The 57671-nt window shown below is 47.7% G+C and carries 49 protein-coding genes and 1 pseudogene (1 of these 50 running past the window's edge); 24 read left to right on the top strand and 26 right to left on the bottom strand.

The window, feature by feature from the left end; translation table 11 throughout:
• The 7 genes from gspJ to mscS form a co-directional block, all read left to right on the top strand.
• Positions 1-514, top strand: partial view of a type II secretion system minor pseudopilin GspJ gene (gene gspJ / locus BLT32_RS09185; protein WP_053953965.1) — the 3' portion only. 170 nt of this gene lie to the left of the window's left edge; only the last 514 of its 684 coding nucleotides appear in the window; its start codon lies beyond the left edge, outside the window; the stop codon is at positions 512-514.
• Positions 504-842 (top strand): type II secretion system protein GspK, encoded by a 339-nt coding sequence (locus BLT32_RS13115; RefSeq protein WP_268762565.1) that lies wholly within the window; start codon positions 504-506, stop codon positions 840-842. The genes gspJ and BLT32_RS13115 overlap by 11 nt, the downstream gene beginning before the upstream one ends.
• Positions 839-1483, top strand: coding sequence for a type II secretion system minor pseudopilin GspK (gene gspK / locus BLT32_RS09180; protein ID WP_268762566.1), 645 nt, complete (start codon positions 839-841; stop codon positions 1481-1483). Before BLT32_RS13115 ends, gspK begins: the two co-directional genes overlap by 4 nt.
• Positions 1484-1486: 3 nt before the next feature.
• Entirely contained in the window at positions 1487-2692 is a 1206-nt protein-coding gene (gspL, locus tag BLT32_RS09175; protein ID WP_053953966.1) for a type II secretion system protein GspL, read from the top strand.
• A 4-nt stretch (positions 2693-2696) separates the two neighbouring features.
• On the top strand, positions 2697-3215 hold the full coding sequence (gspM, locus tag BLT32_RS09170; RefSeq protein WP_053953967.1) for a type II secretion system protein M: 519 nt from the start codon (positions 2697-2699) through the stop codon (positions 3213-3215).
• Positions 3212-3958: a type II secretion system protein N gene (locus BLT32_RS09165; RefSeq protein WP_053953968.1), complete on the top strand. Its 747-nt coding sequence runs from the start codon at positions 3212-3214 to the stop codon at positions 3956-3958. Before gspM ends, BLT32_RS09165 begins: the two co-directional genes overlap by 4 nt.
• A gap of 76 nt (positions 3959-4034) precedes the next feature.
• Positions 4035-4856, top strand: coding sequence for a small-conductance mechanosensitive channel MscS (gene mscS / locus BLT32_RS09160; protein WP_053953969.1), 822 nt, complete (start codon positions 4035-4037; stop codon positions 4854-4856).
• A 62-nt stretch (positions 4857-4918) separates the two neighbouring features.
• Here mscS and BLT32_RS09155 read toward each other — a convergent pair whose 3' ends face one another.
• Both BLT32_RS09155 and BLT32_RS09150 read right to left on the bottom strand, forming a co-directional pair.
• The gene (locus BLT32_RS09155; RefSeq protein ID WP_053953970.1) at positions 4919-6190 is read right to left on the bottom strand and encodes an O-acetylhomoserine aminocarboxypropyltransferase/cysteine synthase family protein; all 1272 of its coding nucleotides are present in this window, start codon (positions 6188-6190) and stop codon (positions 4919-4921) included.
• The gene (locus tag BLT32_RS09150) at positions 6187-7101 is read right to left on the bottom strand and encodes an alpha/beta fold hydrolase (protein ID WP_053953971.1); all 915 of its coding nucleotides are present in this window, start codon (positions 7099-7101) and stop codon (positions 6187-6189) included. The genes BLT32_RS09155 and BLT32_RS09150 overlap by 4 nt, the downstream gene beginning before the upstream one ends.
• 146 nt (positions 7102-7247) lie before the next feature.
• Between BLT32_RS09150 and xseA the strand changes: the two genes are divergently transcribed.
• Together xseA and BLT32_RS09140 are read left to right on the top strand one after the other, a co-directional pair.
• Positions 7248-8558 (top strand): exodeoxyribonuclease VII large subunit, encoded by a 1311-nt coding sequence (gene xseA, locus BLT32_RS09145; RefSeq protein ID WP_053954011.1) that lies wholly within the window; start codon positions 7248-7250, stop codon positions 8556-8558.
• Between the two features lie 89 nt (positions 8559-8647).
• Positions 8648-9955, top strand: coding sequence for an alkaline phosphatase (locus BLT32_RS09140; RefSeq protein ID WP_053953972.1), 1308 nt, complete (start codon positions 8648-8650; stop codon positions 9953-9955).
• An 84-nt stretch (positions 9956-10039) separates the two neighbouring features.
• Here the strand turns inward: BLT32_RS09140 and BLT32_RS09135 are convergent, their stop codons facing one another.
• On the bottom strand, positions 10040-11212 hold the full coding sequence (locus tag BLT32_RS09135) for a DcaP family trimeric outer membrane transporter (RefSeq protein WP_053953973.1): 1173 nt from the start codon (positions 11210-11212) through the stop codon (positions 10040-10042).
• A 182-nt stretch (positions 11213-11394) separates the two neighbouring features.
• Here BLT32_RS09135 and acs point away from each other — a divergent pair, with 182 nt between their 5' ends.
• Genes acs through BLT32_RS09100 form a run of 7 tightly spaced genes read left to right on the top strand, consistent with a single transcriptional unit; the run spans position 11395 to position 20922 of the window.
• Complete coding sequence (acs, locus tag BLT32_RS09130) at positions 11395-13335, top strand: acetate--CoA ligase (protein WP_053953974.1); 1941 nt, start codon at positions 11395-11397, stop codon at positions 13333-13335.
• A 21-nt stretch (positions 13336-13356) separates the two neighbouring features.
• Positions 13357-13989 carry a response regulator transcription factor gene (locus BLT32_RS09125; protein ID WP_053953975.1) on the top strand — a complete coding sequence of 211 codons (633 nt, stop codon included), beginning with the start codon at positions 13357-13359 and terminating at the stop codon, positions 13987-13989.
• On the top strand, positions 13986-17441 hold the full coding sequence (locus tag BLT32_RS09120) for a PAS domain-containing hybrid sensor histidine kinase/response regulator (protein WP_053953976.1): 3456 nt from the start codon (positions 13986-13988) through the stop codon (positions 17439-17441). The genes BLT32_RS09125 and BLT32_RS09120 overlap by 4 nt, the downstream gene beginning before the upstream one ends.
• A 23-nt stretch (positions 17442-17464) precedes the next feature.
• Positions 17465-18454 (top strand): UDP-N-acetylmuramate dehydrogenase, encoded by a 990-nt coding sequence (gene murB, locus BLT32_RS09115; RefSeq protein WP_053953977.1) that lies wholly within the window; start codon positions 17465-17467, stop codon positions 18452-18454.
• Positions 18455-18482: 28 nt separating this feature from the next.
• The gene (birA, locus tag BLT32_RS09110) at positions 18483-19466 is read left to right on the top strand and encodes a bifunctional biotin--[acetyl-CoA-carboxylase] ligase/biotin operon repressor BirA (RefSeq protein WP_053953978.1); all 984 of its coding nucleotides are present in this window, start codon (positions 18483-18485) and stop codon (positions 19464-19466) included.
• A gap of 9 nt (positions 19467-19475) precedes the next feature.
• Positions 19476-20261 (top strand): type III pantothenate kinase, encoded by a 786-nt coding sequence (locus BLT32_RS09105; RefSeq protein ID WP_053953979.1) that lies wholly within the window; start codon positions 19476-19478, stop codon positions 20259-20261.
• Positions 20262-20289: 28 nt separating this feature from the next.
• The gene (locus BLT32_RS09100; RefSeq protein WP_053953980.1) at positions 20290-20922 is read left to right on the top strand and encodes a tetratricopeptide repeat protein; all 633 of its coding nucleotides are present in this window, start codon (positions 20290-20292) and stop codon (positions 20920-20922) included.
• A 26-nt stretch (positions 20923-20948) separates the two neighbouring features.
• Here the strand turns inward: BLT32_RS09100 and nspC are convergent, their stop codons facing one another.
• The 9 genes from nspC to BLT32_RS09055 all read right to left on the bottom strand — a co-directional run bounded on the left by nspC (position 20949) and on the right by BLT32_RS09055 (position 34070).
• Positions 20949-22082: a carboxynorspermidine decarboxylase gene (gene nspC, locus BLT32_RS09095; protein WP_053953981.1), complete on the bottom strand. Its 1134-nt coding sequence runs from the start codon at positions 22080-22082 to the stop codon at positions 20949-20951.
• An 11-nt stretch (positions 22083-22093) separates the two neighbouring features.
• Positions 22094-23293, bottom strand: coding sequence for a saccharopine dehydrogenase family protein (locus BLT32_RS09090; RefSeq protein ID WP_053953982.1), 1200 nt, complete (start codon positions 23291-23293; stop codon positions 22094-22096).
• An 84-nt stretch (positions 23294-23377) separates the two neighbouring features.
• The gene (locus BLT32_RS09085) at positions 23378-25546 is read right to left on the bottom strand and encodes a prolyl oligopeptidase family serine peptidase (RefSeq protein ID WP_053953983.1); all 2169 of its coding nucleotides are present in this window, start codon (positions 25544-25546) and stop codon (positions 23378-23380) included.
• Between the two features lie 63 nt (positions 25547-25609).
• Positions 25610-27439 (bottom strand): tRNA(Met) cytidine acetyltransferase TmcA domain-containing protein, encoded by a 1830-nt coding sequence (locus tag BLT32_RS09080; RefSeq protein WP_053953984.1) that lies wholly within the window; start codon positions 27437-27439, stop codon positions 25610-25612.
• Between the two features lie 19 nt (positions 27440-27458).
• On the bottom strand, positions 27459-28877 hold the full coding sequence (locus tag BLT32_RS09075) for a sodium-dependent transporter (protein WP_053953985.1): 1419 nt from the start codon (positions 28875-28877) through the stop codon (positions 27459-27461).
• Positions 28878-29173: 296 nt separating this feature from the next.
• Positions 29174-30259, bottom strand: coding sequence for a cell division protein ZapE (zapE, locus tag BLT32_RS09070; protein WP_053953986.1), 1086 nt, complete (start codon positions 30257-30259; stop codon positions 29174-29176).
• Between the two features lie 71 nt (positions 30260-30330).
• Positions 30331-31182 (bottom strand): thioredoxin, encoded by an 852-nt coding sequence (gene trxA, locus BLT32_RS09065; RefSeq protein ID WP_053953987.1) that lies wholly within the window; start codon positions 31180-31182, stop codon positions 30331-30333.
• Between the two features lie 75 nt (positions 31183-31257).
• A complete protein-coding gene (locus BLT32_RS09060) occupies positions 31258-32631 on the bottom strand; it encodes an aldehyde dehydrogenase family protein (protein ID WP_053953988.1) in 1374 nt (457 codons plus the stop codon).
• Complete coding sequence (locus BLT32_RS09055) at positions 32628-34070, bottom strand: NAD-dependent succinate-semialdehyde dehydrogenase (protein WP_053954012.1); 1443 nt, start codon at positions 34068-34070, stop codon at positions 32628-32630. Before BLT32_RS09055 ends, BLT32_RS09060 begins: the two co-directional genes overlap by 4 nt.
• Before the next feature lie 349 nt (positions 34071-34419).
• Between BLT32_RS09055 and BLT32_RS09045 the strand changes: the two genes are divergently transcribed.
• Positions 34420-36186, top strand: a complete 1767-nt coding sequence (locus BLT32_RS09045; RefSeq protein WP_053953990.1) for a DEAD/DEAH box helicase — start codon at positions 34420-34422, stop codon at positions 36184-36186.
• On the opposite strand, the gene BLT32_RS09040 is transcribed toward BLT32_RS09045, so the two are convergent.
• Both BLT32_RS09040 and BLT32_RS09035 read right to left on the bottom strand, forming a co-directional pair.
• Entirely contained in the window at positions 36183-36719 is a 537-nt protein-coding gene (locus tag BLT32_RS09040) for a lipocalin family protein (protein ID WP_053953991.1), read from the bottom strand. The genes BLT32_RS09045 and BLT32_RS09040 overlap by 4 nt on opposite strands.
• A 12-nt stretch (positions 36720-36731) precedes the next feature.
• Positions 36732-38288, bottom strand: a complete 1557-nt coding sequence (locus tag BLT32_RS09035) for a cryptochrome/photolyase family protein (protein ID WP_053953992.1) — start codon at positions 38286-38288, stop codon at positions 36732-36734.
• A 121-nt stretch (positions 38289-38409) separates the two neighbouring features.
• On the opposite strand from BLT32_RS09035, the gene BLT32_RS09030 reads away from it, so the two are divergent.
• Both BLT32_RS09030 and BLT32_RS09025 read left to right on the top strand, forming a co-directional pair.
• Complete coding sequence (locus tag BLT32_RS09030; RefSeq protein ID WP_053953993.1) at positions 38410-39186, top strand: glycosyltransferase family protein; 777 nt, start codon at positions 38410-38412, stop codon at positions 39184-39186.
• Positions 39187-39191: 5 nt separating this feature from the next.
• Entirely contained in the window at positions 39192-41177 is a 1986-nt protein-coding gene (locus BLT32_RS09025; protein ID WP_053953994.1) for a 3-deoxy-D-manno-octulosonic acid kinase, read from the top strand.
• Positions 41178-41259: 82 nt separating this feature from the next.
• Here the strand turns inward: BLT32_RS09025 and BLT32_RS09020 are convergent, their stop codons facing one another.
• From BLT32_RS09020 to mutY, 4 genes are all read right to left on the bottom strand, one after another.
• Positions 41260-42513: a glutamate-5-semialdehyde dehydrogenase gene (locus tag BLT32_RS09020; protein WP_053953995.1), complete on the bottom strand. Its 1254-nt coding sequence runs from the start codon at positions 42511-42513 to the stop codon at positions 41260-41262.
• Positions 42510-43625: a glutamate 5-kinase gene (gene proB / locus BLT32_RS09015; protein ID WP_053953996.1), complete on the bottom strand. Its 1116-nt coding sequence runs from the start codon at positions 43623-43625 to the stop codon at positions 42510-42512. Before proB ends, BLT32_RS09020 begins: the two co-directional genes overlap by 4 nt.
• 175 nt (positions 43626-43800) lie before the next feature.
• Positions 43801-44073, bottom strand: coding sequence for an oxidative damage protection protein (locus tag BLT32_RS09010; RefSeq protein WP_053953997.1), 273 nt, complete (start codon positions 44071-44073; stop codon positions 43801-43803).
• An 11-nt stretch (positions 44074-44084) separates the two neighbouring features.
• On the bottom strand, positions 44085-45125 hold the full coding sequence (mutY, locus tag BLT32_RS09005; protein ID WP_053953998.1) for an A/G-specific adenine glycosylase: 1041 nt from the start codon (positions 45123-45125) through the stop codon (positions 44085-44087).
• A gap of 115 nt (positions 45126-45240) precedes the next feature.
• Between mutY and BLT32_RS09000 the strand changes: the two genes are divergently transcribed.
• Together BLT32_RS09000 and trmB are read left to right on the top strand one after the other, a co-directional pair.
• Entirely contained in the window at positions 45241-46335 is a 1095-nt protein-coding gene (locus tag BLT32_RS09000) for an OmpA family protein (protein WP_053953999.1), read from the top strand.
• Positions 46336-46447: 112 nt separating this feature from the next.
• Positions 46448-47167, top strand: a complete 720-nt coding sequence (gene trmB / locus BLT32_RS08995; protein ID WP_053954000.1) for a tRNA (guanosine(46)-N7)-methyltransferase TrmB — start codon at positions 46448-46450, stop codon at positions 47165-47167.
• Here the strand turns inward: trmB and hemW are convergent.
• Both hemW and rdgB read right to left on the bottom strand, forming a co-directional pair.
• Positions 47164-48318 (bottom strand): radical SAM family heme chaperone HemW, encoded by a 1155-nt coding sequence (gene hemW, locus BLT32_RS08990; protein WP_053954001.1) that lies wholly within the window; start codon positions 48316-48318, stop codon positions 47164-47166. The two genes, trmB and hemW, sit on opposite strands and share 4 nt — an antisense overlap.
• The gene (gene rdgB / locus BLT32_RS08985; RefSeq protein WP_053954002.1) at positions 48318-48926 is read right to left on the bottom strand and encodes an RdgB/HAM1 family non-canonical purine NTP pyrophosphatase; all 609 of its coding nucleotides are present in this window, start codon (positions 48924-48926) and stop codon (positions 48318-48320) included. The genes hemW and rdgB overlap by 1 nt, the downstream gene beginning before the upstream one ends.
• Before the next feature lie 125 nt (positions 48927-49051).
• Between rdgB and BLT32_RS08980 the strand changes: the two genes are divergently transcribed.
• Positions 49052-50782, top strand: coding sequence for a potassium/proton antiporter (locus BLT32_RS08980; protein ID WP_053954003.1), 1731 nt, complete (start codon positions 49052-49054; stop codon positions 50780-50782).
• 8 nt (positions 50783-50790) lie between these two features.
• On the opposite strand, the gene BLT32_RS08975 is transcribed toward BLT32_RS08980, so the two are convergent.
• The 4 genes from BLT32_RS08975 to BLT32_RS08960 are packed head-to-tail and all read right to left on the bottom strand — an operon-like array spanning position 50791 to position 53323.
• Positions 50791-51216, bottom strand: a complete 426-nt coding sequence (locus BLT32_RS08975) for a DUF4426 domain-containing protein (RefSeq protein WP_053954004.1) — start codon at positions 51214-51216, stop codon at positions 50791-50793.
• Positions 51217-51252: 36 nt separating this feature from the next.
• Positions 51253-51780, bottom strand: coding sequence for a YggT family protein (locus BLT32_RS08970; RefSeq protein WP_053954005.1), 528 nt, complete (start codon positions 51778-51780; stop codon positions 51253-51255).
• Positions 51781-51788: 8 nt separating this feature from the next.
• Positions 51789-52613 carry a pyrroline-5-carboxylate reductase gene (proC, locus tag BLT32_RS08965; protein WP_053954006.1) on the bottom strand — a complete coding sequence of 275 codons (825 nt, stop codon included), beginning with the start codon at positions 52611-52613 and terminating at the stop codon, positions 51789-51791.
• Complete coding sequence (locus BLT32_RS08960) at positions 52613-53323, bottom strand: YggS family pyridoxal phosphate-dependent enzyme (protein WP_053954007.1); 711 nt, start codon at positions 53321-53323, stop codon at positions 52613-52615. The genes proC and BLT32_RS08960 overlap by 1 nt, the downstream gene beginning before the upstream one ends.
• Positions 53324-53357: 34 nt before the next feature.
• On the opposite strand from BLT32_RS08960, the gene BLT32_RS08955 reads away from it, so the two are divergent.
• Together BLT32_RS08955 and BLT32_RS08950 are read left to right on the top strand one after the other, a co-directional pair.
• A complete protein-coding gene (locus BLT32_RS08955) occupies positions 53358-54392 on the top strand; it encodes a type IV pilus twitching motility protein PilT (RefSeq protein WP_053954008.1) in 1035 nt (344 codons plus the stop codon).
• Entirely contained in the window at positions 54392-55465 is a 1074-nt protein-coding gene (locus BLT32_RS08950) for a metallophosphoesterase family protein (RefSeq protein ID WP_235443992.1), read from the top strand. Before BLT32_RS08955 ends, BLT32_RS08950 begins: the two co-directional genes overlap by 1 nt.
• Here BLT32_RS08950 and BLT32_RS08945 read toward each other — a convergent pair.
• Together BLT32_RS08945 and BLT32_RS12840 are read right to left on the bottom strand one after the other, a co-directional pair.
• Positions 55443-57011: an amidase gene (locus tag BLT32_RS08945; RefSeq protein ID WP_053954009.1), complete on the bottom strand. Its 1569-nt coding sequence runs from the start codon at positions 57009-57011 to the stop codon at positions 55443-55445. The genes BLT32_RS08950 and BLT32_RS08945 overlap by 23 nt on opposite strands.
• 520 nt (positions 57012-57531) lie before the next feature.
• Positions 57532-57671, bottom strand: a pseudogene (locus BLT32_RS12840) (IS256 family transposase); the annotation flags it as partial.

Raw genomic sequence — 57671 nt, 5'->3', positions numbered from 1 at the left:
CCAACTGTTAATGCAACAAGACATTCGCCAGTTAGTCGCTAAGCCTACGCGCCCCAATGACACTGAAGTAACGCACCAGTATTTAAGTAATGACGTTGGCTACTTTGATTCAGAGCGCGGTGTTTTAGCTTTTGTGCGCAGCGGCTTTGATAACCCGGGTGATGTTCTGCCGCGAGCCGAGTTACAGCCAGTTATTTATCGAGTTATGGATGGCCAGTTACAACGGGTTAGTTATTCGTTTGTGAATGACAGGAGTAACGAACCAACTGTGCAGACGTTGTTGAGCGGTGTGACAGACTTGTCGTTTCGCTTTTATAGAGCAGCAGGTCAAAGCGATGGTAATCGTGGATTGGATAAGGGTTGGAACGCAGAGTGGCGCAGCGAAGGCGATTTACCGAAAGCCATTGAGGTGACTTTGCAGACCGAACAATATGGCGAAATTAAGCGTATATTTTTGGTTGCTGGTGCAGGTCAAGCGGAGGCGCAAAGTTCGGGAGGGTCGAATGCTGACTAAAAACTCTCGTCAAAAAGGCGCCGCGCTCATAACGGTCATGCTGGTTATTGCTCTGGTTTCGGTGATAGCAGTGAACCTCGGTACTAAACTGCAAATGCAAATAACCCGCATGGGCAACTTGCAGCAAGCTGAACAAAGTTACTGGATGTGGCTAAGCGCTGAGGATGTTTTAAAAGAAGCGTTAAAGCGCGAGTTAAACGAAAATGATGGTGTAGCGAATAACCAACAAAGCTGGGCCAGCCGAACCGGTCCGTTTCCGGTTGAAGGTGGGCAGATAGCGGCTCGTGTGAGAGACTTATCCAGTTGTTTTAACTTGAAAGTCTGGTGACGGATGAGGAAGACCCTGGCACGCTGGAGCGACGTAAGCGACAGTATAAAGCGCTATTGCAAGGTGTTGAACTCGATGAATATCAGGCGCAGGGGTTAACCGATAGCCTGGTTGACTGGATAGACGGTGACACTCAGCTGTCGGGTTCAAATGGTGCTGAAGATCCTGATTATCAGGGACTGCCTAAGCCATACTTAGCGGCAAACAGCTTACTACTGGACGTTAGCGAGCTGCGCATGATTAGGGGATACAGTCGGGAAATCGTTCGCAAACTGCGTCCTTATGTCTGCGTAATACCGAATGAAACGGCATTAATGATTAACGTGAATACGCTTAAAGATGAGCAAGCTGCATTACTGACAGCAGTGACAGAAGGTAAAATGTCGTTACAAGATGCGCAATCCTTTTTGTCGAACAGGCCGGAAGCAGGCTATGAGTCGAATGAAGAGGTCGATGAAGTTGAAGCTATTGCCAATGTGAAATCAGAGCTTAACGGCGAACTGTCAGAACTTGATGTTGAAAGTGAATACTTTCAGCTAACCGCATATATACAATGGGGCGATGTTGAAATGAAAGCCCGTTCAGTACTGCACGTTAACAACGGCGAAGTCGCCACCTTGTACCGTGCGATGGGAGAATAAAACATGCAGGAAACGCTAATAATACGACTGCCTGCTTTTGGAACAACAGAAAGCATTCCCTGGTTGTTGTGGCATAACCAGCAACAGGAGCTTATTGCCAGCGGCGAGCTGGAGTCAACCGAAGAGCTGTCACAGTTGGCGGATAAAGCGTCACGCAGTGATGTGGTTATTGCTGTTCCGGGTCAAGATGTCTTTTTAACTCAGGTTACCCTTCCGACGGGGAGTAAAAAGCATTTGGATAAAGTTATTCCGTATGCGTTGGAAGAAGAACTTGCGGCAGACATAGAAACGCTGCATTTTGCCTGGCCGGAAACAAAAGCCTCGACAATACCGGTGGCCGTTGTAGAAAAAGCACATATGCAACAGTGGTTGGGTGTTCTGTCAGAGTCAGGAATTGAGTCTAACCGTTGGTTGCCTGATATTTTCCTACTGCCGGCTCACGAGAATGAATGGCACGCTATTGAATTGGGTCATAGCGTTCTGGTAAGAACCTCGGTCTGGCAAGGCTTTGCGGTGGAGCGAGCCGCATTTTCTGAACTTGCTCCCATATTAAGCAGCGAATATGAGCCGCCTGAAAAAATCATTCACTATGGTGCTATAGACTGGCCTCAGCCGCCTAGCGTATTAGAGTCTGCCGATATTGAAGTGCCCATGACAATTGCTGTCGCGGCTTTACAAAGCAATGCTGAAATCAACCTCAGGCAAGGAGCTTTTCGTGCCAGAAAGCAGCGACAGTCGTCAAGTTTGCCATGGAAACCTTTGGCTATTGCTGCCAGTGTATTATTTGTGTTGGCTATTACTCTGAATAGCATAAAATACTGGCAACTTGAGCAGCAGCGAGCGTCTTTGCAGGCAAAAGCAGAGCAGCTTTATCGTGAGGCATTTCCTGGCGAAAGCCGTATTGTCAATTTAAGAGCTCAGCTGCAACAGAAAATTGAACGACTGGGCGGTGCCGGAAATACTGAAAGCTCGGTTATAGCAGCCCTGGATAGCTTGCAACCAGCATTTCAGGCCGAACCGGCGGTGAAGCTAGAATTGCTGCGTTTTCAAAATAATGAATTGCGACTGCAGGCAACAGCTGAGAGCTTTTCACAATTGGAAGCTTTTCAGCGGGCGGCTCAAAATAACGGTGTAGCCATAGAGGCTGGGTCGATGAGTAACCGCGGAAGCCAGGTTTCCGGCGCACTGACTATAGAGCTTCAGGGGTAACGTTATGGATAAACTTAAAGCAATTTTTGAGCCTTATCGTCAGCTTGCTTATAACCGTTGGCAGCAGTTTAATAGCCGTGAGCAGCGCCTGCTAAGCGCATTAGCCATTGTATTGGCCATTGCGTTTTTATATTTCATTATTTGGTTGCCAAGTTCTCAGTCAGTGATTCAGGCGGAGAACCGTTTGAAATCTCAGCAAGACCAGTATCAATGGGTACAACAGGCGATAGCGCGATATAAAAGCATGGAAGGTAGAAGCGCCAAAAGCTCAACCGTGAAGGGCTCCCTCAGCCAGCGTATTAACCAGGCTGCGGCGCAGTATGACATTGAGCTGGCGCGTATTCAGCCGCAAGGTGAAGAGTATCTGGTCACAGTAGACACTGTACCATTTAACCAATTACTTCAGTTTATGAATGCGCTGGAAAGTGACTTTGGTTTACAGCTAACCGGTGCTGATATCGCCCGGCTTGAGCAGCCAGGTAGTGTCCGTTTACGAAAACTATTGGTGAAAGACGTCTCATGAAATTAAAGCGCTGGCTGCCCTGGCTTGTTTTGGCTTATTTAGTAACCTTGTTGGTATTGTTGCCGGCACGCGTTATTTATTGGATGCCATTGCCGAATAACATTCAACTGACGCAAGTGTCTGGAACCTTATGGCAAGGAGCTGCCGGACAAGTCGTGGTCGATGGTAATGTCATTAACGATCTTAGCTGGGACTGGCAAGTGTCATCGATTTTCCTCGGCGATCTGGTTGTTGATGTCAAAGTGCCAAAACAGAATAATCCATTTTCGTTGCAGGGACGTTTATTAGCTAGCTCGACCCGTATTGGTGCGCAAAATATAAAGGCCAGCGGTAGCTTAGGCGCGTTATTGGATATTGCTCAAACGAAACTACCATTGCAAACGAAAGGTCGCTGGGAACTGGATGTGAGTGAATACGTGGTGACAGCGCCGGGACCTGTGCGTTGGTGTGATAACTTAGAAGGTAGTGCCAGCGGCGACAATATTCAGGTGCTGGTCAATGGACAATGGCAGTCACTAGGGAGCTTTCCGGTCGAGCTAGGGTGTCATGACGATAATTCCGTCGCATTAATCATGAAAGGCGACAACGATTTAAGTCTGGAAGTTGATGCAAGTATCAATAGTCAGGATATTAAAGCGTCAGGTACCGTAAAACCAACACCGCGAACGCCAGAAGGCCTGGCAAAGTTTATTCAATACATGGGTCAGCCAGACGCGCAGGGGCGCTACTCGTTCCGCCTGTAAATGCGTTTGCGAATAGGCGTAATAAGCGCTATTTTGGGAAAATCATAGTTTAGTTATTGCTAAATAAGGAAATATTATGGACAGCATCGTTCAGTGGATAAACGACAATCAGGATATGCTTATCGAGTTTTCGATTAAGTTTATTATTGCGATTGCCATTTTGATTATTGGTAAAATAGTGGCGAATGGCGTTACCCGGGTCATGTCCAAAGGCATGCAAAAACGCGAAGTGGACGGCGCAGTTATTAGCTTCGTCAGCGCTATTGTAAAAACCGTTATCTTCATTGCCGCCATTATGATGGCGCTGTCGCATGTCGGGGTCGAAACTACGTCCTTTATTGCTATTTTGGGTGCGGCAGGTTTGGCCATTGGCCTTGCACTGCAAGGGTCACTGTCGAACATTGCATCGGGCGTATTACTTATTATGTTCCGTCCGTTCCGTGCGGGCGAGTACGTTGACGCTGGCGGGGTTTCCGGCACGGTTGAACAAATCAATATCTTCCAGACGGTTTTGAAAACGCCGGACCGTAAAATTATCTTTGTGCCGAATTCGGAAATTATCGGTGGCCCAATTACCAACTACAACCGTGAAGAACTGCGTCGCATCGATTTGGTCATTGGTGTGAGTTATAGCGCGAACTTGCAAAAAACGAAGCAAGTACTTATGGATGTTATTACCAGTGACGAACGGGTTTTGAAAGATCCTGAGCCTGTGGTGACGGTGACGGAGCTTGGCGCTTCTTCTGTCGACTTTAATGTACGTCCGTGGACCAAAAATGAAGACTACTGGCCAACGCGCTGGGACTTATTAGAGCGTATTAAAGACCGTTTAGACGAGGAAGGCATTGGTATTCCCTTTCCTCAAATGGACGTTCATTTGAAAAAGGACGACGCGTAAAGTTCATGCGCCTGTTAGAAATGAGAAAGCCACCGCCCGGTGGCTTTTCTTTTTTCGGTATATTAAATGCTTAATGCCTGCTCTAAGTCAGCAATAATATCGCTAATGTGCTCTATGCCGACACACAAGCGGATGGCTTCTGGTTTAACTCCAACTGCGACTTGTTCTTGTTCCGACAGCTGACGGTGAGTGGTAGAGGCAGGGTGGCAGGCAAGCGACTTTGCATCGCCGATATTCACTAACCGCTTAAACAAGCCAAGCTTGTCATAAAACTTAACTCCTGCCTCGTAACCGCCTTTTATGCCAAAGGTAAGCAATGATGCAGGTAACCCGCCAGTCACATATTTGGCGGCAAGTTCATAGTGTGGATGCTGAGCCAAACCTGCGTAATTCACCCATTCAACATTCGGATGTTGTAGTAGATAGTCGGCGACAGCCTTTGCGTTTTCGCAGTGTCGCTCAATACGCAAAGTCAGAGTTTCCAGTCCCTGCAACAATAAAAAGGCATTAAAGGGCGACAAACAGGCGCCCGTATTACGCAGAGCCACGGTTCTGACTCTTGCGATAAAAGCGGCGGGTCCGAATGCGTCGGTATAAACCACACCGTGATAAGCCGGTTCGGGATTACTAAATTGTGGGAAACGCGCCTTTTGTGACAGCCAGTCAAATTTGCCTGAGTCGACTATAAGTCCACCAATTGAATTACCGTGACCACCAATGTATTTCGTCAATGAATGAACGACGATGTCAGCGCCATGCTCAATGGGCTTACAAAGAATAGGCGTAGCGACGGTATTATCAACGACGAGCGGTACGCCATGAGTGTGGGCAACTCCCGCCAGTGCTTCTAAGTCGGCAATGTTTCCTGCGGGGTTACCAATGCTTTCGCAGTAAACCGCTTTGGTGCGCTCATCAATAAGTGCTTCAATGTCTTTCGCATTGTCTGATTCGGCAAAGCGAACCTCGATACCGAGCGACGGCAGCATATGGCGAAACAGTGTATAGGTGCCTCCATAAAGCTGTGGGGTGGTAACGATATTGTCGCCCTGGCTTGCCAAAGTAATTAGGGTGTATTCAATGGCCGCCATACCTGAAGCGACTGCGAGGCCGGCAACACCCCCTTCAAGGGCAGCAACCCGTTTTTCCAGCACGTCATTGGTGGGGTTCATAATGCGTGAATAGATATTGCCTTCAACCGCTAAGTCGAAGAGATCAGCTCCGTGCTGAGCGCTGTCAAACTCGTACGATGCCGTTTGATAAATCGGCGTAGCTACTGACTTGGTGGTTGGGTCGGTGTCGTAGCCATGATGAATGGATAAGGTTTCGTCTTTCATGTGGTCTCCAAATGCGTTTCAAATAAAAAATGTGTCAGCGACGTGCCGTATTGAGGCACGTTCTTTATAAATCCGTCGTGCCCGTATTCGCTTTGAACGGACACATGTGACGTACAGTTGGGTAGCAGGGTTTCAAGCTCCGTGACTAGGCTTGGTGGCGCAATGGCGTCACTGGTGAAGTCAACTAAATGCACTGGCGTTTCGATAGGCTCAGGATTAATGCTGTATTCGTTCAACACGGGTGTGAGATGAGTGAACAGGCTGCGTGAGCTGTTACCGTTTTCTTTAAGCAGTCGTTCACCTTTATAAAGCAGGTACTCGAAAGCGTCATCGCTGCTACTAAAGCGCGATTCAAACTCTTCCGCACTGCGGTAGCTGAGCATGGCCAGTGCTCTGGCTAATACAATACCCAATTGTGAATCGTTGCAGCGTTGTATGAGTGCTTGTTGGAAATAACGCAATAAAGACGAGTGCACCGACGGTTTGTGAGCCGCGCCAATAACGCTTAGCCGCTCAAGCGACTCCGGGTTATCCAGTGCGTACTGGAGACCTAAAACACCTCCGAATGAGCCGCCAATCCAGCCATGCAGAGGGTCATCGGGTAATATTGATTGCACCGCATGGTGAATGGCATTGCTGTGCTCTTTCACGGACAACGGAGTGTCCGGGCAGTCCGAATCGCCTAACCCGCCGAGGTAGTCAAAGCTAATAAATTGGTAATCGTCAGTGTCTGCGAAGAGCCGATGCAGCGATTGCCACCAACCATCGCCGGACGGTGTCCAAAGCTTTCCGGTTGCGCTGATACCGCCCTGTACAACAATAGCCGGGGCATCGGGAAAGCCATACCGATACCCTTTTAAGCGGCCATAAGGCGTTTGCGTATGAAATGAACGAGCAATAGGAAGAACCATAGCGGCCTCCGTCAATTTGAAACGACAATACAGCGACAATAATAAATGGATATAAAGCCGTCAAGACATTTAGACGTCCAAATGCGAAATTATTGTTTTGAATTCTGTGGTAGTATCAGCGCATTGAATGGAGGTCGAATATGTCGATGGTTTACTCGGTCAGTCAGCTGAATGGTGAAATCCGCCAGTTACTTGAGCAGGGTTTTCGCCAAATAAGCCTGGTGGGTGAAATTTCTAATTTTGCCGCGCCGGGCTCTGGGCATTGGTATTTCACGCTGAAAGATGAACGCTCACAAGTACGTTGCGCCATGTTCCGAGGCGCCAATCAGCGAGCGGCTATGCGCCCGCAAAACGGTTCACAAGTCCTGGTGAAAGCCAAAGTGACCTTGTACGAGCCGCGCGGTGACTATCAGCTAATTGTCGAGCACCTGGAAGACGCCGGACAGGGCTTATTACAACAGCGCTACGAGCAATTGAAAGCAAAACTCGGTGCTGAAGGACTATTCGCGGCCGATCGCAAACGACCATTACCGGAGCACATTCGCAAAGTGGGTGTGCTGACCTCACCAACCGGGGCGGCAATAAAAGACATATTAGCGGTTATGAAACGGCGGGACCCCAGCGTTGAAGTGATTATCTATCCGACGTCGGTTCAGGGAGAAGCCGCAGTAGCCCAACTTCAATCTATGGCGCAAACGGCGTTTGAGCGTAATGAAGTGGATGTGCTGCTAGTGTCGCGCGGCGGTGGCTCACTGGAAGACTTGTGGTGTTTTAACGATGAAGGTTTTGCCCGGCTGCTGACTACCGCTCCGATGCCGGTGATTAGTGCGGTCGGTCACGAAATCGATTTCACCATTGCCGACTTTGTTGCCGATATGCGAGCACCCACACCATCGGCTGCGGCAGAGTTGGTCACGCGAGACCAGCAACAGCAACTGCAGCGTGCTCAGGCGTTAATGCAGCGGCTGCAACAGGCTCAGTTAAGGCATATACAACGCCTCAAACAACAATGGCAATTTTTGCAAACACGCCTGCAACAGCAGCATCCACAACGACTGCTGCAACAACAGTCGCAACTGGCTGACGAGTTACAGGCGCGTGCGAGTCGGGCGCTGACTCAGCAACTTATGCGTCAGCGTCAGCAGCACACGCATTTAGTGAGGCGCTTGCAATCCGTGCATCCGGAAAAACGACTGGCACAATACCAACAGCAATTGACAATTCTTCAGCAGCGTTTGCCGCAAGTCATGGCGCGTTTACTGAGAGACAAAAAGTCTCGGCAAGGGCAATTGATGCAGTCATTGAACCTGGTCAGCCCGCTGAATACGCTGGAGCGAGGTTACGCCATTGTTCGTAAAGATAGTGGCGAGGTTGTGCGTCGTGCGGATGACGTTGCTAGTGGCGAACCGGTCGATGTTCGACTGGCCGACGGCTCATTCACGGCGAGACGCGATTAAATTGCGGTTTGTTGTCATATCACTGACATTTAGGGCTTGATATAATCAGGCTATACAAAGAGCGTTACAGAATTAAACGGAGTTGTCGTATGAAAAAAACCTTAGCAGCCGCAGCCATCGGGGTTGCGCTGAGTGCACCGGGCGCGGTGGCTGAAGAGCAGAAGCCCAATATTATTTATGTCATTGGTGATGGTATGGGCTTTGAATTTATCAGTGCCTATCGCTATGCCATGTCTGATTTAGACACCAAAGACATTGCTGAAACACAGTTCGACCACTACCTCACCGGGGCCGCAACCACTTATCCGGAAGACGATACCTGGGTGACGGATTCAGCAGCTGGCGCTACCGCTTTGTCGGCGGGGGAAAAGTCGTATAACGGCGCTATTGGCATGGATAACGATAAAACGTCGTTAAAAACGGTCATGGAGTACGCTAAAAATAGCGGTTATATGACAGGCTCTGTATCGACCTCGCAAATTAACCATGCAACGCCGGCTTCATTTTTCTCGCATCACCCGTCTCGTTATGAGTACAACGAAATAGCTGACCTTATGGCGCAGCAGTACATAAAAGACGAAGCGTCTTATGATGTCTTGCTTGGCGGCGGTCAGCAGTATTTTATTCGTGACGACAAGAACTGGGCAGAACTGCTAGAGCAACATGGCTTGAAGGTTATTCAGGACATGCAAATGTTAGATCAAGTTGAACAGGCGCCGGTTATGGGCTTGTTTGCACCAAAAGGTCTGCCGCATGCAATTGATGAAGGTAAAGACTCGCTGGCACAAATGACCAGCACTGCGCTGCGTTTATTGTCAGGTGACGACAAACCGTTCGCGCTTATGATTGAAGGCAGCCAAATTGACTGGTGTGGTCATGCCAATGATATTGCTTGCGCGGTGCATGAAATGGACTCGTTAAATAAAGCGTTAACGGTTGTTGCTGACTTCATGCAAGATAACCCCAATACGTTACTGGTGATGACTGCTGACCATTCTACTGGCGGTTTAACTCTGGGGCGTGACGGTGAGTACGCATGGTATTCAGACAGAGTCATGGCTATTGAAAGCTCTATTGCGACAATGCGCAGTGAACTTCTGGACATGGACGCTGAGAAATGGCCCGAGTATGTTGCTGACAAAGTGAACTTCGAGCTGACTCAGGACTATATCGACGAGCTGGCGCTTGCATCTGAGCAGGAAGGTGAAGAGCGTGAAGACGCACTACACGATGCTTTGGTGTATATTACCGGTGATATTACCGGTACGGGTTGGACGGGCAGTGGCCACACCGCAGTAGACGTCCCGGTTTTTGCTAAAGGACCTTACTCTGAAGATTTCCGTGGGTATATGGATAACACAGACATTGGTAAGCGGTTAATTGATATTGTGAAATAAAGCTTGTTTGGGCAGACAATGCCCAGACAGAAAAAACGCCGGTAACCTTTTGTGGCTACCGGCGTTTTTGGTTGGGAATATCGTTTAAAACTTATACATTGCCATCAGCTGTAGGCGGTTTAAGTCGCCGTCTACATTAGCTTCTGTTTCACGGTTAGCTTGTGAAATTTCCGCACCAAAGGTTAGGTTGGAAGCTGGTGAATACATCACGTTAAACGCGAGGCGCTGTGTGTATTCAGTCATGTCACCAGCGAGTGCAAGCAGCTCTTCATCATTGTCTGCCCAGCCACGCGAATATACGATGTTTGAACGAACTTTCTCAGTCCAGAAATGGCGGTAAGCAAAAGAAATACCGGTTGAGTCAATGGCTTCCAGCTCACCGTTACCATCGATATAAGCGCCGTTCCATGTGTTGAGACCTAAATAGCGACCTAAGCCCGAACCGGTTGTAATAGACGCACGAATGTCGTCCATACCAAAGGTGTATTTAGCACCAAAGCTCAAACCGTAACCGAAAGTTGTTTCATCGTCACCAGTTTGTGTGACGTCATAAGTGAGCTGACGCAATAATGCAGACGCCTGCCAGGTCAGGTTGTCAGACTTGCCGGTATATTTAAAAGTAACATCTGGCATAAATCCATCACTGGAAACAATACGTCCCCCACCAGCAGGTGTCACTGTGGTTTCAGGGTTTTCAATTGAGGCGCTAAAGCCACCGGAGGTGTAACGAATTTGTGCCTGGCGGTTGAAGATAATGCCATCGGTGATGCCGATAAAGTCGACGGATTCAGCCAGAATGTTTAGGTCCTGAAAGTTAGACCAGGTTTGACCAAAAGTCCATTTCCCATATTTTAAAAATGCGTGACGTAGACGCGGACTATAAGAGTTTGAAATACGTTGGTCACCGTCAGGGGTCAACATAAAATCCATTTGGATATGGCCGGTCAGCGTTTCACCATTATCTAACTCAGTGTCGGTGGTAAGGAAAAAACGCGACTGACGTGCGTGAAAATCGGTGACCATGTCGTCGCCTTCACCACCCACAGGGGTGAGGCTTGGAATATACTGTTGCCGAGCGATACTGCCGCTTGAAGGTGCCTGACCATCGGTGTAGTCCGATACCATCATGTCCAGTTTAACAAAACCACCAAAATCGATGTCAGTTTCGTTTGCCTGAGCTCCTAAGCTCATAACACCGAGTACGGCAGCGCTTGCTGCTGATACGGTGAATTTCTTTGCGATACTTGCTTTAGCCATGGTGTTCTCCCCTGTAAGCCAAGTGTTCGTTTTGATCGTGCATTTTATTGTTATGCCAAAGATAAACGCTGTTAATTCTCGTTAACTGGTCAATTTTTATCAATCTAGACTATGGTCTAATAGTGTTTAAGCCCTTTAAAACGTACAACAGATACCATCTTGCGAATAAGGAGGAAGAGGTAATGTCGCAACTGTATTCAGTTCCTGAACATATCAAAGCTAAAGCCAAAATCGATAATGACGGTTATAAGAAACTTTACCAACAGTCAGTAGACGATCCTGAAGGTTTTTGGAGTGAACACGGAAAGCGCATTACTTGGTTCACACCCTATAACAAAGTCAAAAATACAACGTTTGAATCGGGTAAAGTCAGCATCAAATGGTACGAGGACGGCACTTTAAACGCTTGTTATAACTGTGTCGACCGCCACCTTGCGGACAAAGCTGATAAAACAGCCATTATCTGGGAAGGCGACGACCCTAGTGTAGACAAACACATCACCTACCGCGAGCTACATAAAGAGGTATCCCGTTTTGCTAATGGCCTGAAAAAATTAGGTATTGGTAAAGGTGACCGGGTCGCTATTTACATGCCAATGGTTCCGGAAGCGGCTTATGCCATGTTGGCCTGTGCGCGGATTGGCGCGGTTCATTCCGTTATCTTTGGCGGTTTCTCACCAAATGCTATTGCCGACCGCATTAACGACTGTCAGGCAAAAGCTATAATTACCGCCGACGAAGGTCGTCGTGGCGGCAGCACTATTGGTTTGAAAGCCAATGTGGATAAAGCCTTGTCTGAGGGCGCTTGCCCTTCATTAGAGCACAGCATTGTATGCCGTGTTACCGAAGGCAAAGTTGATTGGACAGAAGGCCGTGACGTTTGGTGGCATGAGTTGATTGGCGATGTCAGTGATGAATGCCAGGCAGAAGTGATGAACGCTGAAGACCCGCTGTTCATTCTTTACACGTCCGGCTCGACCGGAAAACCGAAAGGGGTTGTGCATACTACCGGTGGTTACATGGTGTATGCGTCAATGACGCATGAGTATGTCTTCGACTATCACGATGACGATGTTTACTGGTGTGCAGCCGATGTCGGTTGGATTACAGGTCACTCGTATATTGTTTACGGCCCGCTGGCAAACGGTGCAACCACACTGATGTTTGAAGGTGTTCCTACCTACCCGGGTGTTGGCCGTATTGGCGAAATTGTTGATAAACACAAAGTAAATATTCTTTATACGGCACCAACAGCAATTCGTGCGTTAATGGCAAAAGGTGACGAGGCAGCGAAAACCTCGACCCGCGAAAGCTTACGTATTTTGGGCAGTGTTGGTGAACCGATTAACCCAGAAGCTTGGGAGTGGTACCACCGCGCTATTGGTAACGGTAAATGTCCAATTATGGATACCTGGTGGCAAACTGAGAACGGAGGTATTTTAATTACTCCGCTGCCGGGGGCTACTGATTTGAAACCAGGGTCTGCGACCCGTCCTTTCTTTGGTATTCAGCCAGCGCTGGTTGATAGCGAAGGTAATATTCAGGAAGGTGAAGCCGAAGGTGGCCTGGTTATAAAAGACTCCTGGCCGGGTCAGATGCGCACCTTATGGGGTGACCATGAGCGCTTTGAGCAAACCTACTTTTCGACTTTCAAGAACCGTTACTTCAGTGGTGATGGCGCGCGTCGTGACGCCGATGGTTACTACTGGATAACCGGCCGCATGGATGACGTTCTGAATGTATCGGGACACCGTTTGGGTACGGCTGAAATTGAAAGCGCATTGGTTGCTCATAAATCGGTGGCTGAAGCGGCTGTAGTAGGTTATCCGCATGACTTAAAAGGTCAGGGTATTTACGTGTACATTACCCCAGTGGAGGGTGTGGAAGTAACCGATGAATTAACCAAAGAAGTACGTAACTGGGTTCGCTCTGAATTAAGCCCAATTGCAACCCCTGACCTGATTCACTGGACGACGGGTTTGCCGAAAACACGTTCAGGAAAGATCATGCGTCGTATTCTGCGTAAGATTGCTGCTAATGAGTATGAGAATCTCGGTGACACCTCTACGCTTGCTGATCCAAGTGTGGTAGATTCATTGATAGAGAATCGAATGAATAAATAATGTCACTTAATTTGGAATCTCATGGCGAAATTTTTAATCGCAGATGACCACCCACTGTTTCGCGAGGCGCTGCAAGGCGCTCTCGCGAATCACTTTTCTGAGCTTACCTTACGCGAAGCCGAAGACCTGGATTCGACACTAGCGGCGTTAAACAAAGACGACGATGTCGACTTATTGCTGCTCGATTTGCATATGCCCGGCAGTGGCGATTTATACGGCCTTATTCGAGTCCGTGAAGACTATCCGTTATTGCCTGTTGCTATCATTTCCGGCAGTGAAGATGCGTCAATTGTTGCTAAATGTATTGGTTTTGGGGCGCTGGGGTTTATTCCTAAGTCATTGCCGTCAGTGGAAATAGCAGAAGCGATAGACACAATTTTGCAAGGCGAAACCTGGGTGCCTAAAGAGTCCCGCGAGCGCCTGGATGTCATATCTGACGAAGACCAGGAGTTGGCGCGTAAAGTGTCTGAATTGACACCGCAGCAATACCGCGTACTTCATTTTTTACACGAAGGCCTACTAAACAAACAAATCGCTTATCAGTTAAATATTACTGAAGCGACTGTCAAAGCTCACATTACGGCAATTTTCCGTAAACTCGGAGTTTATAGCCGTACTCAAGCCGTACTGGTCGCTGAACGTCTGCAGTTATGACCTGGCTGCTGGTATTCGCCTCACTGGCGTATGTCATTTTTCTGTTCGCCATTGCGACCTGGGGTGATCGTTTAGGATCCTGGGCGAATAAAATCAGCCACAAGCCAATGATCTACTCCATGTCATTGGCCATTTATTGCACCTCCTGGACTTACTATGGCGCTGTGGGTAATGCGGCCACCGAGGGTTGGGCGTTTTTCCCCATTTTGTTGGGGCCCATTTTACTCTTTATTTTTGGCATTCGAGTTTTAGAGAAACTGGTTTCGGTCAGTAAACAGCAAAATATCACCTCGATTGCCGATTTTATCTCATCTCGTTTCGGTAAACGCAGGCGTTTGGCCGTTGCGGTTACAGCCATCGCCGCCACAGCTATTATTCCTTATATCGCTTTGCAACTAAAAGCGGTGGGTGTGAGCTTTTCGGTGCTGACAGAGAGCACCGGTGTCATGTCTGAATTTTCAATTAAAGAGCTGGGTGCAGCAGCTTTAATGGCCATATTTGCCATGCTCTTTGGTACACGCCACGTGGAAGTTACTGAGTATCGCAGTGGCATGATTTTAGCTATTGCGGTTGAGTCGATGATAAAACTGGTGGCGTTAATGGCTGCCGCAGTGTTTGCCTGGACGCTTATTGCTGAGAACCCTTCACCGTCGTTACTGAGTAACTTTACTTCTGTATCTGCTCCGCAGTGGTCTTTTGCCAAGTTTGGTGAGTTTGAGTTTATTGTTCAAACGCTAATGGCTGCGGGGGCGATTTTATGTCTGCCCCGACAGTTTCATGTGGCGGTGGTCGATAACGTCGACACTCGGCATTTAAAAACTGCCCGTTGGGGGTTTCCTCTTTATCTTAGCCTGACCGCTGCGGCTATTATTCCTATTGCCATTGCGGGCAGTTTCTTCTTAGGTAATAACGGCGACGGCTCAACGTTCTCATTGCAGTTACCTTTGCTTAAAGACCAACTGTGGTTGTCGCTCATTATCTTTATCGGCGGTATTTCTGCGGCTACCGCCATGGTGATTATTGCGTCGGTTACGTTAAGTACCATGATAACCAACGACGTTATCATGCCGATACTGCTGCAACGAGACTCTAAGCTGCCGTTAAAGCAACGTAAACGCGAATATGACCGGGCGCTGCTACTCATTCGTCGAGTCGCTATTGCCGTTACAATGGTGCTGTCGTTCTTTTGTTACTACTTCTGGGCGGCACAGACCAATCTGGTCAGTATCGGCTTGCTAGCGTTCTCGCTGGTATTGCAGCTATTACCGGCATTACTGGGGGCTTTGTATTGGCGAAAAGGGCACGCTCGCGGTGTTTATGCGGGGCTTGGCGCGGGGTCTATTGGTTGGGTGCTAGCGGTGCTAATTCCGCTGTATTCTTACCCCGAGCTCACCGACGTTGAAATTATAACCCGGGGCACCGTTGTATCGTTGGCGCTGAACGCGTTTGGCTTTATCGCATTTTCGTTGTTGGCCCGACCCAGACTGGTGGATCGCATTCAGGCAACCGCTTTTGTAAAACCGAAAGCTCAACTGCCGGAACAGCAACATCTGCATAAAGACTATAACGCAACCAACGCAGATATGATGCTGTTGCTGAAAACCTTCTTAGGTGGCCAACGTGCACAACAGCTCATGCAGTACTTTCAGCAGCCAGAAGATAAAGAGTTATTGCCAGAAGAGCTGGCAGACCAGTCCTTTATTAGTTTTGTAGAGCGAGCCATTGCCGGTGTTCTTGGGTCAGCAACGGCGCGCTCGTTGGTCGATGCGGCATTACGCGATAAACAGCTTAACTTAGAAGAAGTGGTGCACTTTTTCGATGACACGACACAGGCACTGCAAACCCAGCAGTCTATTTTGTTTAGCTCGCTTGAGAATCTGGCACAGGGTATTAGCGTGGTTGACGCTGACCTAAGGTTGGTTGCCTGGAATAAACGCTATTTAGATTTGTTTGAGTATCCGGAAGGCATGGTGAAACCGGGGCAGCCAATTGCCACTCTCATTCGCTACAATGCGGAACGGGGCGAGTGTGGTCCGGGCGACGTCGATGAGCTTGTTAATAAGCGTTTGCGGTACATGCAAATGGGGTCAGCGCATCGGTTCATTCGCCGACGAGCCGACGGTCGTGTCATCGAAATGGTCGGGAACCCATTACCCACTGGCGGCTTTGTCACCAGTTTTACGGACATTACTGAACACGTTGAAACCCAGCAGGCACTTGAAGATGCCAATATCGACCTTGAGCAACGCGTCGACGTACGCACACAGGAAATCCGTGAAATAAACCAAGAGTTAACGGCAGAAATTGACCGGCGGCGCGAGGTGGAAGAGGAACTTAAGAAAGCCAAAGCGGAAGCCGAGGCCGCAAATGCCTCAAAAACACGTTTTCTGGCGCTTGCCAGCCATGACATATTGCAGCCATTGAATGCTGCACGCCTGTATTTGTCGGCGATACATGAAAAAGAGCTGTCTGATAAAAACCAGCAGTTATTGGGTAAGCTCGATACGGCGCTTGGCTCAACCGAACATTTGCTTTCTACGCTGCTTTCCATTGCCAAAATGGACCAGGGGGCGTTGCAGCCTAAATTCCGGCATGTGCAACTAAGCTCGGTTCTTAAGCCGTTGGTGGAAGAGTATGCGGTGCTGGCCGATCAAAAACAGTTGGACTTCAGAGCCTTTTATGTCGACCGGCCGGTATTTACGGACCCAACGTACTTGCGGCGTATTGTACAAAACTTCCTTTCTAATGCGATTAAGTACACCCCAAAAGGCAGCGTTTTATTGGGCGTTCGTAAAAAAGGCGATGAACTGGAGATATCGGTTTGGGATACCGGCCCTGGTATAGCCGCGCAACAGCAAGATAAGGTTTTTGATGCGTTCTACCGTATTCAGAATCAGAACGTTGAAGGCGTCGGATTAGGCTTAAGTGTAGCTCAGCGCATGGGTGAGCAACTGGGCTGTGACGTGGAAGTGACCTCTGTTGAAGGCGAAGGCTCGCGGTTTTCGGTTAGAGTGCCTTTGGGCAATGCAGCTCAAGTTATTGATAAACCGAAACGTAAGCTCGATGAGGGACCCAATGCGTCATTACGCTTATTGGTTGTGGACGACGACAATGAAAACCTGAATGCGGTGAGTGCATTGCTGAATAAATGGGACTGCGAAGCGGTAACCTTCAATAGTTTTGCTAAGGCGGTTGATTACGCTAAGAGCACCCCTGATGAGCCGCCGCACGGCATACTGGTTGATTATCAGTTAGGCGACGGGGACGGCCTGTCGTTGGCTGAAACTTTGTGGGAACAGTGGCAGCGTAAAGTGCCCACCGCGTTAGTGACAGCCATGAGTGATGACGCGGTGAAACAATCCGCACGAAAATTAGGCCTGCAGTTTTTACCAAAACCCGTAAAACCGGCTGCGTTAAAAGCGTTTTTGAAATATATTAGCATGCGAAAATAACCCGCAATATTACGAGGCCTCGCTTGAGGGATTTATCGAATTTACACACATTTCGTCTGCCGGCACAGTGTTTCGACTTCGTTGAGGTGAACAGTGCCGATAATCTTATGACACTGGAACCGCAAGAGCCTTGGTACCTATTAGGCGAAGGAAGTAATACGGCGTTTATTGAAGACTTCCAGGGGACGGTTATCCATAATGCCCTGAAAGGTGTTCAAGTTGACGACTTCCCTGAGTACACAAGGGTAACGGTTGCAGGCGGAGAAAACTGGCATGAGCTGGTGTCGCAGTTGCGCTCAATGGATATTAATGGGCTGGAAAACCTGGCGCTGATCCCTGGCTCTGTCGGAGCCGCACCTGTGCAAAATATTGGCGCTTATGGTGTTGAAGTATCGCAGTTCATTGAGCTGGTGACCGCATGGGACGTTGAAAAACGTCACTGGGCTTATTTTACGCCTTCGGACTGTGAGTTTGGATATCGCGACAGTATTTTCAAACAAACGCCGGGCCGCTGGCTTATCACCGAAGTCAGCTTTCTTTTGCCTAAAAAGTGGCAGCCGGTGACGCATTACGCACCGCTAAATGAACTGTCTGCGCCGGTGACTGCACAGGCTGTCTTTGACAAAGTGATTGAAACTCGCCAGCGGAAACTACCGGATCCCGCTGTGACACCCAATGCCGGCAGTTTCTTTAAAAATCCGGTGGTATCGGTGGAGCACTTAAAAGCGCTGGAGGCTAAACTGCCCGGATTAGTCTCGTACCCTGTTTCTGACAGCTCAGTGAAGCTGGCGGCGGGGTGGCTTATCGACAAACTGGGTTTGAAATCATTGTCGGTGGGGAATGTTGGCGTTAACCCTCAACAAGCTTTGGTCCTAATTAATAACGGCCAAGCTCAGGGCTCTGAGTTAGTGGCGTTAGCGCAAGAAATTCAAGACAGAGTCTTTGAAGTAACGGGCGTCACACTTGAGCCGGAAGTTCGGCTGGTAGGCGCTCACGGACTCATTGACTTATGAACGCTTCAAAGAACAAGGAACGAGCATAATGAAGCAGTCACAGCGACTTGATCAGCTGATTCAGCAATTATCAGATGGCGAATTTCACTCCGGTCAGTCGCTGGGGGAGCAGTTGAGCATTTCCAGAGCGGCGGTGAACCAGCATATTCATAAGTTAGAAGAGCTCGGTCTCGAACTTTTTTCGGTTAGCGGTAAAGGTTACAAACTGTCTCAGCAGCTGGAGCTGCTGGACAAAGAAAAGATAAAACAAGCCACTGAGCACTTCAGTAACGAACCTGATTTTGCGGTTTATTCGGTTGTCGACTCAAGTAATGATGAGCTCAAACTGCTGGCGCAGGAACAAAAGTTAGCGGCCGGGTATTCGGTGTTTGCAGAAGCTCAGACAGCAGGCAGGGGAAGGCGGGGTAAGCGCTGGATATCGCCATTTGGAAGTAACTTATATTTCAGTGTTTACTGGCCCCTGGCAGAGGGCATACACGGTGCTATGGGCTTGAGTCTGGCCGTTGGTGTAGCCTTAGCCGAGTGTTTTGGGTCCCTGGGAATTGAAGGTGTTGGTCTAAAGTGGCCGAATGATGTCTATATAAAAGGCAAAAAAGTGTCTGGTATTTTAGTTGACTTAGAAACACTGGCGGACGGATCTGCGCACAGCATTATTGGCATTGGGATTAACCTGAAAATGCCGGAAAGTGTGGCGCAACATATTGACCAGGCATGGACTGATATAAGCAGTGAAATACCCACTATCATGTCCCGCAACCTGATAGCGGCACGGGTTAGAGATTCGGTTCTTGCGTGCTTGTCGGAATATGATGCGGCAGGGCTCAGTGTATTCCAGGAACGCTGGCGTGCTTATGACCAATTTCTCGATAAGCCGGTACGTCTCGTTATGGGGCAGCGCGAATGTGTCGGGACCTGCCGTGGTATCGATGAAAACGGTGCCTTGCTGGTGCAGGACGAGACCGGCGTGAAGCGCTACTTCGGCGGTGAAATTAGTTTACGATTACAACAGTAGGGACATTAGATGCTACTCATTGACGCTGGTAACACACGGTGTAAGTTCGCTTGGTGGGACAAGCATACTGACTCTATTCAGTGGCTGGGGGCTATTGAGCATCAACATTGGTTGAATGATTTAAGTCGCTCGTTAAAGGATATTTTGCTGGGTGTTATTAACAGTGAACAACTCGAAGACACCAAAGAAGCTCTAGGGGTGAGCGTGGCGTCTGTGCAGGTGGTTGATACATTGAATCAGTCGCTGGCCGAACTTGGAATTAACGTGCGCTGGCAACGTACTCGCGCGACTCAGTTAGGGGTGGTGAACGCGTACCGGGAGAAGCCTGAAGCTTTAGGCGCTGACCGTTGGTTGGCTTTGTTAGGCTGTCATAAAGCGATTACCGGGCATGCGGTTATTATTGATGCCGGCACGGCATTGACTGTGGACTGGCTAACCCGCGACGGACAACATTTAGGCGGCTGGATAGTACCCGGTCGGCAGTTAATGCTGAATGCGCTTGGTCAGGGCACTGCGCAGTTAGGTAACGTGCCTATCGAGCAGAGCGCTCAGGCAAAACTCGAGCCCGGGGTCAGTACCCGTGAAGGCATGCTGCATGGCATTGAGGCTAGCTTAATTGGGGTTGTTTACGAGGCGGCCAAACTCTCTCCCTCGTTATTTAACGATGAGGCGTTTACCGTTGTTGTCACCGGTGGCGACAGCGAACAGCTGGCTTCTCATTTGAGTGGTAATATCTGTCGCATTGATGACTTAACCTTTAAGGGTTTACGACTTTGTGCCGATAACGGACAGTAGTGACTGATTAAGCGAACTGGAGTAGAACATGACGTGGCATAAAGCAGCGATAATCGCGGCCGTACTAAGCGGTGTCTTATTTGCCTTACCTGCAAAGTCTCAGGACATAGAAGCGGTTCAGCTATATTCTGATGCTGAGCTGGTGGAAATGTTTGCCACAAATGAACACATTACTCAGGTTCGCGATGTTGACCGTTGTCAGTTAGCCCAGGATATTGAGGCTCAGGCAGAGCTTGAACGCCGTCCGACGTACCAATTTCTTTATGGCGATATGAAAGCATGGGGTATTTGCTATGACAGGGACCCTAAAATTGGTTTGCTGTATATGGAAAAAGCGGCAGAGCAGGGGTTAGTCGAGGCGTTGGAGCAACTGGGGCGTTACTATCATGAAGGAAGGCTCGTACAGCAGGATATTGAACGCGCTATTTTATACTTGCGTGAGGCCGCTTCTTTAGGAAACCTTCGTGCTCAGCAGCGTTTTGCCAGTATTTTACTGAATGATCATGGCAGCCCTTATGACTACGAAAATGCCTACCATTGGCTGCACAATTCAGTAACAGGTGATTCTGGTAAGCATCGGGAAATTCAGCAGCAACTGGCGCAACTGTCAGAACGCATGCCACCTTCCGTGGTGGAAAAAGCAAAACGGCCACTGGAATAGTGGCCGCTTTAACGTTTTCTTAAGGACTATGAAAGTCGACTGCGAAAGTCTTCGTAACTGAACTCTCGTATGCAGTCAAAACGCCCGTCTTCATGCAGTATTCCGATAGCCGGGTGCTGTACACCATTGAAAAATGTCGTTTTCACCATGGTGTAATGCATCATGTCTTCAAATATGAGGCGGTCACCAACGGCCAATGCTTGATCAAAGCTGTATTCACCAATGACATCACCGGCCAGGCAACTATTACCCCCTAAGCGATAACTGAAGGCTTTTTCTCCTGGCAGCCCGGCATCAGTAATTGCTGGCCGATAAGGCATCTCTAATACGTCAGGCATATGCGCCGTTGCTGAGATATCAAGCAAGGCGATAGGACCATTGTTGTCAACAATATCCACCACTTCGCAAACTAACGGACCGGTTTGCCAGGCAACCGCAGAGCCCGGCTCCAGAATTACCTGAAGGTCATAGGTCTCACGTAGGCGTTTAAGTTGGCTTATGAGGTGTTCGACATCGTACCCTTCGCGAGTCATTAAATGACCACCACCTAAATTAAGCCATTTAACCTGTTTTAACTGTTCGCCGAAGCGGCTTTCTACAGCTTCCAGCGTACGTTCTAAAGCGAAAGAGTCACACTCGCACAAGTTGTGAACGTGTAAGCCCTCAACCCCCGTTAAATCATGCTGGCTAAGCTCGCTGGCTCTAATTCCTAAGCGTGATCCCGGTGCACTGGGATCGTACAGCTCAGTGTCTGCCTCCTGGTGCTCCGGGTTTATACGTAAGCCAATAGAAACGCCAGCTTCAGCTACTTGTTCATGGTAGCGCTGCCACTGAGTCACGCTATTAAAGGACAAGTGGTTTACTAATGGCAGGAGCTCATCAATATCGCCTTGTTTGTATGCCGGCGCATAAGCGTGCACTTCACGACCAAACTCATAGGCGGCCAGTTTGGCTTCCCATACCGAGCTGGCTGTACAGCCTTTCAAATATTGCTTAATCAGCGGAAACGCGGACCACATTGAGTAGCCTTTCAGTGCAAGAATAATATCCGCACCGCTTTTTTCCTGAACGTATTGCATAAGTTCGAGGTTGCGGCGTAGCAATTTCTCATCCAGCACGTAGCATGGCGACGGAATATCCGGCAATAAATAATGGCTCATCAGTGACTCACTTACTTCTCAAACGGCTTGTCGCATTCTTGAACGTGCCATGGTAAACCGTATTGATTCAGACGGTTCATGAACTCATCCGGGTCAAACTGCTCCATGTTCCATACGCCGGGTTTCATCCACTCGCCTTGCAGCATTAATGAAGCGGCTATCATGGCAGGCACGCCCGTGGTGTAAGATACAGCCTGTGCGCCAACTTCTTTATTAGTTTCGGCGTGGTCACAGTTGTTGTAGATGAAAATGGTCTTTTCTTTACCGTCTTTCATGCCGGTAACGTAGGTACCGATACAGGTTTTGCCGGTGTAACCTTCCGCTAATGAACCAGGGTTTGGCAATACAGCTTTCAGAAACTCCAGAGGCACAATTTTCTTGCCTTCAAACTCAACAGGTTCAATAGAGGTCATGCCTACGTTTTCTAATACACGCAAATGCGTCAGGTATTGGTCACCGAAGGTCATCCAGAAGCGCGCACGCTTAATAGTTGGGAAGTGTTTAACCAGAGACTCTAACTCTTCGTGGAACAGCAAGTACGAAGGACGCACGCCAACATTTGGGTAGTCTAAGTCTTTACGAACACTGATAGGGTCTGTTTCGTGCCACTCACCATTTTCCCAGTATTTGCCGCGTTGAGTAATTTCGCGGATGTTAATTTCCGGGTTAAAGTTAGTTGCAAAGGCCTGACCGTGATCACCACCGTTGCAGTCAACAATGTCTAAGTAATGCACTTCGTCGAAGTAATGCTTGGCGGCGTAAGCGGTAAATACGTTGGTTACGCCCGGATCAAAGCCAGCACCTAAAAGCGCCATTAAGCCTTTTTCTTTAAATTTGTCCTGATACGCCCACTGCCACGAGTATTCGAATTTTGCTTCGTCTTTAGGCTCGTAGTTGGCGGTATCTAAGTAGTGAACGCCTGTTTCTAAGCACGCATCCATAATTGGCAAGTCCTGGTAAGGCAGGGCAACATTAATAACCAGCGACGGGTTAATGCCGCGAATAAGCTCGGCGACTTCTGCTGCGTCATCAGCATCAACCTGATACACGCCAACAACGCGATCTTTGCCGGCTTTTTCCTGAAGTGCCTGACACTTTGACAAGGTGCGGCTGGCTAAGTGTATTTCAGAAAAAACTTCCGGTAATTTCGCACATTTTTGAACAACAACACCAGCAACACCGCCAGCGCCAATAATAAGAACTTTAGACATGAATGCTATCCTTCACAGAAATCGTTAACGGACTTATTTTACGAATAAGATTGCCGCGAAAGATAGCACATTTTTTGAAAATCATCATTGAGAAGCAGAGCTTCTCTGTTCTTTATTGATGCCGAGTTGTTCGTTTAAAAAAGCCCACTTCTCAGCGGCTGATTCAATTTTCATCCACGTAGGTGTGCCTGCACCATGACCTGCACGAGTTTCAACATTGAGAAGTATTGGGTTATTGCACCCTTGGTCCTCCTGAAGTGCCGCCGCAAACTTATAGCTGTGCCATGGAGCGACTCGGTTGTCGTTATTCGCGGTGGTGACGAGGGTCGCCGGGTAGCAAGTGCCTTGTTTCGTGTTATGAACCGGAGAGTACTCATATAAAGCAGTGAACTCATCGGCATTTTCACTCAGACCAAACTCACTACTCCAGCCGCGTGCGTTTGCATTGGGCAAGTGATAACGCAGCATGTCCAATACGCCAACCGCTGGTACGGCTGCGGCGAATAACTCTGGTCGTTGTGTCAGAGTAGCGCCTACCAATAACCCTCCATTACTGCGGCCATGGATAGCGAGCTTGTCTTTGTTGGTATAGTTGTTCTTAATTAGCCACTCTGCGGCGGCGATAAAGTCATCAAATACCCTTTGCTTGTTAGCTTTTGTGCCAGCCTGATGCCATGTTTCGCCAAATTCGCCACCGCCTCGCAAATTAGGTATTGCCAACACACCGCCCATTTCCAACCAGGCAATACGGTCGGCTTTAAATTCGGGCGTTAAAGAGATATTAAAACCACCATAACCATACAGCAGCGTGGGGTTACTTCCGTCCAGTTCCACGTCTTGAGAGTGCACCAGAAACATAGGGATTTCTGTGCCGTCTTTACTCTCGTAGACCACTTGATGCGTTTCGTATGACTCAAGTTCGGCCGGAAATTCGACTTCCTGCCACAAAGTTGTGCGCTGTTGCTCTACTTGGTATCGGTAAATTTTTCCAGGTTCGGTAAAACCTGAAAAACTGAAAAAGGTGTCTTTAGCTGACGGCGACCCGTTAAAGCCTGAGACGGTGCCGATGCCGGGCAGAGCAAGCTCCTGCAACACTTGACCTTTGAGGTCAAAAATTCCGACACGGGAATGCGCGTTTTGCAAATAGTGAGCAAAGAGTTGGCCGTTGACCGCGGAGATTGAGGTCAATGTATGTGTGCTTTCAGGAATTATTTCAGACCAGTTGTCATCACCCTTGCTGTTCATATCAATAGCTATAACCCGACCCCTTGGGGCCTGGGCGGTAGTCCGGAAATATAGCTTACTGTCATGACTGGTCACGTAATCATACTGGCCATCCCATTTGGTTAACAGTCCGGTGAAAGGTTCGCTGTCCTCGGCTAATGGGCGGCTGAAAACAGCGTTAGCATCATACCCGGAAGACACATTGATTAATAAATAGCGACCGTCATGTGTCACCTCCGGATATGGGTTCCAGCTAGGTTGATTCTGTAACGCGAAGATCAATTCGTCATCACTTTGAGAGCGGCCCAAGCTGTGAAAGTAAACACTCACTGGCTTTGAGTCGTCGTATTTTCCATTAGCATTTTGAGGATAGCGGCTGTAATAGAAGCCGGTTTCGTTTGGCAGCCAAGCGATATTGGAGAATTTAACGCCACTTATTTTATCGGACAAAGTCTTGCCAGACTCAATATTTTTAATGTGAATTTCAGTCCAGTCGCTACCCTTTTCTGAAACCGCGTAAGCGATATACTTTGCGTTAGGGGACACTTGTATTCTGGCTAGTGATAACGTGCCGTCTTCGCTGAGTTTATTCGGGTCAATTAATACTTCCGGGGCGCTCTCTAAGTCCGTCATTGTGTAGAGAATGTCCTGGCTTTGCAGACCGTCGTTAGCAAAGTAAAAGTATCGATTCGCGTATTGAAATGGCGTGCCTATTTTTTTGTAGTTCCAAAGCTCGGTTAATCGTTGCTTCAGGTCATTGTAGGCGGGAAGTTTCTGCAAATAAGGTGTTGAGAACTCGTTTTGACTATTGACCCACTGGGAAACCTTTTTCGAGCGGAGGTTCTCCAGCCAGCGGTATGGGTCAGCAACAGTGGTGCCGTGATAGTTGTCTGTTTGGTCAACCGTTTTGGTTTGCGGAAACCCATAAGGCGACTGCTGCTGAGGCTTTGGCTGAGAGCTGCATGCGCTTAGAATAAGAGCGCCAGAGAGCGTAGCCAGTAATACACGGATTGATGAATATCGAGTCATTGCCTTCCCCTTTGTTAAGACTGACTTGATCATAGAAAGTTGTGGTGAAAACAACAAGTCACATTAGACAAGCGGAGCGGTATCTTTACGCAGTTTTACGTTCGCTTGTTGTTTCGAGGCGCAACCATAGAGCTGGGCTAGCTGTTTCAGAGAGCATGATGGCCGGCTCAAATATTGAGTCAGTTCGTCGGTCGGGCGTTTATTCTGGTAGTACACAACCAAAGCAAAGTGGGCAGCGTCAAATGGAATGTGTCCGTTCACGTAGGTCTTCACCAACAAATGAAGGAGCGGATTAGTGATAAGGTTTTTTGGTATCTTAGAGTGAGCGTTTATAAGCCAATTCTGTTCAGCCTTAGCCCACTGACTAATGTCGTCAGTAAGAGAGGTGTTTGAGCTTGAGCCATCACCCATACTGTCGGCTCTGACATAAATAGCGGCGGGGCGTGCCGATACGCTGTCGAGTCGGTGGCTGGTACGCCATGGCACAAAACCATTAGCTTCCCAAAACTTCGCAACTCCGGGCTCCCACGCAAAGCTGGTGCCTATTTTATCAATATGTTTGTAGCTGGGGTGTTGCCGAATAAAATCGAGCAACTCAGAGGCATATCCCTGATGACGGAGGCCGGCGGGCACAGCGATACGAGCAACTCTCAGCCAGCATGTGCTTAGAGCCCAAGTCTGTTGTAAAAAATAGCCAATGGCTTGTGGCAGCAGGTTTCCTTTAGGGCGTCGTTTACCCTGTAAAATAGGTGTGTGCAGCTCTTTTGGAACAGGGCCTTCTTCAATAAGCCAGGCAACAGCAACTACTTCTCCGTTCTGGCGAGTGTAAGCCAGCCGATGTAACGGGTCACTCAATAGTAGGTTGAGGTCATTAGGACTGCTTTGGTAATGAGCATTTAAGAGCAGCTGGAAGCACTGACGTAAGGTGTTTTCCTGCAGTTGCGAAGCATGCTCAATAAACTGCCCGTCAGCCAGCTCCGGTGTTAACGCAGTAGTGGTTTCATCCATTAAAAACGTGTCAGTTAACCAATGCTCTAAAGGGTCATTTTCCGGCCAGCGCATCGGTGCTGATAAACGATGATTCTTAACTTTAGGCAAGTGTTTTTCTGCCCATTGCTGAAAGTGTATGGCAAAGCCCCGGCCGCAGCCCTCGTAGCCCGCCACAGTAGTTGCTAATAACCACGGCGTAAACTTCTGGCAAAGTGTTTCTATGGCCCATAAAGGAATGCCGGCGGCTTCATCGATAATCAACTGCTTAGTCGAGTCCCCGGGTTGTTCCAGTAGCTTATCCCAGGCCTTAAAGGTGGCGGTTGGCGCTTGCTTCAGTAAAACCTGAGCATTGGCTTTTCTCGGTGCAGTAACAATGATTTCAGTTTCAGCGCAGGTTGCACTCACTTCGGCTAATGCTTTGCCGAGCAGGGTGCTTTTTCCACGGCCTCGTTCAGCAACAAGGATGTGCGTGTGTAGGGAGTCTTCATTGATAAATTCACTGGTCAGCACTTCTACCAGTGCCTGATGTTCTGTTTGGGCTTTTTTAAAACTCTCAGAAGCGTTCGCAGGCAGCGCATTATTACTAAAATACTGACTCGCAAAGTTCAGAAGCCGTTCGACCATAGCTGAATTGTCACTGGGCAAAAGAATGATTAACTCTCCGCCACCAACAATAGTGCCGCACAGCGCACAAATTGCATCCGCATTTAAGCCCGCCTGACAATCGAGAAGGACGCTTTCAAATTCATGACCCAGGTAGTCTCTGTATCGGTTGAGGTGTGCATCAGCACCTGGGTCCTCTGGGGAAAGAATAAGACTTTGAGAAGAGCGAGTCTGGCAGGCTTGCTGCCATTGACTCGCTGTTTGCAGCAGTTTTAGCTGTCGAAAACTGCCACGTTCCATTACTTACAACACTCTGCCATTAAAATAGTGAAAACCCGACAAATTTTGTCAGTACTGTATTAATGAAAACCACCGCCAGAATTAACGGAATAAAGGTGCTGATAGAAATACGCACATATTTGGCTAGTAGTGTATTTCTATAATTCGGGTTGCCTTCTGACAGTTCGTCTTCTAACCCTTTTTTGCGCCAGTGTAGAGTCACAAACAAGCAGATAAGCAGACCATTTAGCGGCAATATGGTGTCGTAAAAGACGTCGTAAATAACGTCAAAAACCGATTTCGTTTGCCCGGCGTATGATGTGAACTCAGTAAATGCTGGTATAAAACCAAATGAGGTGGCTGCTATTAGTGTAAGTACGGTAACGGCAAAACCCATAACCAGCAGAGTCTTTTTCCGGCTGAACTTTGCTTTTTCAATAATGGCTGCCGTTGGTACTTCCAGTATCGATACCAGTGACGTAATAGCTGCAATAAACGTCAGCAAAAAGAAGACAGTCGCGGCTAAGCTGGCACCGAAATACCCGACAACGCCTTCTAATGCCACAAAAATTTGTGGGAAGAAGGAGAAAATCATACTGACTGACGAGTCGCTCAGCGTGTCCGGGTTGGTGTTCGGGTTTATCGCAAAAATAGCGGGCAGAGTCATTAAGCCGGCGGTAAATGCTACAGCGGTATCGGTGAGTGCAACTAACTTTCCTGAGGTTACAATATCGTCGCGGCGGCTGAAATAAGAGCCGTAAGTAATCAGAATACCCATACCCAGAGATAATGAGAAGAAAGCTTGTGCCAGTGCACCATTGATAACGGAGCCGTCAATTTTTGAGAAGTCAGGGACCAAGTAAAACTCAACACCCAACGCTGCGTTGTCCAGTGATAAAACGAAAATGACCAGCAATACCAGCATAATAAAAAGAGCTGGCATCAGGAACTTGGCAGCTTTTTCGATGCCTTTGCGAACGCCTCCTACCAGAATCACGTTAATAATGACGGTAACTGCCACCAGGAAGCCAACAAAACCGTAATCATTCACAAACTGCCCGAAGTATTCCGGGTCGGCTAACATCGCCAGGTTGCCGGTTACTGAGTGCCATAAATAGCCGAATATCCATACGGTAATGACCATATAGAATACGGCAATCATAAAGGGCGTAATAACGGCCAGTAGCCCCGCGATATGCCAGCCTTTATTGTCTGGTGATAATGCTTGATAGGACCCTAGTGGGCTTTTTTGTGCGCGGCGGCCCAGCCCCATTTCTGCCAGCATGACAGGCAGGCAGATAAAGGCAACGAACAAAGCATAAATAATAAGAAAGGCACCACCACCGTTTTTTGTTGCGGCAACAGGGAAGCCAACTAAGTTTCCGATACCAACGGCAGAGCCTGCCGCGGCAAGTATAAATCCAATTTTAGAGCTGAATTGATCGCGTTGTTCGCTCATTCTGACCTTCTTGTTATCGTTATTATCTTGAGGTGCTTTGTAAGCATCAATTTTTAAATTCCAGCAATCCTAGCAAGGGGTAACGTTAACGGCAAGCAGCGGATGAGTGAATACGTCGTGAATATTGGCAAGTCTGACCTGAGTGCTAAAAAAATTATTAACATCCATTACAAATGCTATATTGGAAAATGTTAAAACTCATGTAACCTTTTTCTAACCCTGTTTTAACACGCTGGTAAATACAGGGAATTCTACTCTCTGGAACAGATTGGCGTCTTTTTACCGGCGTGTTTCCCCTACCAATGCTGCATTTCGAAAAGACGCGACACACAGCGTCTGAATGGGAAGGCAAGCTGTCGTGCCTGATACAGTTGCTCAACACTGACTTCTGCTGTTATAAGCAATCTGCAGCCGCGGTCATAGCATTCGTCGACAAGTGCGATAAAGCGGCGAGCTTCATTATCGAGCTTACTGATAAGCTTTGCGTCGTGTTCCCGCTGGTAGGTTTCTTCGACGCCATGCACCAACTCTTTGTCGGGAACGTAGGTAAAGGCAGGCACATTTTGAACGGCTATGGCGGAATATTTATCGGCCAGTTCCATGTAGTCACGCTGGCTTCTGGGACCAGAGCATAAGCTCATGAAGTCAAAGCCAATTATTTTTTTATTGCCCCACAAGCAAGGAATACTTCGGTTCATTATTGAGACGCTTTCGGCTGGCTCTACCGTGCCACAGCGCGTCTCGGCCAAAGTTTTTAATTCTTCAGGTTGTCCCTCAATAAGATAAAGCGGCATGTCAGTATGGTTAATTCGCCGGTAATCAGTGCCAAAACCTAAGTCAATGAGTTCGCACTGACTGTTTAAAAGCTCAATAGTCGGTTCAAAGCGGTGTCGAGCCAAGCCGTCTTTATACAGTTCGGCAGGAGGCGCGTTAGACGTTGTAATTAATGTCACGCCCTCAGCAAACAAGCTTTCCCAAAGGCGAGCCAGAATCATGGCGTCGCCAATGTCTTCTACAAAAAATTCGTCCAGGCAGATAATCGAATATTCGTTGGCCCACTCTTTTGCAACTTGTTGCATTGGGTTTTCCTCGCCCTGCAAACCATTAAGTGCATCATGAACTCTGGCCATAAAGTGGTGGTAGTGCAGCCTTATAAACGATGAATTGGCTGTTGAAAGTGAGCGTAGCTGTTCGGAAAACATATCCATTAGCATGGTTTTTCCGCGACCGACAGGGCCGTAGAAGTACAAGCTTTTTATGGGCGCCTGGCTGTTCTTCCGAATAGCATCAAGACGCTGCTGCAATGCGGTGACCGCTTCGCGTTGAAATGAGTCTTCGTTCAGTTTTCCGGAGTTAACCTGGCTCTGATAAATTTGCTGCATGGGGTTAGTCAGTTAGTACCAAAAAAAGGGCCGGCTGAGGGAGCCGGCCAAGATCGTTGCTAGTGAACAGCCTAATACATCATGCTGTAGAGTTTTCTACGATAGGTCGCTGCGAGCGGATCACCATCGGGTAACGAATTAATAATGTCCAGTGCGTATTTTTTCGCACCTTCAAAATTGACGTCTTTCGTTAACACGGTAAACACCAGTTGCAGAGCTTCCTCATCGCGGTTCGCTTCATGAAACTTTAAGGCTAATTGTAATTTCAGCGATAAGTCATCTGGGTTTTGCTCGGCTTGATCCTGCAAAGCGCGAAGTTCCGGAGAGTCGGCAGCGTCTTCCGCTAATTCTAGCTTGCCTTTAATGCGCTGATAGTCACTGTCTTGCTCAACCATAGGAATTGCAGCGACAAGCTCTTTCGCCTGGTCTAATCGACCGGCGTCGACCGCCGCTTCAGCGAGCAACTTAACGGCTGCCATATCGGTATTGTCGAGGTCATAGGCTTGCTTAGCCAAGGTATAGGCTTTGTTTGCATCGCCTTCACCCATGGCTACTTGTGCCTGTTGAATCAGGTTATCTGACGGGCTGGGTAGGTGTTTGCTCAAAATTTCCCGAATTTCGCCTTCGGTTTTAACACCACCAAAGCTATCGACCGGCTCACCGTTTTTGAAGAAAGCCACAGTTGGAAGGCTACGGATACCAAACTGCATGGCCAATTCTTGTTGGTCGTCGCAGTTTATTTTAGCCAGAATAACCTGGTCGTTGTATTCGCCCGCCAACTTTTCCAACACTGGCATTAGCTGCTTGCATGGCTCGCACCAGTCAGCCCAAAAGTCGATAATAACCAGTTTCTCTTTTGAGCCTTCTAAGAGCACCTGCTGAAAGTTCTGCAGGGTGACATCAATAATGTTGGACTGTGACATTTGCGCCCGTTCTCCTGTGTCAGTTTATTCGTGTCTTAACGCAGGATATGCTGACGCTAAACGCCAATTTCAAGGTTAACCGGCAAACCAGGATAAGACTTTGTCTTTTAATTTACTGTAAGGGGGGTAACGCAATGCCACGTCGAAGCTGAAACTGCGGGTCATGACGGGTTTTAAATGACTAAAAGTATCAAAGCCCCACTTTCCGTGATAACAACCCATACCGCTTTGGCCTACACCCCCAAACGGCAGGTTGTCGTTGAGCATAAACATCAGGGTGTCGTTGTAGCAAACATTGCCAGCGGACACTCGTTGAGTAAACTGTTTCAGCATTCGCTTATCTTTTGAAAACACATAAAGCGCCAAAGGTTTAGGCTTGGTGTTGATAAACTCAATAGCTTCAGAAGCTGACTTCACGCTGACTACCGGCAATAGCGGACCAAATATTTCTTCCTGCATTAGCGAACTGTCACCAGATACTCCATCGATAACTGTTGGTGCGATATAACGCTCACGCTTGTCAAAATCTCCACCAATAACGACGTTTTCACTGTCCAGCATCTGTGTCAGTCGTTGCCAGTGTTGCTCGTGAATAATACGGCCATAGTCATTCGATTGCTGAGGATCATCCCCATAAAATTGCGCAATTTGCTCGCGTAATGCGTCAATTAAACGATCTTTCATTGACTCCTCAACCAGCAAATAGTCTGGCGCGATACAGGTTTGCCCAGCGTTAAGGTATTTGCCCCAGACAATGCGGCGAGCCATTACGGTAATATCGGCGTCGCTCAACACAACGGCAGGACTTTTGCCACCCAATTCAAGCGTAACAGGTGTCAGGTTTTTAGCCGCCGCTGCCATAATGGCTTTAGCCGCTTGTGGGCCGCCCGTGTAAAAAATATGATCAAACGGTAATTCGGTCAGCTGTTGAGAGACTTCAACGCCGCCAGTAATGACTTTAAACGCTGCGCTGTCTAGGTAATTTACCAGGTGTTTCTCAAAAACTTTTGCGGTTGCCTCAGCATGCTCTGATGGCTTAATCAGCGCACAGTTACCCGCAGCAATAGCGGCAATAACGGGCGCTAATGTCAGTTGCACCGGGTAATTCCAGGCTCCTAAGACTAATACGCTTCCTAAGGGCTCTGGCACTATTACACTCGTGGCAGGCCAGGCAAGCATTGGGTTACTGACTTTGCGCGGTTTCACCCAGCCAGGAAGTGCTTTGAGGCTATGCCTTATGTCGGTTTTTAAAAACTGAATTTCCGTGAGTTGAGACTCGCTGGGGCACTTTCCTAAATCTTGCTGCAGTGCCTCCAGTAAGTCCTTTTCGTGGTCTTCTAAAAAACGGGAGAGCTGTTTTAACTGCTGCTGACGCCAAGACAGCGGACGTGTAAGCCCGCTGTCAAAGGTGTGTTGAAGTTGCTCTAACGTTTTAAGTTGTGGGTTCATTCAAGTCCGCCGAGGGTTACGGTTTTCAATTCTAAGTATTCATCAATACCGTATTTTGATCCTTCCCGTCCAATACCGGACTCTTTAATGCCGCCAAATGGGTTGTAAGCATGCGAAATACCGCCGGTATTCACGCCTACCATGCCGTATTCAAGTGCTTCACTCACTCGGAAAATGCGAGAGGTGTCTTTCGCGGCAAAGTACGACGCCAGCCCAAATGGCGTGTCATTGGCTTTCTTAATGCCTTCTTCTTCCGTTTCGAAGGTATTAATGGCAACGACAGGACCAAAGATTTCTTCTTTGGTGATGTCCATATCGTCAGTAACGCCTGAAACCACGGTTGGTGCGTAGAATAAATCGCCCAGTTCGGTCATGACTGAACCGCCGGCTTCAATCGTAGCGCCATCTGATTTTGCTGACAGCACCAGGCGCTGAACCTTATCGACAGCATCCTGATCAATTAGAGGTCCTAAGTCGACGCCTTCTTCAGTTCCCGGCCCCACTTTTAATGCTTTTACCTTGCTGACAATAGCCTGAGTGAATTTTTCAGCAACCGTTTCCTGCACCAACACTCGGTTGGCAGAAACGCAGGTTTGTCCGCCATTACGGAATTTACAGGCAATAAGCTGATCGGCAGCCTGCTCAATGTCGGCGTCGTCAAACACCAGGAACGGAGCATTACCGCCCAGCTCCAGCGACACTTTGGATACGTGCTCTGAGCATTGTTGCATAAGAATCTTGCCAACGCCGGTAGAGCCCGTGAATGACAACTTACGAACCTGCGGCGAAGTTGCCAGGCGCTTACCTACAGTTTTTGCATCGCTGGTTGGAATGATATTAATAACACCGTCCGGAATGCCCACTTCACTGGCAAGTTGCGCCAACGCTAAGCTTGAAAGAGGAGTTAACTGCGGTGGCTTAACAACGATGGTGCAGCCAGCGGCTAATGCCGGTGCAATTTTTCGAGTGATCATCGCATTCGGGAAGTTCCACGGGGTAATGGCCGCGCAGACGCCAACGGGTTCTTTGGTTACTAACACGCGTTTACTGCTGTCGGTCAGCGGCAGAATATCACCGTTAATGCGTTCGGCTTCGCCGGCAAACCAGTCGACGAAGCTGGCACCGTACTCGACCTCACCAACCGCTTCTGGAACCGGTTTGCCTTGTTCGGCGCTCATCAATTCGCCCAATGCCTGCTTGTTGTCCATCATAGACAGATACCACTTGCGCAAAAGAACGGCGCGTTCGCGGGCGGTTTTCTTGCGCCATTTCGCCAAGGCGGTCTCGGCGACGTTAATAGCGCGCTGTGTAAGTTCGTCATCGGCATCGGCTACTTCGGCCAACACCTCGCCGGTTGCCGGGTTAGTAACATTGAAACGTTTTTCTGTCGGTACCCAGTGACCCTCGATGAAACAATCGCTTTTGGTAAGTGATGACATGGAATGTGCTGACATATAGCCTCCAACTGAATAAATTTATCTCTATTAATGTAGGCAATAAATGCACAAATGGTTCAACTTTTTCAATGATTTCAGTCTATATTTTGCTTTTTGTCGAAAAAGTACCCAGTTGCATTGCTTTTATTGAGTAAATGCGTATAATCCGCAGCTCCTTCAAGGAACACCGCATTACTGATGAGGCAGCGGTCACCCTTGATTCGCGGGGTTGCAGCGCCTGATTCCAGTCCAGACAGTTTAGAGACTGACCACTGATTCCTGTTGCCGGGCCATAACCCCATATTTGTTTTGTTTGCCATGAGGCAAACGGGAATATAGTGAGACACAATTTATGTCAAAGACTCAATCGAGCCTGTCGTTCAGCGACATGGCTTTACCTTCTGCTGTGCTTGAACAACTGAACGCTATGGGTTTCGAAACCCCAACTCCTATCCAGCAGCAATCTATTCCTGCGTTATTGGAAGGTAACGACGTTCTGGGCGAAGCACAAACAGGTACCGGTAAAACAGCCGCATTTGGTTTACCCGCGCTGGCCAAAATAGACCCTTCGCTGAAACAGACTCAAGTTTTGGTGGTTACACCAACGCGTGAGCTAGCTATTCAGGTTGCTGAAGCTTTAGAAGGCTTTTCTAAGAAGATGCGTGGCGTCGGTGTTGCTACTGTTTATGGCGGTGCGGCTTTCGGCCCGCAGGTAAAAGCGTTAAAACAAGGTACCTCAATTGTTGTTGGTACGCCGGGTCGTCTTATCGACTTACTGAATAAAAACGTATTGCAACTGGATGGTTTGAAGGTTGCGGTATTAGATGAAGCCGACGAAATGTTGAACATGGGCTTCATTGAAGACATTGAAACTATTTTAAAAGGTGTGCCTGAGACTGCTCAGCGAGCATTGTTCTCGGCAACCATGCCGAACGCTATCCGTAAGCTAGCCAAAACGTTCCTGAATAAACCACTGAATATTCAGATTGAAGCGGTTGCGCGTGAAAAAGCGACAATCAAACAGAAAGCGTGGAAAGTTCAGGGCATGACTAAAATGACGGCTCTGACTCGCTTATTAGAAGTGACTCCGTATCAGCGAGCTTTGATTTTCGTGCGTACGCGTCAGGACACTATGGATGTCGCTGAGTTATTACAACGTTCAGGATTCAAAGCGTCACCTTTAAGTGGCGACTTAAACCAGGCTCAACGTGAGCAAACAGTCAGTCAGTTGCGTAGTGGACATATCGAAATTCTGGTTGCTACCGACGTTGTTGCTCGTGGCTTAGATGTACCTGAAATTACCCATGTTATTAACTATGACTTACCGAGTGACACTGAGTCTTATGTTCACCGTATTGGTCGTACAGGTCGCGCGGGCCGCTCAGGTGAAGCTATCTTATTCTTCCGTGCGAAAGAGCGTCATTTATTGCGCCACTACGAGCGTTTAACTAACGCACCAGTAGAGTTCTTCGAAGTTCCAAATGCGAACCAGTTGAGCCAGCATCGCCAACAGCAATTACTGGAAAAGCTTCAGGCATCAATGCAAGCTGACAGCGCCCATGCTGATAGCGATAAACTGAAAAAATTATTGGGTCAGTGGCTGGAAAGTGGTGAGTTGTCAGCGGAAGATATTGCCTTGGCATTATTAACTGAACAGCACAAACAACGTCCATTGTTCCTGAAAGAAGACCGTCCAGTGCGTGAAATGCGCAGTGAACGTCCTGGCCGTAATGAACGTGGTGACAAACGTAAACCTCGTGCAGAGCGTGGTGGACGTGCCGCAGATATCGATTTTGATACGTATAAAATTCAAGTGGGTAAAGAGCATGGTGCTCGTCCCGGAGACATCGTTGGCGCGATTGCTAACGAAGCCTCTATGGACAGCAAATACATTGGTCAAATCCAGTTATTTGACAACCATGCGTTAGTTCAACTGCCAAAAGGTATGCCGAAAGACGTCATGCACGTATTGAAAAAAGCGCGTGTCCGTCAGCAACCAATGGGTCTTGAGCTAAGTGATGAGCAAGTTAAGCGTGCGCCGCGTCCACCTCGTGACCGTGACGCCCGTGGCCCTAAACGCCGTCAGGCAGGAAAGGGCGCAGCACGTCGCTTTAACTAATTAGAGTGATTCACACCGGCCGGATGATCGACAATGATCATCTGGTCGATGTCATACCCCCATTCATTGGCTTTAGCGAGCGCATAATCTAAGTCCGGCTGAGAAACATTCGGTGTCCGCGACAAAAACCAGAAATACTCATGCGAATCGCTGGTAACTATTGCTTGTTGGTAATTATCATCTAACCAGCTTACATAATAACCACCATAAAACGGCCAGAAAAACGTTACTTGATAGGCCGCCTTTATATTTTCAACTGGTTCTGCTTTGCCTATGGCCGTTTGCCATTCCTGGTTTTTCACATGAAAGCCGCGATTGGTAACTTCTAATGTGCCGTCACCATTTAAACGGTATTCAGCTGTAACGCCTTGCAGACCCTCTTCAAAGCTGTGTGGCATTCGCGCAATTTCGTACCACTTTCCTAAATAGCGGTCAGCGTCGAATTGATCAACAACATCAGCCACCGGTGTAGGCTGAGACTTACAGGCAGTCAGTAATAAGATCAGTAAAAATGCAGGTAACCACTTGTTCATTGTGCGTCCTTGTTATAACTCGTTTATTGTTTTCAGGTAATGCTCAGCTTGTTGTATGAGCGCATTTTGCTCGTCATCCGATTTTTTATTCCATACTTGATACATCATGCCCATTCTATGGTTATTTTCAAAATGTTCTTTATGACGGTTAATAAAGTGCCAGTATAGACTATTAAACGGGCAGGCTTTGTCACCGGTTTTTTTGTTCGGATCGTAATGGCATTGGCTACAATAGTGACCCATTTTCTTCATATAGTTTGCACTTGAGATGTAGGGCTTAGTCGCAATGAGCCCATTGTCAGCGTATTGGCTCATGCCCCGTGTGTTGGGCAGCTCCACCCATTCAATAGCGTCAATGTATATGCCTAGATACCAGTCATCGAGAGCGTCTGGCGAGACACCTGCCAGCAGTGCGAAGTTACCGGTTACCATGAGTCTCTGTATGTGATGAGCGTAAGCGTAATCGAATGACTGCTGGATAGAGTGATGCATACACGCCATTTTTGTTTCAGCATTCCAGTAATAGCTCGGAAGCGCACGAGTATGATTCAACGCATTGTTGTTTTTGTACTCGGGCATGAACTTCCAGTAAATGGCTCTGACAAACTCTCTCCAGCCGATAACTTGACGGACAAAGCCTTCAATTTGCGCGAGGCTTATCGTGTCTTTGTTGTTGGACCAATGCTCAACGGCTGAGTGAACCACTTCTAATGGATGCAGCATTTTGGTGTTCAACGCGAAGGACAGACGAGAGTGGAAGAGACTCCAATGTGCCCCGGGCGTTATATTGTCAGTTGTCATTGTGTCCTGGTAACGGCCGAAATTCGGTAAGCCAAACTCACAGAAGTACGATAATAATTGTTGCGCTTGCTTTCTGTTTACCGGCCAAATAAGTTGCTTTGGATTAACGTTTCCCATTGTTTTGATATTCTGCTTCGAGAGCATGTTGTCGATATCCGAAACGTCATTAGCAAATACAAGAGGTTCGGTAACGCTTTGGCTTTTTGGCAGTTTTCTTTGGTTTTCTTTATCGAAGTTCCAGCGCCCGCCGATTGGTTTCCCATCCTCCATTAAAATATCGTGTTCACTACGCACCTTGCGGTAGAAGGTTTCCATCAGATAATTGTCGGTATCTGGAAAGTAGTCTTTTAAAGCGTTTCGGCCAGTAAGGAAGTGCTCAGTATCAAACCACTTAATGTCGATATTGTTGGCGCCTGCCCAGCTCTTTAGTTGATGGTCGAGTCGGTATTCGTCAGGTTGCTGGCACTCAATATGTTTTGCGCCAGTTTCTTCAAGCAACCAAAGCAGGTTCTTCGTGAGGCTTTGTTGGTTACGGGCATCCTCCAGTCTGAGATAAAAGATGCGATGGCCCGCTGATTCTAATGCGTTAGAAAAGTTACGCATGGCTTTAAAAAACGCCAATACCTTTTGCCGGTGATGCAACACGTAATCGGCTTCCTGCCCCAGCTCCATCATTACGTAAAGCGTTTCTGAGTTTTTTGTTTTAAACCAACGGTGGCGAGCATTTAATTGGTCACCTAATATCAGCCTTATTGTCTTCGCCTTCATTACGAGTCCATAACCAGAGTTAACTAAGGCTTAATACGTTGCTTGAGTTAATTCAGATTGGCGTACCGAAATTCGATAAAATATGGCATTATGCGCGTTAGTTTAAGAGTCAGGAGTTTTTATGAGCCAGGTTGAAAGTGCAGAGAGTCAGTCTCAGCAAAAGCCCGTTAATGTTATTTGCATAAAATGGGGTAAAAAATACGGCCCCGATTATGTGAATACACTGCATTCAATGGTGAGCCGCCATTTGAGCCGACCGTTTCGTTTTGTGTGCTTTACGGATGATTTCGATGGCATTAATGATGATATTGAAGTTAAAGCAATTCCGAAAATTGGCTTTGAAGACTTCGACAAACAAGTACCTTGGACAAAAGCGCATGGCTGGTTGAAGTTAACCTGCTTTGCAAACCCTCTTTATGACTTAGAGGGGCCAACACTGTTTTTAGACCTGGATATTATTGTTGTCGGCAGCCTGGACGAGTTTTTCGAGCCGGAAGGCGACTTCATGGTCATTAAGGAATGGGATAAATCCGATGCAACAGGTAATACATCGGTATTCCGTTTTAATATTGGTGCACACGATGACGCTCTCGAGCACTTAAAGAAAGATCCTGACGCCGCTACCGCCGATGTACGCAATGAGCAAGAGTATATTACGCACTTTGTTGACCGTCAGAATAAGTTGAAATACTGGCCGGAAAAATGGTGCCGTAGCTTTAAGCGCCACTGTTTACGTCCTTTTCCGCTGAGTTTTTTCCAGGAGCCGCGTATTCCGGAAGAAGCTAAAGTCATTATTTTCCACGGTAAACCGCACCCCGATGACGCTTTAGAAGGGCGTAGTGGTAAGTGGTATCGTAAGGTGTTGCCAACTAAGTGGATAGCTGAGTACTGGCGTTAACTGGCATGATGCTTTGGCTTTACGGATTAATACTACGGCTGGTGACTCCAGCCGTTTTTGTCTGGCTGTGGCTGCGCGGCCGAAAAGACCTCCGTTATCGCTCACACTGGGCAGAGCGGCTGGCGCTGGATACGGTCAGTAGTAACTTGCAGGGATGTGCGATCATTCACAGCGTGTCGGTTGGCGAAACGCTTGCAGCGAAGCGCTTAATTGAGCAGTTTGTCGCGCAATTTCCTGACGAAAAAGTCGTTATAACCTGCATGACGCCGACTGCACGCTCGCTTATCCAGACGCATTTTGGTAACCAAGTAACGTGTCGCTACTGGCCATTGGACACTCCGGGGTCTGCAAAGCGCTTTGTTTCAAAACTGAGGCCTAAAACTGTTTGGATAATGGAAACCGAGCTTTGGCCGCAAATGCTCAATTCTCTGGCTCAAGCGAGTGTGCCGGTTTGTTTATTGAACGCACGGCTTTCAAAACGTTCTGCGGCGGGATATCGTCGTTTTCACCGATTACTGAAGTCGGTGTGGCAACAGTTATCTTTCGTTTCGGTGCAAAATAAAGAAACAGCTCGCCGAATGCATGTATTGGGTGTGCCGAAAGAGCGTTTATTTGTGGATGGAAACCTCAAATACGATATTGAGCTTAGTCAGACTGACAAATTAAAAGCGGATTCATGGAAAGAGAATTCTGAAGGGCGCTTGGTTTGGCTGGGCAGCAGTACTCATCCCGGCGAGCACGAGCAGTTACTTGCGGCCCATAAAACCATTCTTAATGAAGAGCCGGGAGCCTGTCTTATTATCGCGCCCAGACATCCTGAACAGTTTGAGGCGGTTGCAAAACTGGTCGAAGAAAGCTCACTGACACTGGCCAGGCGCAGTCAGTCTGAAACGATACCGAGTGACTGCGATGTATTTTTAGCGGACAGTATGGGCGAAATGATGCTCTGGGGGCAGTTAGCACCTGTGAGTTTTATTGGCGGCAGTTTAATTGAACGAGGAGGACATAACCCCCTTGAAGTTATTGCCGCTGGCTCCAATGTTATGTCTGGTAAACATGTTTTTAATTTCCCACAGGTTTATGGGGAGCTGGCAAAAGCCAGCGCGGTAAACTGGGTAGAAAGCGTTGACGATATTGTCAAAACAATCAATAAGCTGCAGCAGCCAGCTGTCATGAAACAACAACATGATGCTGCTAAAGGTGTCTTAAAGACGCATCAGGGTGCAACGCAACGCGTGTTAGCGAGAGCACTGGAATATACTCTGACAGGAAGCGGTATGATAAAAACAGAGCAGAGTCCCCGCGGGCTTATTCGCTACGACAGCGACATTATTGAAGCAATTGAAGATAAGCACTTCACAGCACAGTACTGGCAACAGCAGAAAGCCATTGCGGGTAATTCAACTGGCCGGGCAACGGTTTGGTTTATTCAGCAGGGAGACCTAGGCTTGTTGCTGCGTCACTATTACCGCGGTGGTTTAGTTGGAAAGATTAATAAAGACCGATTTTTAAGAGAGCCCGCTGAGAAAAGCAGGGCAATTTATGAATTCGATTTGCTACTCAAGCTTCGTGAAAAAGGGTTACCGGTTCCAAGACCTGTTGCTGCCCGCATGGAGAAAACAGGGGTATTTAGCTACAAAGCCGATATTCTTGTGGAAGTGATTCCTGGTGCGGTTGATGTTTTTCGTTTATTGCGTGAAAAGCAGTTATCGGCTGAACTTTGGCAAAAGCTGGGAGCGGTCATTAAAGAGCTGCATGACGCAGGGGTCTATCACTCAGATTTAAACTGCCATAACCTGATGCTGGATGACCACGATAAAGCCTGGATAGTCGACTTTGATAAATGTGACTTCCGTGAAGAGGGCGATTGGAAAGAAGCTAACATTCAGCGTTTATTGCGCTCTCTGAGAAAAGAAAAAGAGAAGAACGATACCTTTTATTGGAAAGAGTCTCGGGACTGGCCTGAGTTGTTGACGGGATACCGTCGTTAAAACTGGCTTTTTATAAGAAGCGATAAAAAAGCCCCGGCGTTTTGGCGCCGGGGCTTTTGTTATTACAGAAAGTCTGTCGCTATTATTCGCGAATTTGACCGTTACCGGTAACTACGAATTTTTCAGTCGTCAGCGCTTGTAAGCCCATTGGACCGTAAGCGTGAAGCTTACTGGTAGAAATGCCTATTTCAGCACCTAAACCAAGCTGGCCACCGTCAGAGAAGCGTGATGATGCATTCGCCATGGTGACTGCTGAGTCAACTTCACGGATGAAACGCTTCGCTGTGTCATCGTTCTCAGTAACGATAACTTCAGTGTGACCACTGCCAAACTGCTGAATGTGCTCTAATGCTCCGTCGAAATCATCAACGGTGCGTACGGCAATTTCCAGTGCCAGATACTCTTCACCGAACTGGTCATCCGCAATTTCATCGGCACCATCGAAGTAACCAACTGAACGCTTGTCTGCGTGAATAGTCACATCTTTTTCGCCTAGTGCTTTAGCAGCCATCGGTAGGAACTTATCGGCAACGTCTTGGTGTACCAATAAGCCTTCCAGTGCGTTACACACACCAGTACGTTGTGTCTTACCGTTCAGCAAAATAGCCAGTGCCTTGTCAAGATCAGCGTCTTTATCGACATACAAGTGGCAAACACCTTTGTAATGCTGAATGACTGGAATTTTACTGGTGTCACTCACGTAGTGAATAAGACCTTCACCACCGCGAGGAATGACCAGATCAATGTAGTCTTTTTGCTGCAGCAGCTCGGTCATTAATTCGCGATCGGGTGTTGGCACCACGGTAATAACATCTTTTGGCAAACCACTTTGCTCTAAAGCTTCATGTAATGCTTCGGCAATGGCTTTACTGCTTTCAATGGCTTCGCGACCACAACGCAGAATGACAGCATTACCAGACTTAAAGCACAGTGCCCCCGCGTCTGCGGTTACATTAGGACGCGCTTCGTAAATCATGGCAATAACGCCAAGTGGAATACGCATCTTTTCAATCTTAAGACCGTTAGGACGCTCTTCCAGTATATAGCTGTCACCGACTGGATCTTTCAGGTTGATAATTTCTTCAATAGCAGACGCCATACCTTCGACACGTTCTGGTGTTAATTCCAGACGATCCATCATGGCATCGCTTAGGCCTTTTTCTTTGCCCGCTACCAAGTCTTTCTTATTCACTTCAATAATCTTGTCCTGGTGTGCGCGAATAGCGTCAGCCATTTTTTGCAGAACCTTGTTTTTGTCTGCTTCTGATAGCGTTGCTACGGCACGTGCCGCTTTGGCAGCGCGTTGTGAAATTTCTTTAGCTAATTGCTGGCTCATGAATCCTCCAAAATCATTAAATCGTCGCGATGAATCACTTCTGTAATTGGGCTATAGCCAAATTGTTCGGCGATATCTTCTGTTTGCTGCCCTTTAATGTGCATAAGCTCGTGTGAGCTGTATTGGCAGATGCCCTTAGCTATAGCGTCTGTGTCATTGGCACTACGCACCAGCACAGCATCACCGCGATCAAAATCACCTTGTACGTCAACGATGCCCGAACTTAATAACGATGCACCGTTCTCGACCAGCGCTTTCTCTGCGCCGTCATCAATCAATATCTCGCCCTGTGCAACCAGGGTATGTCTTAACCAATGCTTTTTATTGCTAATTGGATCAGACTGGCGGCGGAAAAGTGTTCCTGGAATTTCTCCTTGCAGCAAAGATTCGAACGTTTCGCCTTTGCGGCCATTCACAATATACGTGTCGATACCATGCGACGTTGCTTTCTCAGCAGCTTCAATCTTCGTGCGCATACCACCGGTACCTACGTCACTCACTGAACCGCCAGCTAATGAATAGATACTTTCATCTATTTGCTCAACCACTGGTATTTTCTTAGCGTCAGGGTTGAGGTTTGGATCAGCGTCGAACAACCCATCAATGTCTGAGCAAATAAAGAGCGCATCAGCGTCGACAAGTGTTGCGACCATTGCAGACAGGTTGTCGTTGTCGCCGACTTTCATTTCGTCAGTGGCAAGCGCATCGTTTTCATTTACAACAGGCAAAATGTTGTGTTCTAACAATCTGTTGAGTGTGTTTTTGATGCTGACATAACGAGCTCTGTCGCGTAAGTCACTGTGCGTCATGAGTAGCTGAGCGCAGGGGAAATCAAAAAAGCGCGACCAGTACCCCATCATTTCATTTTGGCCAACTGCCGACATTGCTTTACGAACAGCGACAGGTACTTTTTTATGTTCGAAATGAATATGCTTGCGGCCGGCAGCAACACTGCCCGAAGAAACTAAAACGACTTCTTGTCCGCGTTCATGACACTCGTTAATGAAACGAGCTATGGGTAATAAGTATTTGGTACTAACCCCAGTTTCATCTGGCGCGATGAGCGCACTCCCCACTTTCAGTACGGCTCTTCGCCAGGATGGCGCTTTCATAAAGACTCCCTTTTGTTGAATTCGTTAGTAGTCTAACAGATTGCCCGAATGAGCTCCAGTAACGCCCATAAGTTATAACTATTGTCAATATATTAGAGAATCATAGAAATTGACAAGAAAAATAAAAAAGCCCCTTTAAATAAGGGGCTCTGGCATAGTTAAGGGCGGTTAGGTGTTAGCTTTCTGGCGGTGTGTAGCCTTCAATATGAACATCCTTACGCTCGAACAGGAAATCAGTCATTTGTGTTTCTAAAAACTCGCGGTCATTAGGATCCATCATATTTAAGCGTTTCTCATTAATCAGCATGGTCTGCTTTTTCTGCCACTCAGCCCAGGCTTCCTTTGATATATGGTTGAAAATACGCTCTCCCAGCTCGCCGGGATACAACTGAAAGTCGAGACCTTCAGCTTCTTTTTGTAAATATTCGCAAAATACAGTACGGCTCATAATTCGCTCACTTATTTGTTCAGTTCTTTAAGTAGTTTAACGGTTGGAGCGGCAAAGCCCAACTGTTGCTCTGAATCCAGGTTAACCCACATGGTATTATTAGACTCGCTGAGGTAGTCTGGTTTCTTAGATGCTTTAATGACGACCGGAAAACAGTCTAAATGAAAGTGACTGAAAGTGTGACGAAACTCAGCCAATGACTGAGTCGATTCAGCAGCAATGCCGAATGTGTCCAGAATGCTCTTTATTTCCGTATCAGCCTGTGCTTGAGGGAAGCCCCAAAGTCCACCCCAAATACCCTGTTGGGGGTTCTTTTGCAGTAATACCTCATTGTCACACTTAATAATCAGTAGTTGTGTCGACTTTATGGGCTTGGCTTTTCTCGGCTTTTTGCCAGGGTAGAGTTCAATAGTATTGCTGGCAAATGCTGTGCAAGTGGCAGCAATAGGGCATCGGTGACACTCAGGCTTAGTCCGCGTACAAACGGTGGCGCCAATATCCATCATCGCTTGGTTATAGTTGCCGCATTCTTCCCTAGGGGTTAATTCATCACTTAATTCCCAAAGACGTTTTTGCACGGCTGTTTTACCGGGCCAACCATCAACCGCAAAGTGCCTGGCTAAAACTCGCTTGACGTTGCCGTCGAGAATCGGTGCGTATAAGCCGTGACCCAAAGACAGAATAGCACCTGCCGTCGAGCGGCCTATTCCGGGCAGTTCCTCCAGAGCGTCGACGGTATTCGGGAAATTGCCGTTGAAATCCTGACTAATAATTTGGGCTGTTTTGTGTAAATTTCGGGCTCTGGCGTAATACCCAAGCCCGGTCCATAAGCTTAAGACGTGATCTTGTTGTGCCTTTGCCAACGTATAGATGTCCGGAAAGTCATTCATAAAACGTTGGAAGTATGGGATTACGGTCGTGACTTGAGTTTGCTGCAGCATAATTTCGGAGACCCACACCTTATAAGGGGTCTTGCTTTGTTGCCACGGCAAGTGTTTGCGACCAAATTGGTGATACCAATCAAGAATTTTGCTGCTAAATGACTGAGTCAACTGTAAATCTCTGCAAATGGAAATGACTTTTGAAAAAAATGTACTACGCTTTACATCATAAACAGTCTCTCATATTTAGAGCTGATTTGTTATTGCATCGAAAAGGAGATTTGCAATGAAAGCAGTAAACTTAATTACCTTATCTTTAATTGCTGCGGGCCTGACAGCCCCGGTACTCGCGCAACAAACAGAAGCAGACAAAGATGACTTCTATTTAGGCGCACGCTTAGGCGTATTCTCGGCAGACGATGATCGCGTTGCAGTCGACAATAACCAGTTATTCTTCGTTGATGACGGCTTTAAAACCTTTACGTCAGGCATTGAAGCCGGTTACATGATGACTGAAGCTTGGGAAGCCCGCATTTATTACGATTACATGGAAGCCGATTTAGTCGGTGGTGGTGATGCATACGGCGATAGTTATGGTGTTGATGCTCTTTACCACTTCAACAACAATATTTATGCCGGCTTGGGTGTGAACAATACTGAGATTGGTGATGTGACTGATGTTGCTGCTCGTGCCACAGTGGGTCATCGCAGCTTCATTAACGACAACTTAGCATGGCGTATTGAAGGTGGTGTCCAGCGCGGCTGGGAAGAAGACTACACAGAGATGTTTGCCAACATTGGCTTACAGTGGTTCTTTGGTGGTCGTGACGCAAGCCCTGAACCGCGTCCAAGACCAGAGCCTCAAAAAGCAGCACCAACACCAGAACCGAAGCCAGAGCCTAAACCTGTAGACTCGGACGGTGATGGCGTTATTGATGCGAATGATAAATGCGCGAATACGCCAAAAGACTACTCAGTTGATAAAGATGGCTGCATTCAGTATGAAAATGAAACCATCACAGAAGAGTTACTAGTAGAGTTTGACCTGAACTCTTCGAAAATTCGTGACAATGCGTTTGATGACATTGAAGAAATGGCTGAGTTCATGAAAGAGCATCCTCAGTTGGATATCACTATTCATGGTCACACTGATAGCACAGGTGAAGCGGACTATAACCAGTGGTTATCTGAGAAGCGTGCTAAATCAGTTGCTGACGCATTGGTTAACCGTTATGGCATTGAGAGTAGCCGTGTAGACTCAAAAGGTCATGGTGAGTCTCAACCAAAAGTCCGTGAAAACAGTGCGGCAGATCGCCAGGCTAACCGCCGTATAGAAGCGATTCTTAAAGTGGTTAACCGCGTACCAAAAGAGCGTGAATAGTACGTTGTATTGATACGTTGAAACAGCGATAATATCGCACGAGATATAAGCAGGCCTGATTATTCAGGCCTGTTTTTTTGGTGTTTAGCTGTTATCAATGGTTTAGGGACTAATGAGTCATTTTAAAAGTGCGGAAGAAGCTGCTGCGGCAGGTAAATATGTAAGGACGGTGCGTAGCTTTGTTAAGCGAGAAGGGCGTTTAACAAAAGGCCAGGCAGGTGCGATAGAGCGTCAATGGTCAAAAATGGGATTATCACTGACCGACGGAATGCTGAATTTTGAGCAGGTCTTTAACCGTAAAGCTCCTGTCACCTTAGAAATTGGTTTCGGTATGGGGCATTCATTAGTGGAAATGGCGGAGAATGACCCTGAGCGCAACTTTATTGGCATTGAAGTACATGAGCCCGGAGTTGGCGCATGTTTAATGGCGGCTGAAGAAGCTGATTTAAAGAATTTGCGCGTGTTTCATGAAGACGCCGTAGAAGTGCTTAAGCAGTGCGTACCCGATAACAGCCTTAATTGTGTGCAAGTATTTTTCCCTGATCCCTGGCACAAAAAGCGTCATCACAAACGCAGAATTATCCAACCTGAATTTGTTGAACTGCTTATTAAAAAACTAGAAGCTGGCGGCATTATTCATTTAGCAACCGACTGGGAAAACTACGCAGAGCATATGCTTGAAGTATTGAACGGCAGCAGTGCACTGACTAACTTATCCGCACCGGGTGACTACATACCAAGACCTGATAGCCGGCCAAAAACTAAATTTGAACGTCGCGGTGAAGGCAAAGGGCATGGCGTTTGGGACCTTCAATTTAAAGTCCTTACTTAATCAAGAAGCGTGTCTAACACTGAATTCAGAAAACGGTGGCCTTTGGGAGTGAGCTCCCAGGCTTCATCGTTTTCGGCCAGTAGCTCCAGCCTTATTGCTTTGTGGAGATGCTGTGACGCCTGCGACGATGGCAATCCTGTTGTGCTTTCAAAACGCTGTTTGGAAACAGGCTCCAGCAAGCGAAACTGATTCATAAAAAACTCAAAGGTTAAGTCGTCTTTAGCCACTTCATTGAGCTTATAACGCAGCGGCTTGGTTAAATCCAGGTAGCCTTTTGGATGCTTAATTTTCTCACAGCGAATGATGCGTTGCTCCTGCGCAAGCGTCACTTTGCTGTGAGCACCGCAGCCAATGCCCAGGTAGTCACCAAACTGCCAGTAATTGCGGTTATGGCGACTCTGGTGGCCAGGTTTAGAGTAAGCACTAACTTCGTACTGCCTATAACCCGCCGCCACCAGAAGCTCATGCCCTTTTTGATAAATATCCCAGAGAGTTTCTTCATCGGGGAGCTCGGGAGGAGAGCTTGCAAACAGGGTGTTTGGCTCAATGGTGAGTTGATACCAGGATATGTGCGGCGGATTGAGTGCTATGACTTGCTTTAAATCATCCATGGCGGCATCTAAAGCCTGATTAGGCAGTCCATGCATTAAGTCTAAATTAAAGCTTTTTAGCGGCAGTTGTGACGCGTGTGCAGCGGCCTCGCGGGCCTGCTCCGGGTCATGTATGCGACCTAACCGGGACAACTGTTCTGATTGTAAGCTTTGCACACCAATAGACAAACGAGTGATGCCCGCTTTGACAAAGTCAGCAAACTTTTCTGTTTCAAAGGTGCCAGGGTTTGCTTCCATGGTAACTTCGCAATCATCGGTTAAAACAAGCAGCTGTCGAATGCCATCCATTAATGACTGCATCGCGGCCGCACTCAGTACACTGGGCGTGCCGCCACCAATAAAGATCGACGTAATATCTCTCCCTTGTACCCAACTAAAATCGGCTCGCAAATCATCTAGTAGTCGGGCAACGTATTCTCGCTCAGGAATTTCTCCCGACAGCTTGTGCGAATTGAAATCACAATACGGACACTTTTGGATGCACCACGGAATATGAACGTAGAGCGATAGCGGCGGGAGCTTAAGTTTAGGCGCTGTCATTAACTCAATTGACTCAATAGTTGTTGTAAAGCCTGACCGCGATGACTGAGCTGTTGTTTTACAGACGGCTCAAGCTCTGCCGCTGAGCACCCGTGTTGCTCAACCCAAAATACGGGGTCGTAACCAAAGCCATTTGTGCCTTGCGGTGAGGTTAAGATAGAGCCGTGCCACATACCGTGGCAAATCAGTGGTGTCGGGTCTTGAGCACTTTTCATATAAACCAAAACGCAATGGAATTGCGCCTGGCGCTTCTCAGTTGCTACGCCCGACAGTGCTTGTAATAATTTTTCGATATTATCATTGTCCGATGAGTCTGCACCGGCGTATCGTGCAGAGTAAACGCCCGGGGCTCCGTTCAAGGCATCAACTGCCAGACCTGAGTCATCGGCAATAGCAGGCAGTCCAGTTTTTTTACACGCGTGACGGGCTTTAATAATAGCGTTTTCGACAAAAGTAGTACCAGTTTCCTTGGCTTCGTCAAACGACCAGTTAGACTGTGGCAATACTTGCCAGTCTGAGGTGTTCTCATTGCCAGCCAGCATTGCCTGTAATTCTTTGACCTTGCCCGGATTTCCCGTTGCTAGTACGATTTCTTTTGCCGTTGCCATAATTAATACCTCATGCGTGTTCGGCGCACAGGATATCGGTTTTTGGCGGAATTTGAAATCTTCACAAAGAAAATGCACAAAGCTGTTATGATAGAACCAGAAAAACGATAAGAAGGAGCTGTTATTTGGACTCTGCGAATACCCTAATTCTACTATGTGGCTTGCTGTTAGTTGTTAGCATTCTGGCAGCCGTTGTATCGAATCGTTTAGGCGCTCCGGTGTTGCTGACGTTTCTGTTGGTAGGAATGCTGGCGGGTGAGCAGGGTATTCTGGGAGTTGAGTTCAATAATCCGGATATCGCCTTTTTTATTGGCTCGGCGGCATTGGTTATTATTCTCTTCGATGGCGGTATGCGAACTCACCCAGAACGTTTCCGGGTGGCGCTCTGGCCGGCAATAAGTCTGGCAACCATAGGTGTAGCATTAACCTGTACTATTGTGGCTACGTCTGCGGTGTATTTATTTAATTTGCCCTGGCCAGCAGCTTTACTGATGGGCGCAATTTTAAGCTCTACTGACGCCGCAGCAGTCTTTGGTATTTTCCAGTCTCGCGGTTTGCAAATAAAAGAGCGGGTGGCATCGACGCTTGAAATAGAATCAGGCAGTAACGACCCAATGGCTGTTATTTTGACTCTCACTATGACGGCAGCGGTTGCCAGCGGAACCATGACCGAGTGGCATTGGATGGCGTTAGATATAATCTGGCAGCTTATCGGTGGTTTGGCAATTGGCTGGTTAGGGGGGCGCCTGTTTATTATCGCCGCTCGAAAGCTTCCTTTAAGTTTTAGTTTTTTCCCACTTTTAGCCGTTGCTTGTGCGATATCCATCTACGCTTTAACAGCTAAACTTCATGCTAGTGGCTTTCTGGCTGTTTACCTAATGGGATTTGTCATTGGTAATGGGCGCTTACCACAGCTTGTTCATATCCTGCAGGTTCAGGATGGTTTAGCTTGGTTAAGTCAAATGGCCATGTTCCTTATTCTTGGTCTACTGGTTGTACCGTCTTACCTGGTGGCGAACGCACCTATCGCGATAGGTATTGCGGTGGCACTTATCTTTATCGCCCGCCCGCTGGCGGTTATTGTGAGTTTGTTACCGTTCAGTTTCCCGTGGCGGGAACAGGTATTTATAAGTTGGGTCGGGCTTAGAGGGGCTGTGCCTATTATCCTGGCTTTGTTTCCATGGTTAAGTGGCGTGCCGAACCAGGAGCTGTACTTTGATATCGCGTTCGTGGTGGTGATGATATCGCTGATTATTCAGGGGTGGACGATTGCACCAGTTGCGCGCTGGCTTGGGCTTGAAGTTCCGTTAAAAGCTCAGCCACAACAGCGTATGCCTTTATCGTCGGTGCCAAGCTCTGAGTCGCTTGAAGTATGGCTATATCGTATTGATAAAACATCGCCGGCCTGTGACCGAACATGGAAAGACCTTAAACTAACGGCTCCAGCGACCTTTGTTGGAATTATACGGGAAGGAGAGTGGTTACAGCCGGAAACCCAACCGATGGTGCAGGAGGGTGATGGCTTGCTTGTCGCCGCTACTGTAAAAGATATTGATGAAGTCAGTCGAATTCTTGCGTCAGGCGGTGAGGGCTTGAAAGTGAATGAAAAAGAGTTCTTCGGTGACTTTACTCTTAAAGGAGACTTAACCCTGGCCGATGTCGGCAGCTTCTACCCACTGGGCGATTTGGACGAGGGCTTGCTAAGTACCACTATTGCGGACTACTTCTCGCAGAAATTCCACCGGCGGGTCGTTATTGGTGACAAGGTCAGGTTGGGCGATGTTGTGTTAACGGTACGAAACGTTAGCGAAACCGGCGATATCCAGTCCATTGGTGTTAAACCGGTGAGTAACTAGGTCAAAAGTCAGTCGTTCAACCAAAATTCTTGGTTGAATTTTAAGGTTTGCTCGTCGCCAATATTGATGGTGAATCGCAAGGTTTCGGCGTTGGTGTAGTCAAACTGAGTAATGTAGTACACCGCTTCTGCCTCAGTAATTTTTTGAAACTCCAATGACTGAATCTGACCAAGGGGATTCACAACCTGGCCCGTAACTTCCAGCTCTTGCGGCGCTTGTGTATTTTTATCAAGCACGGATATGTTCAGCACACCTTTAGAAGCACTTCGGGTAATACCGTAGGTAGCTGCAACTTTAGGCGCTAAAAATGTGGAAGTAAAAGCACTGTAGTGAACATCCCAGTTGCCTAAAGTCTGTTTTTGTTCTGCGTATGTTGCGCTCGAAAAAACGGCAACAAAGGCAACACTTAACGCAAACAGGGTACTTTTCAACATAACTTTCACTCCCACCTTATATTTTATTAACTGAGCTTATACGCCAATTAAAATTCGCAAAAATTGCAACGCAATAATGGCGACAAGCACCGACAAGTCAAGGCCGCCTAGTGGCGGTATAACTTTGCGAATAGGCGCTAAAACTGGCTCAGTTATTTGGTGCAGCATGGCTTCAACGGGGTTATACCCTTGTGAGAACCAGCTTAGGATCGCCCGAATAATCAGCACCCAGAACAACATCGACAAGAAGCTGCTAATGGTTGCCAGTACGCCTTGAATGACAATAACCAAGGCGCCTGCAGCGAGGCCGTTCAGCCACACCAAAGCTGCAATCTTGAGAATGCCTAACACCAATGCCAGAAGCAGGCTTGCCGTGTCGAGTGAACCGACACTGGGCATAAAGCTTCTAAGCGGACCAACAATAGGTTGTGTCGCCTTATAAACGAACTGACTGACCGGATTATAAAAATCCGCTTTGGTCAGCTGCATCCAAAGTCGCAGCAAAACAATGATCAGGTAAAGATCAATGAGTGTAGCGACTAAAAACGTAAGCGCATTATTCATACTGGCTCCTAGAAGAGTTTCGCCATTTCTTGATTACGGTTAACGGCGGCTTTGACCGCTTTATCTGAAATACCGTGCAAGTCGGACTCTTGGTACGCTTCTACACCTTTCGCTGTAGAACCACCTTTGCTGGTGACTTGTTTACGTAAGTATTCCAGCGACAAGTCGCTTTCTTTCGCCATTTGCGCGGCACCTAAACAGGTTTGTTGTACCATCTCGCGAGCTTTGGCGGCATCAAAGCCAAGTGCCGTAGCTGCTTTTGCCAAGCTGTCCATAAATTCGAAAAAGTACGCTGGACCACTACCGGCGACCGCACCCAAAATATCTAACTGGTCTTCGTCGGCAACCCACAGGGTTTCACCAACACCGTTGAACGCTTCAGTGACAAAGTCTTTGTCTGCCTGATCGACTGAGTCGTCAGTGACTAAGCCTGACATACCCTGACCAACTAATGAGGGCGTATTTGGCATGACGCGAATAATGCGAATGCTCTCACCCAGGTACTCGCGGTATTTCGGAATACGGATACCTGCCGCAATAGTAATAATAAGTTTATCACTTAAGTTGCTGACGTTTTCACGCAAGTGAGTGCAAACTTCCGACATTAATTGTGGCTTAACGGCCAAGACAATAGCGTCCGCTTTTTCGACCACTTCCAGGTTGTCATTGCTGGTATTAACGCCCAGCTCCGATTTCATTTTCTCAAGCTTTGCGTTACTTGGATTACTGACCCAGACTTTGTCTGCGGGGTAACCGCTTTTGCACATACCACCGACAATACTTTGTGTCATATTACCGGCACCAATAAACGCAATGTTGCGAATGTCTTTCATTATGACTCCCGTTGTCCAAAAATTGCTGTTCCAATACGTACCATATTAGCACCCTCGAGCACGGCTTGTCGCATATCGCCGCTCATTCCCATCGAGAGTGTGTCTATTTGCTCGCCGTACACCGCTTGCTGTTGCTGGTATAGCTGGCGCATTTTCGAAAAGCTATCTCTACGCTCCTGCTCCGAGGTTCCGGCTTTTAAAATGGTCATTAGCCCTCTGAGCTTCAAGTTTTCGCAGTTACTGACAAAGCGTGCCAGGTTCTCGACATCATCTGCCGATAACCCCGATTTGTTATCATCGTCATCAATATTTACTTGCAGTAATACGTTTAACGGCGGTTTGTCTGAGGGGCGCTGCTCGTTCAGGCGTCGGGCTATTTTTTCTCGCTCAATGCTTTGTACCCAGTCAAAATGTTCAGCAACGTCTTTCGTTTTATTGGACTGCAACGGACCAATGAAGTGCCACTGTAACTGGTTAAAGCCTTCGGCTTTTAGCTGCTGAATTTTTTCGACGCCTTCTTGAACGTAGTTTTCACCAAAGTGTACTTGGTCTGCTTCTGCCGCTGCTTTAACAGCATCAATGGAATGCTTCTTGCTGACAGCCAGCAACTCAACAGGTTGTTTGTCACTAGACTCCTCGCCTAATATCTTTAATTGCTGACGGAGGTTAACAAGGTTATTTTGTATTTTTTCTGATACCTTAATAGTCATAGCAATCGTCATCTCATTGATTCAGGGACAGGATATGAATGTTAGCGAATTACTCGCCTTTAGTGTGAAACAAAACGCTTCCGACTTACATTTGTCGTCAGGAAGTCCGCCTATGATAAGAGTTGATGGGGACATTCGGGCCTTAAATCAACCCATGCACTCAGCTGAAGAATTAAAAAGCGACTTGTTCGCGATAATGACCGAATCGCAGCGGGACGAGTTTAATTCGCGCTTTGAATGTGACTTCTCCTTTGAAATAGAGGGCGTTGCGCGTTTTCGAGCTAACGTCTTTACTCAACGAAAGGGCATTGCTGCTGCGTTTCGGATGATTCCCAATAATGTCACGACACTAGATGAGCTCGGGGCACCTGCGAGCTTTAAGGACATTATTGATGCGCCTCGAGGCTTAGTATTAGTGACTGGCCCAACGGGCTCTGGTAAGTCGACGACTTTAGCAGCGATGGTGAATCATATTAATCAAACCCGTTCGCAGCATATTTTAACCATTGAAGACCCCATTGAGTTTGTCCATGACAACCAGAAAAGTCTGGTGAGTCAGCGTGAAGTGCATCGCGATACCCGAAGTTTTAGCGCGGCGTTGCGCTCGGCTTTGCGGGAAGACCCGGATGTGATTCTGGTGGGTGAAATGCGTGACCTGGAGACCATTCGGTTGGCGATGACTGCCGCTGAAACTGGGCATTTGGTGTTAGGTACCTTACATACAACGTCAGCGCCGAAAACCATAGACCGCATTATTGATGTGTTCCCGGGCGACGACAAACCGATGATTCGCTCAATGTTGTCGGAGTCTTTGCGGGCGGTTATTTCACAAACCTTATTGAAGCGCATTGGCGGTGGGCGTATTGCCGCACACGAAATCATGGTATCGACACCGGCAATTAAAAACCTGATTCGCGAAGACAAAGTGGCACAAATGTATTCAGCCATTCAAACCGGTGCTGAAAAGGGAATGCAAACTCTGGATCAAGCGCTTAAGAAATTAGTATCACGTGGCGATATAGATGCAGAGGAGGCGCGTCGCTGCGCTGCGAATAAAGAGGACTTCTAATGCGTTCTTGCCAACGATTAAGCAATAAATCGGTTGTTGCCCAGCTACTGTTGGGGGCTTTACTACTGCTTTTGACGGCAACCACTCAGGCTCAGCAGAGCACTCGGGTGGCTTTTGGCTGTTGCATGGACCACAGCAGTCGGCAAGACGTTTGGGATGCGGTTAACCATGCGCAGCCAGAGGTTTTCGTGTTTCTCGGTAATACATTAGATGTTGAAGCAGACGACATGGATGACTTGCTTGACGCTTATGAAGTCTTTAACCGCTTCCGCGGGCCTCGAGTGCTGCGGCGCGGTTCAGCAGTGATGTCTGTTTGGAATAAAAACGATTACAGTATTAGTGGGCATGCCGGTAAAACCAACCCTCAGCGCTATGCCGTGCGAAATCATTTTTTGACCTTTTGGCGGGAGCCGGCAACCTCTGAACGACTGTTTCAGGAACATGGTATTGCGAAAAGCGTTATTTTTGGCAATGAGCCGCAACGGGTGCAGGTCGTTGTGCTCGATGGTCGCTGGAACCGTGACGAGTTAGAGCAAGTCGGCTGGATGGAGCGACAAACGCGCCGCTTTAATGCTGACTTAGGACCTTATCAACCGAATCGAGCGGGCGACCTGCTTGGCGACAAGCAATGGCAATGGCTGAAAGAGCAACTGCAAAAGCCCGCTGAAGTAAGAATTTTACTCAGTGCGACGCCAGTACTTGCACCGGCCAACGGTTACGATAGCTGGTCAATGTTTCCTAAAGAGCAGGACAGATTGAAATCTGTTCTGCAAGAGTTACAGCCTTCGGGACTCATACTGGGTGTCGGCGACCGCTTGTTTGGCGAGTTTTCTAATGATGATGATTACTTGTCTTACCCGCTTTGGCAGGTCACTGCCGGCAGCATTAACTTAGGGAGCGATACTCCCTATTCGTCCGTATACAGAGACGGACAAGCGTATGAAGAAAGTCGTTATGGTCAAATTGAAGTGATCTGGAAAGAGCAGCCGGAACTTGTTTTAACGCTCCGTGACGTTGATGGCCGGCCGCTCGATAGTCGTCGCTTAACCCTTAGTGAACTGCAGTCAAATTAGGGGCTTTTCGATGCTGGGTTGCTTGTTCGTAGTCAAATGCTGCTTCAATAAGCATACCTTCTGAACGAGCGGTTCCAAAGAAGCTTATACCGACCGGTAAAGCCGGCTCCTCACCAATTTGAATGTACCCCATTGGCACCGTTATGTGAGGATATCCGGCGACAGCGGCAGGCGAGCTGGCAGATCCTGAATAGTTGTCACCATTAACGTGATCAATTTTCCAGGCTGGGCCTGTTGTTGGTGCAACGAGCAAGTCCAAATTATGCTCTTGTAGCATTGCGTCAATGCCTTCTTTGCCTGCTAATCGTTTACTGTTTTCAAGGGCTTTCTCGTAGGCTTCCTTATCGTCCTGAGCGTTGGCCATTTCAAACAGCTCCTGCCCGAATAAAGCTAATTCCTCTTCGTTTAGGCTCTCATTAGCCGCAATCATATCTGCCAAGTTATCGTATGGGAGCTTTGAGTCTTTCAAATAGGCGGCCATGTCGTGTTTGAACTCGTACAAGAGAACCGTAAATTCGTCGTTGCCGTAATCGCCATAGGTTGGCATTTTAACGTCCACCAGTTCAGCGCCTTGGGCTTTCAGAATGTCGAGTTGCTGTTCGAATTGCTCATCAAGCAGTTCGTTATACCCCATCAAGTTTCGGACCACGCCAATGCGTTTGCCTTCCAAGCCATTGTCATTTAAATGCTGTGAAAAATCAGCATTTGCGTTATAGCCCGCTGGATCTTCCGAGTCATAAGCAGCCATAGCATCTAACATTAATGCCGCGCCAGTCACTGTGCGAGCCATAGGGCCTGCGGTGTCCTGGCTGTGAGCGATAGGAATAATGCCGTCGCGACTGATAAGCCCAAGCGTCGGCTTAATGGTGACAATACCGTTAACGGCCGCCGGACAAACCAGTGAACCATCGGTTTCTGTGCCTACCGACAGCGCTGTAAAATCAGCCGCTACAGCTGTGGCCGAACCTGCACTGGAACCACAGGTTGAGCGTGTGACGTCATAGGGGTTAACTGCTTGTCCGCCAATACCACTCCAACCTGAGCTGGAGCGAGTTGAACGAAAGTTTGCCCACTCACTTAAATTTGCTTTACCAAGAATAATGGCACCAGCGTCACGAAGTTGCTTGACTAAAAAGGCATCATCTTCCGGAAAGTTGTCTTTGAAGAGCAGAGAACCTGCGGTATTCGGCATACCATCGGCGGTATCAATGTTGTCTTTTAACAACACAGGAATGCCATGAAGAGGGCCTCTAACATTACCGGACTGGCGTTCCTCATCGAGCTGTCTGGCAATGGACAAAGCGTTGTCATTTACTGTGTTAACAGCTCTTAACTCAATGCCATTAGTATTATGGGCGTCAATGCGTTCTAAATAATAGCGAGTCAATTGCTCAGCCGTTAGTTGACCGCCGGCCATTGCTTCTTGCAACTCGCTGACCGACGCATCGTGCCAGCTAAACTTAGCTGTTTCCTGCGGCGCACTTTGGCAGGCAGCTAAAGCCAGAATTAAGACAAAAGCTGACAGAAAATAGGAAAGTTGTCTCATTAGAAAACCCTTGTTGTTATTAGTATCTTTATAAAATGACATAGTTTTATATCTATGGCGAGTTATAGAAGTGAGTGGCTTATAGCCCTAAGTGATACATAACTTTATCAACTAATCTAGGACCTCTTATAACCAACTCTTTATTACCGCATTTGGGGCAAGTTCTAGGGCACTCCGCTTCCGTAAGAACATCTGAGATAGGGCGTACAGCAGTAGACCATTTGCATTGCTCGCAGTAAATACGAAAAGGCTTTGGTTGTATGGGCATATTTATCGCTCCTTTTTGGTATTACTCTCAATAGAGTTTGCGGCAGGGTCTAATTCCAACGTACCCCCTTTTATCGAGCTCTGCGTGCAGATTATCGTATTTATGAAGAATTTGAGGAGTGTGGACTTTTAGAAGCTGTTTTTGTTGTTGGATATGTTCAATATCCTTAATTAAGCGTTTCACATTAATAGCATTACCTGTTGAAGCACTGAATGTTTGGAGAGTGTTCAATATTCTGTGTCAGCCAAGTTTTCATAAATCTATGTGGCCATCCAGTCGACCTTCAAAGTGGATGGTTAGCTGAGACAGTGTCAGATTCCAGTTCTGCACCGGGTGCGACCAGCGCTCAGTTGCTTTTAACATACCCGCGTACAGCAGCTTAAGCAAGCTAC

Source organism: Idiomarina zobellii, assembly GCF_900100855.1.
Taxonomy (GTDB): Bacteria; Pseudomonadota; Gammaproteobacteria; order Enterobacterales; family Alteromonadaceae; genus Idiomarina; species Idiomarina zobellii.
This window is presented reverse-complemented; position numbering and strand designations above follow the sequence as displayed.

Bases quoted from the DNA above. Each gene is read 5' to 3' on its own strand.
- BLT32_RS13115 (WP_268762565.1), top strand. From the start codon at position 504: ATGCTGACTAAAAACTCTCGTCAAAAAGGCGCCGCGCTCATAACGGTC.
- gspL (WP_053953966.1), top strand. From the start codon at position 1,487: ATGCAGGAAACGCTAATAATACGACTGCCTGCTTTTGGAACAACAGAA.
- gspM (WP_053953967.1), top strand. From the start codon at position 2,697: ATGGATAAACTTAAAGCAATTTTTGAGCCTTATCGTCAGCTTGCTTAT.
- BLT32_RS09165 (WP_053953968.1), top strand. From the start codon at position 3,212: ATGAAATTAAAGCGCTGGCTGCCCTGGCTTGTTTTGGCTTATTTAGTA.
- mscS (WP_053953969.1), top strand. From the start codon at position 4,035: ATGGACAGCATCGTTCAGTGGATAAACGACAATCAGGATATGCTTATC.
- BLT32_RS09155 (WP_053953970.1), bottom strand. From the start codon at position 6,190: ATGAAAGACGAAACCTTATCCATTCATCATGGCTACGACACCGACCCA.
- BLT32_RS09150 (WP_053953971.1), bottom strand. From the start codon at position 7,101: ATGGTTCTTCCTATTGCTCGTTCATTTCATACGCAAACGCCTTATGGC.
- xseA (WP_053954011.1), top strand. From the start codon at position 7,248: ATGGTTTACTCGGTCAGTCAGCTGAATGGTGAAATCCGCCAGTTACTT.
- BLT32_RS09140 (WP_053953972.1), top strand. From the start codon at position 8,648: ATGAAAAAAACCTTAGCAGCCGCAGCCATCGGGGTTGCGCTGAGTGCA.
- BLT32_RS09135 (WP_053953973.1), bottom strand. From the start codon at position 11,212: ATGGCTAAAGCAAGTATCGCAAAGAAATTCACCGTATCAGCAGCAAGC.
- acs (WP_053953974.1), top strand. From the start codon at position 11,395: ATGTCGCAACTGTATTCAGTTCCTGAACATATCAAAGCTAAAGCCAAA.
- BLT32_RS09125 (WP_053953975.1), top strand. From the start codon at position 13,357: ATGGCGAAATTTTTAATCGCAGATGACCACCCACTGTTTCGCGAGGCG.
- BLT32_RS09120 (WP_053953976.1), top strand. From the start codon at position 13,986: ATGACCTGGCTGCTGGTATTCGCCTCACTGGCGTATGTCATTTTTCTG.
- birA (WP_053953978.1), top strand. From the start codon at position 18,483: ATGAAGCAGTCACAGCGACTTGATCAGCTGATTCAGCAATTATCAGAT.
- BLT32_RS09105 (WP_053953979.1), top strand. From the start codon at position 19,476: ATGCTACTCATTGACGCTGGTAACACACGGTGTAAGTTCGCTTGGTGG.
- BLT32_RS09100 (WP_053953980.1), top strand. From the start codon at position 20,290: ATGACGTGGCATAAAGCAGCGATAATCGCGGCCGTACTAAGCGGTGTC.
- nspC (WP_053953981.1), bottom strand. From the start codon at position 22,082: ATGAGCCATTATTTATTGCCGGATATTCCGTCGCCATGCTACGTGCTG.
- BLT32_RS09090 (WP_053953982.1), bottom strand. From the start codon at position 23,293: ATGTCTAAAGTTCTTATTATTGGCGCTGGCGGTGTTGCTGGTGTTGTT.
- BLT32_RS09085 (WP_053953983.1), bottom strand. From the start codon at position 25,546: ATGACTCGATATTCATCAATCCGTGTATTACTGGCTACGCTCTCTGGC.
- BLT32_RS09080 (WP_053953984.1), bottom strand. From the start codon at position 27,439: ATGGAACGTGGCAGTTTTCGACAGCTAAAACTGCTGCAAACAGCGAGT.
- BLT32_RS09075 (WP_053953985.1), bottom strand. From the start codon at position 28,877: ATGAGCGAACAACGCGATCAATTCAGCTCTAAAATTGGATTTATACTT.
- zapE (WP_053953986.1), bottom strand. From the start codon at position 30,259: ATGCAGCAAATTTATCAGAGCCAGGTTAACTCCGGAAAACTGAACGAA.
- trxA (WP_053953987.1), bottom strand. From the start codon at position 31,182: ATGTCACAGTCCAACATTATTGATGTCACCCTGCAGAACTTTCAGCAG.
- BLT32_RS09060 (WP_053953988.1), bottom strand. From the start codon at position 32,631: ATGAACCCACAACTTAAAACGTTAGAGCAACTTCAACACACCTTTGAC.
- BLT32_RS09055 (WP_053954012.1), bottom strand. From the start codon at position 34,070: ATGTCATCACTTACCAAAAGCGATTGTTTCATCGAGGGTCACTGGGTA.
- BLT32_RS09045 (WP_053953990.1), top strand. From the start codon at position 34,420: ATGTCAAAGACTCAATCGAGCCTGTCGTTCAGCGACATGGCTTTACCT.
- BLT32_RS09040 (WP_053953991.1), bottom strand. From the start codon at position 36,719: ATGAACAAGTGGTTACCTGCATTTTTACTGATCTTATTACTGACTGCC.
- BLT32_RS09035 (WP_053953992.1), bottom strand. From the start codon at position 38,288: ATGAAGGCGAAGACAATAAGGCTGATATTAGGTGACCAATTAAATGCT.
- BLT32_RS09030 (WP_053953993.1), top strand. From the start codon at position 38,410: ATGAGCCAGGTTGAAAGTGCAGAGAGTCAGTCTCAGCAAAAGCCCGTT.
- BLT32_RS09025 (WP_053953994.1), top strand. From the start codon at position 39,192: ATGATGCTTTGGCTTTACGGATTAATACTACGGCTGGTGACTCCAGCC.
- BLT32_RS09020 (WP_053953995.1), bottom strand. From the start codon at position 42,513: ATGAGCCAGCAATTAGCTAAAGAAATTTCACAACGCGCTGCCAAAGCG.
- proB (WP_053953996.1), bottom strand. From the start codon at position 43,625: ATGAAAGCGCCATCCTGGCGAAGAGCCGTACTGAAAGTGGGGAGTGCG.
- BLT32_RS09010 (WP_053953997.1), bottom strand. From the start codon at position 44,073: ATGAGCCGTACTGTATTTTGCGAATATTTACAAAAAGAAGCTGAAGGT.
- BLT32_RS09000 (WP_053953999.1), top strand. From the start codon at position 45,241: ATGAAAGCAGTAAACTTAATTACCTTATCTTTAATTGCTGCGGGCCTG.
- trmB (WP_053954000.1), top strand. From the start codon at position 46,448: ATGAGTCATTTTAAAAGTGCGGAAGAAGCTGCTGCGGCAGGTAAATAT.
- hemW (WP_053954001.1), bottom strand. From the start codon at position 48,318: ATGACAGCGCCTAAACTTAAGCTCCCGCCGCTATCGCTCTACGTTCAT.
- rdgB (WP_053954002.1), bottom strand. From the start codon at position 48,926: ATGGCAACGGCAAAAGAAATCGTACTAGCAACGGGAAATCCGGGCAAG.
- BLT32_RS08975 (WP_053954004.1), bottom strand. From the start codon at position 51,216: ATGTTGAAAAGTACCCTGTTTGCGTTAAGTGTTGCCTTTGTTGCCGTT.
- BLT32_RS08970 (WP_053954005.1), bottom strand. From the start codon at position 51,780: ATGAATAATGCGCTTACGTTTTTAGTCGCTACACTCATTGATCTTTAC.
- proC (WP_053954006.1), bottom strand. From the start codon at position 52,613: ATGAAAGACATTCGCAACATTGCGTTTATTGGTGCCGGTAATATGACA.
- BLT32_RS08960 (WP_053954007.1), bottom strand. From the start codon at position 53,323: ATGACTATTAAGGTATCAGAAAAAATACAAAATAACCTTGTTAACCTC.
- BLT32_RS08955 (WP_053954008.1), top strand. From the start codon at position 53,358: ATGAATGTTAGCGAATTACTCGCCTTTAGTGTGAAACAAAACGCTTCC.
- BLT32_RS08950 (WP_235443992.1), top strand. From the start codon at position 54,392: ATGCGTTCTTGCCAACGATTAAGCAATAAATCGGTTGTTGCCCAGCTA.
- BLT32_RS08945 (WP_053954009.1), bottom strand. From the start codon at position 57,011: ATGAGACAACTTTCCTATTTTCTGTCAGCTTTTGTCTTAATTCTGGCT.